The organism is Nonomuraea sp. NPDC049486, from assembly GCF_040676925.1.
In the GTDB taxonomy this organism is placed as follows: domain Bacteria; phylum Actinomycetota; class Actinomycetes; order Streptosporangiales; family Streptosporangiaceae; genus Nonomuraea; species Nonomuraea ferruginea.
Genome location: NZ_JBFAPV010000009.1, coordinates 226,485 through 284,155, shown reverse-complemented (window position 1 = coordinate 284,155; position 57,671 = coordinate 226,485). Strand labels below are relative to the sequence as shown.

At 72.8% G+C, this 57,671-nt stretch carries 49 protein-coding genes (1 of these 49 only partly in view); 27 read left to right on the top strand and 22 right to left on the bottom strand.

Annotated features, from left to right (window positions below; translation table 11 throughout):
- Together AB0K05_RS26470 and AB0K05_RS26465 are read left to right on the top strand one after the other, a co-directional pair.
- Positions 1–1,498: the 3' portion of an immune inhibitor A domain-containing protein gene (locus AB0K05_RS26470; RefSeq protein ID WP_364232494.1), read on the top strand. 1,250 nt of this gene lie to the left of the window's left edge; the window shows 1,498 of its 2,748 coding nt (coding positions 1,251–2,748); its start codon lies off the left edge, out of view; its stop codon occupies positions 1,496–1,498.
- A gap of 78 nt (positions 1,499–1,576) precedes the next feature.
- The gene (locus tag AB0K05_RS26465) at positions 1,577–2,515 is read left to right on the top strand and encodes a diacylglycerol kinase family protein (RefSeq protein ID WP_148030588.1); all 939 of its coding nucleotides are present in this window, start codon (positions 1,577–1,579) and stop codon (positions 2,513–2,515) included.
- Between the two features lie 7 nt (positions 2,516–2,522).
- Here the strand turns inward: AB0K05_RS26465 and AB0K05_RS26460 are convergent, their stop codons facing one another.
- Positions 2,523–3,272, bottom strand: a complete 750-nt coding sequence (locus AB0K05_RS26460) for an SWIM zinc finger family protein (protein WP_364232490.1) — start codon at positions 3,270–3,272, stop codon at positions 2,523–2,525.
- A gap of 1 nt (position 3,273) precedes the next feature.
- Complete coding sequence (locus AB0K05_RS26455; protein WP_364232487.1) at positions 3,274–6,174, bottom strand: SNF2-related protein; 2,901 nt, start codon at positions 6,172–6,174, stop codon at positions 3,274–3,276.
- Positions 6,175–6,287: 113 nt separating this feature from the next.
- On the opposite strand from AB0K05_RS26455, the gene AB0K05_RS26450 reads away from it, so the two are divergent.
- The 9 genes from AB0K05_RS26450 to AB0K05_RS26410 all read left to right on the top strand — a co-directional run bounded on the left by AB0K05_RS26450 (position 6,288) and on the right by AB0K05_RS26410 (position 12,617).
- The gene (locus tag AB0K05_RS26450) at positions 6,288–7,331 is read left to right on the top strand and encodes a questin oxidase family protein (RefSeq protein WP_219545421.1); all 1,044 of its coding nucleotides are present in this window, start codon (positions 6,288–6,290) and stop codon (positions 7,329–7,331) included.
- 22 nt (positions 7,332–7,353) lie between these two features.
- A complete protein-coding gene (locus AB0K05_RS26445; RefSeq protein ID WP_187281066.1) occupies positions 7,354–7,518 on the top strand; it encodes a hypothetical protein in 165 nt (54 codons plus the stop codon).
- Between the two features lie 141 nt (positions 7,519–7,659).
- A complete protein-coding gene (locus tag AB0K05_RS26440; protein ID WP_148030592.1) occupies positions 7,660–8,040 on the top strand; it encodes a phage holin family protein in 381 nt (126 codons plus the stop codon).
- Entirely contained in the window at positions 8,037–8,813 is a 777-nt protein-coding gene (locus AB0K05_RS26435; RefSeq protein ID WP_148030593.1) for a DUF3618 domain-containing protein, read from the top strand. Before AB0K05_RS26440 ends, AB0K05_RS26435 begins: the two co-directional genes overlap by 4 nt.
- A 1-nt stretch (position 8,814) precedes the next feature.
- Complete coding sequence (locus AB0K05_RS26430) at positions 8,815–9,750, top strand: YihY/virulence factor BrkB family protein (protein WP_271280226.1); 936 nt, start codon at positions 8,815–8,817, stop codon at positions 9,748–9,750.
- A 50-nt stretch (positions 9,751–9,800) separates the two neighbouring features.
- On the top strand, positions 9,801–10,214 hold the full coding sequence (locus AB0K05_RS26425; RefSeq protein WP_148030595.1) for an HIT family protein: 414 nt from the start codon (positions 9,801–9,803) through the stop codon (positions 10,212–10,214).
- Between the two features lie 3 nt (positions 10,215–10,217).
- Positions 10,218–11,396 (top strand): histidine kinase, encoded by a 1,179-nt coding sequence (locus AB0K05_RS26420; protein WP_271280225.1) that lies wholly within the window; start codon positions 10,218–10,220, stop codon positions 11,394–11,396.
- 33 nt (positions 11,397–11,429) lie between these two features.
- A complete protein-coding gene (locus tag AB0K05_RS26415; protein ID WP_148030597.1) occupies positions 11,430–12,179 on the top strand; it encodes a LytTR family DNA-binding domain-containing protein in 750 nt (249 codons plus the stop codon).
- A gap of 57 nt (positions 12,180–12,236) precedes the next feature.
- Entirely contained in the window at positions 12,237–12,617 is a 381-nt protein-coding gene (locus AB0K05_RS26410; RefSeq protein ID WP_219545426.1) for a hypothetical protein, read from the top strand.
- 39 nt (positions 12,618–12,656) lie between these two features.
- On the opposite strand, the gene AB0K05_RS26405 is transcribed toward AB0K05_RS26410, so the two are convergent.
- A complete protein-coding gene (locus AB0K05_RS26405) occupies positions 12,657–13,418 on the bottom strand; it encodes a transposase (RefSeq protein WP_364232481.1) in 762 nt (253 codons plus the stop codon).
- Between the two features lie 89 nt (positions 13,419–13,507).
- On the opposite strand from AB0K05_RS26405, the gene AB0K05_RS26400 reads away from it, so the two are divergent.
- Genes AB0K05_RS26400 through AB0K05_RS26390 form a run of 3 tightly spaced genes read left to right on the top strand, consistent with a single transcriptional unit; the run spans position 13,508 to position 17,703 of the window.
- Positions 13,508–14,995 carry a cation acetate symporter gene (locus AB0K05_RS26400; protein ID WP_148030599.1) on the top strand — a complete coding sequence of 496 codons (1,488 nt, stop codon included), beginning with the start codon at positions 13,508–13,510 and terminating at the stop codon, positions 14,993–14,995.
- 58 nt (positions 14,996–15,053) lie between these two features.
- A complete protein-coding gene (locus tag AB0K05_RS26395; RefSeq protein ID WP_364232478.1) occupies positions 15,054–16,697 on the top strand; it encodes a hypothetical protein in 1,644 nt (547 codons plus the stop codon).
- Positions 16,690–17,703, top strand: a complete 1,014-nt coding sequence (locus tag AB0K05_RS26390; RefSeq protein ID WP_364232475.1) for an SseB family protein — start codon at positions 16,690–16,692, stop codon at positions 17,701–17,703. The genes AB0K05_RS26395 and AB0K05_RS26390 overlap by 8 nt, the downstream gene beginning before the upstream one ends.
- Here the strand turns inward: AB0K05_RS26390 and AB0K05_RS26385 are convergent.
- Positions 17,700–18,689, bottom strand: a complete 990-nt coding sequence (locus AB0K05_RS26385; RefSeq protein ID WP_148030601.1) for a LacI family DNA-binding transcriptional regulator — start codon at positions 18,687–18,689, stop codon at positions 17,700–17,702. The two genes, AB0K05_RS26390 and AB0K05_RS26385, sit on opposite strands and share 4 nt — an antisense overlap.
- Before the next feature lie 11 nt (positions 18,690–18,700).
- Between AB0K05_RS26385 and AB0K05_RS26380 the strand changes: the two genes are divergently transcribed.
- The 3 genes from AB0K05_RS26380 to AB0K05_RS26370 all read left to right on the top strand — a co-directional run bounded on the left by AB0K05_RS26380 (position 18,701) and on the right by AB0K05_RS26370 (position 22,005).
- Entirely contained in the window at positions 18,701–19,861 is a 1,161-nt protein-coding gene (locus AB0K05_RS26380) for a PLP-dependent aspartate aminotransferase family protein (RefSeq protein WP_364232472.1), read from the top strand.
- A gap of 198 nt (positions 19,862–20,059) precedes the next feature.
- Positions 20,060–20,389: a DUF485 domain-containing protein gene (locus tag AB0K05_RS26375; protein ID WP_261808443.1), complete on the top strand. Its 330-nt coding sequence runs from the start codon at positions 20,060–20,062 to the stop codon at positions 20,387–20,389.
- Positions 20,386–22,005 (top strand): cation acetate symporter, encoded by a 1,620-nt coding sequence (locus tag AB0K05_RS26370; protein WP_148030603.1) that lies wholly within the window; start codon positions 20,386–20,388, stop codon positions 22,003–22,005. Before AB0K05_RS26375 ends, AB0K05_RS26370 begins: the two co-directional genes overlap by 4 nt.
- Positions 22,006–22,063: 58 nt before the next feature.
- On the opposite strand, the gene AB0K05_RS26365 is transcribed toward AB0K05_RS26370, so the two are convergent.
- The 7 genes from AB0K05_RS26365 to AB0K05_RS26335 all read right to left on the bottom strand — a co-directional run bounded on the left by AB0K05_RS26365 (position 22,064) and on the right by AB0K05_RS26335 (position 29,638).
- The gene (locus tag AB0K05_RS26365; protein WP_148030604.1) at positions 22,064–22,648 is read right to left on the bottom strand and encodes an ATP/GTP-binding protein; all 585 of its coding nucleotides are present in this window, start codon (positions 22,646–22,648) and stop codon (positions 22,064–22,066) included.
- On the bottom strand, positions 22,629–23,006 hold the full coding sequence (locus AB0K05_RS26360) for a DUF742 domain-containing protein (RefSeq protein ID WP_148030605.1): 378 nt from the start codon (positions 23,004–23,006) through the stop codon (positions 22,629–22,631). Before AB0K05_RS26360 ends, AB0K05_RS26365 begins: the two co-directional genes overlap by 20 nt.
- Positions 23,003–23,422, bottom strand: a complete 420-nt coding sequence (locus AB0K05_RS26355) for a roadblock/LC7 domain-containing protein (RefSeq protein WP_271280255.1) — start codon at positions 23,420–23,422, stop codon at positions 23,003–23,005. Before AB0K05_RS26355 ends, AB0K05_RS26360 begins: the two co-directional genes overlap by 4 nt.
- The gene (locus AB0K05_RS26350) at positions 23,419–25,767 is read right to left on the bottom strand and encodes a nitrate- and nitrite sensing domain-containing protein (RefSeq protein WP_148030607.1); all 2,349 of its coding nucleotides are present in this window, start codon (positions 25,765–25,767) and stop codon (positions 23,419–23,421) included. The genes AB0K05_RS26355 and AB0K05_RS26350 overlap by 4 nt, the downstream gene beginning before the upstream one ends.
- 135 nt (positions 25,768–25,902) lie before the next feature.
- Positions 25,903–27,420, bottom strand: a complete 1,518-nt coding sequence (locus AB0K05_RS26345; protein ID WP_364232465.1) for a prenyltransferase/squalene oxidase repeat-containing protein — start codon at positions 27,418–27,420, stop codon at positions 25,903–25,905.
- A complete protein-coding gene (locus AB0K05_RS26340; protein WP_364232462.1) occupies positions 27,417–28,283 on the bottom strand; it encodes a terpene synthase family protein in 867 nt (288 codons plus the stop codon). Before AB0K05_RS26340 ends, AB0K05_RS26345 begins: the two co-directional genes overlap by 4 nt.
- Entirely contained in the window at positions 28,280–29,638 is a 1,359-nt protein-coding gene (locus tag AB0K05_RS26335; RefSeq protein ID WP_364232459.1) for a cytochrome P450, read from the bottom strand. The genes AB0K05_RS26340 and AB0K05_RS26335 overlap by 4 nt, the downstream gene beginning before the upstream one ends.
- A gap of 245 nt (positions 29,639–29,883) precedes the next feature.
- Here AB0K05_RS26335 and AB0K05_RS26330 point away from each other — a divergent pair, with 245 nt between their 5' ends.
- On the top strand, positions 29,884–30,786 hold the full coding sequence (locus AB0K05_RS26330; RefSeq protein ID WP_364232456.1) for a polyprenyl synthetase family protein: 903 nt from the start codon (positions 29,884–29,886) through the stop codon (positions 30,784–30,786).
- Between the two features lie 50 nt (positions 30,787–30,836).
- On the opposite strand, the gene AB0K05_RS26325 is transcribed toward AB0K05_RS26330, so the two are convergent.
- The 8 genes from AB0K05_RS26325 to AB0K05_RS26290 all read right to left on the bottom strand — a co-directional run bounded on the left by AB0K05_RS26325 (position 30,837) and on the right by AB0K05_RS26290 (position 40,661).
- On the bottom strand, positions 30,837–31,766 hold the full coding sequence (locus tag AB0K05_RS26325; RefSeq protein ID WP_364232453.1) for an aldo/keto reductase: 930 nt from the start codon (positions 31,764–31,766) through the stop codon (positions 30,837–30,839).
- 50 nt (positions 31,767–31,816) lie between these two features.
- Positions 31,817–33,373 carry an MFS transporter gene (locus tag AB0K05_RS26320; protein WP_364232450.1) on the bottom strand — a complete coding sequence of 519 codons (1,557 nt, stop codon included), beginning with the start codon at positions 33,371–33,373 and terminating at the stop codon, positions 31,817–31,819.
- Complete coding sequence (locus tag AB0K05_RS26315) at positions 33,370–33,945, bottom strand: TetR/AcrR family transcriptional regulator (protein ID WP_364232447.1); 576 nt, start codon at positions 33,943–33,945, stop codon at positions 33,370–33,372. The genes AB0K05_RS26320 and AB0K05_RS26315 overlap by 4 nt, the downstream gene beginning before the upstream one ends.
- A gap of 56 nt (positions 33,946–34,001) precedes the next feature.
- Positions 34,002–35,561 carry a wax ester/triacylglycerol synthase family O-acyltransferase gene (locus AB0K05_RS26310; RefSeq protein WP_364232444.1) on the bottom strand — a complete coding sequence of 520 codons (1,560 nt, stop codon included), beginning with the start codon at positions 35,559–35,561 and terminating at the stop codon, positions 34,002–34,004.
- A 144-nt stretch (positions 35,562–35,705) separates the two neighbouring features.
- Positions 35,706–36,815 carry a sulfite oxidase gene (locus AB0K05_RS26305; RefSeq protein WP_246640623.1) on the bottom strand — a complete coding sequence of 370 codons (1,110 nt, stop codon included), beginning with the start codon at positions 36,813–36,815 and terminating at the stop codon, positions 35,706–35,708.
- 226 nt (positions 36,816–37,041) lie between these two features.
- Positions 37,042–38,724, bottom strand: a complete 1,683-nt coding sequence (polX, locus tag AB0K05_RS26300) for a DNA polymerase/3'-5' exonuclease PolX (protein ID WP_148030615.1) — start codon at positions 38,722–38,724, stop codon at positions 37,042–37,044.
- Positions 38,725–38,755: 31 nt separating this feature from the next.
- Positions 38,756–39,640: a hypothetical protein gene (locus tag AB0K05_RS26295; protein ID WP_364232440.1), complete on the bottom strand. Its 885-nt coding sequence runs from the start codon at positions 39,638–39,640 to the stop codon at positions 38,756–38,758.
- A gap of 52 nt (positions 39,641–39,692) precedes the next feature.
- Entirely contained in the window at positions 39,693–40,661 is a 969-nt protein-coding gene (locus AB0K05_RS26290) for an aldo/keto reductase (protein ID WP_148030617.1), read from the bottom strand.
- A gap of 170 nt (positions 40,662–40,831) precedes the next feature.
- Here AB0K05_RS26290 and AB0K05_RS26285 point away from each other — a divergent pair, with 170 nt between their 5' ends.
- From AB0K05_RS26285 to AB0K05_RS26260, 6 genes are all read left to right on the top strand, one after another.
- Positions 40,832–41,941 carry a histidine kinase gene (locus AB0K05_RS26285; RefSeq protein ID WP_187281068.1) on the top strand — a complete coding sequence of 370 codons (1,110 nt, stop codon included), beginning with the start codon at positions 40,832–40,834 and terminating at the stop codon, positions 41,939–41,941.
- Positions 41,942–42,061: 120 nt separating this feature from the next.
- Positions 42,062–44,602 carry a class III lanthionine synthetase LanKC gene (gene lanKC / locus AB0K05_RS26280; protein WP_364232436.1) on the top strand — a complete coding sequence of 847 codons (2,541 nt, stop codon included), beginning with the start codon at positions 42,062–42,064 and terminating at the stop codon, positions 44,600–44,602.
- Between the two features lie 4 nt (positions 44,603–44,606).
- The gene (locus AB0K05_RS26275; protein WP_148030620.1) at positions 44,607–44,738 is read left to right on the top strand and encodes a SapB/AmfS family lanthipeptide; all 132 of its coding nucleotides are present in this window, start codon (positions 44,607–44,609) and stop codon (positions 44,736–44,738) included.
- A gap of 97 nt (positions 44,739–44,835) precedes the next feature.
- Entirely contained in the window at positions 44,836–46,947 is a 2,112-nt protein-coding gene (locus AB0K05_RS26270) for an ATP-binding cassette domain-containing protein (RefSeq protein ID WP_364232433.1), read from the top strand.
- Between the two features lie 334 nt (positions 46,948–47,281).
- On the top strand, positions 47,282–48,928 hold the full coding sequence (locus tag AB0K05_RS26265) for an ABC transporter ATP-binding protein (protein WP_364232645.1): 1,647 nt from the start codon (positions 47,282–47,284) through the stop codon (positions 48,926–48,928).
- 17 nt (positions 48,929–48,945) lie between these two features.
- Positions 48,946–51,009 carry a prolyl oligopeptidase family serine peptidase gene (locus AB0K05_RS26260; protein ID WP_364232430.1) on the top strand — a complete coding sequence of 688 codons (2,064 nt, stop codon included), beginning with the start codon at positions 48,946–48,948 and terminating at the stop codon, positions 51,007–51,009.
- On the opposite strand, the gene AB0K05_RS26255 is transcribed toward AB0K05_RS26260, so the two are convergent.
- Both AB0K05_RS26255 and AB0K05_RS26250 read right to left on the bottom strand, forming a co-directional pair.
- Positions 50,902–51,507, bottom strand: coding sequence for a response regulator transcription factor (locus AB0K05_RS26255; protein ID WP_219547629.1), 606 nt, complete (start codon positions 51,505–51,507; stop codon positions 50,902–50,904). The two genes, AB0K05_RS26260 and AB0K05_RS26255, sit on opposite strands and share 108 nt — an antisense overlap.
- A gap of 78 nt (positions 51,508–51,585) precedes the next feature.
- Entirely contained in the window at positions 51,586–52,623 is a 1,038-nt protein-coding gene (locus AB0K05_RS26250) for a zinc-dependent alcohol dehydrogenase family protein (protein WP_364232426.1), read from the bottom strand.
- A 124-nt stretch (positions 52,624–52,747) separates the two neighbouring features.
- Between AB0K05_RS26250 and AB0K05_RS26245 the strand changes: the two genes are divergently transcribed.
- Entirely contained in the window at positions 52,748–54,145 is a 1,398-nt protein-coding gene (locus AB0K05_RS26245; protein WP_364232423.1) for a glutamate--cysteine ligase, read from the top strand.
- Between the two features lie 66 nt (positions 54,146–54,211).
- Complete coding sequence (locus tag AB0K05_RS26240) at positions 54,212–55,234, top strand: hypothetical protein (protein ID WP_364232420.1); 1,023 nt, start codon at positions 54,212–54,214, stop codon at positions 55,232–55,234.
- On the opposite strand, the gene AB0K05_RS26235 is transcribed toward AB0K05_RS26240, so the two are convergent.
- The gene (locus tag AB0K05_RS26235) at positions 55,224–55,943 is read right to left on the bottom strand and encodes a PaaX family transcriptional regulator C-terminal domain-containing protein (protein ID WP_364232417.1); all 720 of its coding nucleotides are present in this window, start codon (positions 55,941–55,943) and stop codon (positions 55,224–55,226) included. The genes AB0K05_RS26240 and AB0K05_RS26235 overlap by 11 nt on opposite strands.
- Positions 55,944–55,974: 31 nt before the next feature.
- On the opposite strand from AB0K05_RS26235, the gene AB0K05_RS26230 reads away from it, so the two are divergent.
- Positions 55,975–57,660, top strand: coding sequence for an acyl-CoA dehydrogenase family protein (locus AB0K05_RS26230; protein ID WP_364232414.1), 1,686 nt, complete (start codon positions 55,975–55,977; stop codon positions 57,658–57,660).
- The last annotated feature ends 11 nt before the right edge of the window (positions 57,661–57,671 follow it).

Sequence of the window (57,671 nt, the reverse complement as noted above, 5' to 3'; positions counted from 1 at the left end):
CGGCCCGATCTTCCAGTCCATGCCCACGCACATGGGCCTGTGGGACAAGTGGGTGCTCGGCTGGGCCAACCCGAAGGTGTTCGACCCGGGTGACCGCAAGAGCCTGGTCACCGTCGGCCAGTCCTCCCGCACGCCGAAGCTCACCCAGGACGGCGTCCGGGTGAACCTGGCCTCCGAGCCGCTCAAGATGGTCGACCCGCACAGCGGCGGCAACGCCTGGTGGTCCGGCATGGACCAGGAGTGGGCGAACGTCTCGGTGGGCCGCGACATCGACGTGCCCGCCGGGTCCGACGTGCGGTTCTGGATGTGGAACAACTACGAGATCGAGTCCGACTGGGACTTCGGCTTCGTCGAGGTGTCCACCGACGGCGGCTCGACCTGGGCCCAGCAGAAGGTCTTCGACGAGGCCGGCGACGAGATCACCACGCCCGACGACTACCCGGACCCGAACAAGAACCTCGCCACCTTCGGCGACAAGAAGTACGGCATCACCGGTGACACCGGCGGCTGGCGGCACGACTACGTCGACCTGACCCCGTTCGCCGGCCAATCGATCAAGCTGCGGCTGACGTACAACACCGACGCGGCCTTCACCCCGCGCGGCTGGCACGCCGACGACTTCGAGCTCACCAGCGACGGCGCCACCGTGTGGAGCGACGACGTCGAGGGCGGCGAGAACGGCTGGCGGGCCACCGGCGGCACCTTCACCAACACCAGCGGCCAGGGCTGGACGATCAACAACGGCGAGCGCGAGATCCAGCGGTTCTACCTCGCCGAGTGGCGCAACTTCGACGGGTTCGACAAGGGCCTGCAGTACGCCTACGACACCACGTACTCGCGTGACGGGGCGTGGAAGGTGGAGAAGGTCAAGTACAACGCGCCCGGCCTGCTGGTCTGGTACCGCGACTCGACCTACACCAACAACGTGCTGGTGAACAACCTGGAGGCGGCGCCGAGCATCGGCTCCAAGGGCACCCTGCTGCTCGTCGACTCCCACTTCGACCCGCTGCGCCGCACCGGCGAGGCGGCCGCGAAGGACCCGACCAGGCACAAGAACATGGAAGGCCGCACCCAGACGTCCAACGCGGCGTTCTCGTTCAGGAACACCTACCCGCTCAAGGAGTGCCTGGAGGCGCCGGACGAGCCGTTCAGCGAGTACTGCACGCAGATCGGCGGGCTGAAGGGCGTCAAGGAGTTCACCGACGCCAAGACCTGGTACCCCGGCCTGGAGGTCCAGGACGGCGGCCTGTTCTACCGGGACTTCGACGCCTCCACCGTCGTCCCGTCCAAGGGCGACCAGCCGTACAGCACCCGCGTGGTGAACGTGGACGGCACCCCGGCCACCGAGTACTACGGCCTCGACATCGGCGGCGGCCACGTGCTCGGCTCCGGTAACCCCGGGGACGAGGGCAAGGCGCTGGGCGTGGGGATCAAGCTGATCAGCCCGCTCCCCGGCGACCTGGGCGCCATCGTCCAGGTGACCCCGCCGAAGAAGTAGATCAGGCGGGTCGCGAGCCCCTGTCTTCACACGGTCGCCGTGCGAAGGCAGGGGCTTCTGGACCTACGATTGATGACCATGAGCGAACTGCGCACCAAGGCCGAGCACACCGCGGCGATCCTCAAGGATCGCCGTGTGGCAGTGGTGATCAACACTCGCTCACGACGCGGCCGCCGCCACTACTTCGAGGTGATCGAGCAGGTCCACGAGCTGGGCTTCGAGCCGCTGGCCGAGATCGGCGTCTACAACCCGAAACGGCTGCGCGAGCTGCTCGACACGGCCCTGGCGACGGGGCCCGACCTGCTGATCGTCGGCGGCGGCGACGGCACGCTCTCCTCAGCCGTGCGCCACGTCGCCCACCGCGACGTGGCGCTCGGCGTCCTGCCGCTCGGCACCACCAACAACTTCGCCCGCAGCCTCGGCCTGCCGCTCGACCTCTCGGGCGCGATCCGGGTGTTCGCCACCGGCAAGGTGGCCGACATCGACCTCGGCATGGCCGACGACCGGCCGTTCGCCAACCTGGCCAGCTTCGGGGTGTCGGTGGAGGTGGCGGGCAAGGTCAGGCCGTGGCTGAAGCGGTGGGTGGGCCGGCCCGCCTACCCGTTGACCGCGCTCACGATCCTGCCCGGCCACCGCCCGTTCCGGGCCTACATCACGGTCGACGGGCAGCGCCACGAGCTCCTCACCCACCAGCTCAACATCGCCAACGGCCGCTTCCACGGCGGCTGGCAGGTGGCCCGCGACATCAGCATCGACGACGGCATGCTCGTCGCCTACCAGCTCGGCTCGGGCAAGAAGCTGCGGCTGCTGGTCGAGACGCTCGCCCGCGCCACCACGGGCCGGTGGCGGAGCCTGGCCGGCGGCCCCTTCGTGACCGGCCGGGAGATGCTGCTGGAGACCGACCCGCCGATGGCCGCCGACGTCGACGGCGAGGTGCGGCTCCGCACCCCGATCAGGCTTCGCGTGGTGCCCAACGGCGTACGCGTCATGGTCCCGGCCGACTTCGAGGACCGCTGACCCCGGCTCACTCACCCAGCCGGCGGTAGGCGACGCCGAGCGGGGCGGCCAGGTCCGCTGGCGGCGGGAAGAGCCGGGGGAGCAGGTCCGAGCCCGCCGGGCGGCGCTCCGGCGGGTGCGCGCTGCCGCCCGGCGTGTAGAAGTCCGCCAGCCGCTCCGCGAACGGCACGTCCGCCACCGCCGGGACGCCCGCGGCGGGCCGGGCGGCGAGCGAGCCCAGCAGCTCCGCGCGCCCCCGCCCGCGCCACGCCAGCACCCGGAACGGGTCCTCGTCGAACGACTCCGCCAGCAGGTACAGCACCGCCGAAACGTGCTTGCACGGGAACCCCCAGTCGGGACACGAGCAGTCCATGTCGAGATCGCGCGGGAACAGGTCGACGCCGACCGAGGCGAACAGCTCCTCGATCTCCTCCGGCATCTCCCCGGCCAGCAGCTTGGCCCGGTAGACCGCCTGCTCGGCGATCGCCGACTCCAGCGTCTCCCAGCGCTCCTCGCCGTACGCCTCGATCGCGATCGTCACCTCGTACGGGGTGCGCCGCGAACCCTGCACGGCGGCCGACACCAGGCCGGGCGACAGGTCGATGGACAGCACCTGCCCGGCTCTGGCGTAGCCGCGCCCGCGTGAGAGCCTGCCCCGGTCGCAGACGCGCTCCAGGATGTCGATGAACCGCCGCGACCACCACGCCGACCCGATCGAGCCGCGCCTCGACCGGGCGCGGAGGCCGCCCTCGACCTTGATCGGGGTCCCGTACCGCATCTCAGGCCACCGCCTCCGAAGTCAGCCGGAACACCTCGCGCAGCTCCCGCGTCGACAGGTCCGTCAGCCAGTCCTCGCCGGTGCCCACCACCCGCTCGGCCAGCGCCTTCTTGCGCTCCATCAGCTCGTCGACCCGCTCCTCCAGCGTGCCGGCGCAGATCAGCTTGCGGACCTGCACGTTCTTGCGCTGGCCGATGCGGAAGGCGCGGTCGGTGGCCTGGTCCTCGACGGCGGGGTTCCACCAGCGGTCGACGTGGACGACGTGACTGGCGGCGGTCAGGTTGAGCCCCACGCCCGCCGCCCTGAGCGACAGCAGGAACAGCATCGGCTCGCCGTCCTCCTGGAAGCGGTCGACCAGCCGGTCGCGGGCCTTCTTCGGCAGGCCGCCGTGCAGCCAGAGCACCGGCCGGTCCAGCCGCCGCGCCAGGTAGGGCTGGAGCATGGCGCCGAACTCGGTGTACTGGGTGAACACCAGCGCCTTCTCGCCCTCGGCCAGGATCTCCTCGGCGAGCTGCTCCAGCCGCTGCAGCTTGCCCGACCTGCCGGCCAGCCGGGAGCCGTCCTTGAGCAGGTGGGCCGGGTGGTTGCAGACCTGCTTGAGCTTGGCCACGGTAGCCAGCACCAGCCCGCGCCGCTCGATCCCCTCACTGCCGTCGATCTTGCCCAGCATGTCGTCCACGACCGCCTGGTAGAGCGACGCCTGCTCGGTGGTGAGCGGGCACCACTCCTTGATCTCCAGCTTCTCCGGCAGGTCGCTGATCACCGACTTGTCGGTCTTGACGCGCCGCAGGATGAACGGCCCGGTCGCCCGTCTGAGCGCGTGCGCCGCCTCCTCGTCCTGCCGGGCCTCGATCGGCTCCTGGAACCGCTCCCTGAACCCGGCCCGCGTCCCCAGCAGCCCCTGGTTGGCGAACTCCATGATCGACCAGAGCTCGGCCAGGTGGTTCTCCACCGGGGTCCCGGTCAGCGCCAGCCGCTGCGCCGCCGGGATCGCCCGGACCGCCCTGGCCTGGAGCGTGCCGCTGTTCTTGATCGCCTGCGCCTCGTCGCACACCACCCGCCGCCAGGAGACCTCGCGCAGCGCCTCCAGGTCCCGCTGCGCCGTGCCGTACGTGGTGAGGACCAGGTCGGCGCCGGCGGTGAGCGCGGGGTCGCGGCCGGGGCCGTGGTGGGTGTACACGCGCAGGCCCGGCGCGAACCGGGCCGCCTCCCGCTGCCAGTTGCCCAGCAGCGACATCGGGCACACCAGCAGCGTCGGCCCCGTCCCCTCGTGGACCAGCAGCGCCAGGGTGGTGATCGTCTTGCCCAGCCCCATGTCGTCGGCCAGGATCCCGCCCAGCCCCAGCTCCGACAGGAAGCTCAGCCAGGCCAGCCCCCGCTCCTGGTACGGGCGGAGCGTCGCGTCGATGCCCGCGGGCGTGCCGATCGGCCGCAGCCGCCGCTCCGCCTCGCCGGACAGCAGGTCGCCGAGCACCCCGTCGGCGTCCACCTCCAGCAGCGGCAGCTCGCCGTCGCCCCGGACCACCTGCCGCAGCAGGTCGGCCGCCGGGGCCTCACCGGCCCGCTCGCCGCCGACCACCCGCAGCGCGGCCGCCAGCTGCCGTTCGTCCAGCTCCACCCACCGGCCGCGCACCCGGACCAGCGGCACCTTCAACCGGGCCAGCTCGGCCAGTTCCTCCTCGCCGATCGTCTCCCCGGCCACGGCCAGGTCGACCCGGAAGCCGACCAGCTCGCGCAGCCCCAGCCCCTGCCCGGCCACCGCCCCCGGGTCCTTGCTCCTGGCCGTCACCTTCAGCCCCAGCCGGTTCCGCCCGGCCCAGCGGGGGAGCAGCACCCCGAACCCGGCGGCCTGCAGCAGCGGCGCCGCCTCCCTGAGGAACCCGAACGCGCCCGCGGTGTCGAGCACCAGCTCGCCCGGCTCGGCCACGCGCAGCGCCCGCTCCAGCTCCGGATAGAGCCGCACCGCCCGGCCGAGCCCGGCCAGCAGCTCCCGCTCCGCCGCCGGCACCCCGGCCACCGGCTCCCCGCGCCACACCCGCACGGCGGGCACGTACAGGCTCGGGTCCTCCACCCCCTGCAGAGCCAGCTCCACCCGCCACCCCGCGTCGAGGTCACGGTCGGCCTCGTCCTCCTCGACCGGCTCGACCAGCCGGAAGCACACCCGCGCGGCGCCCTCGGCGCTCACCACCGTCTCGCGCCACCGGTCCAGCTCCTCGCGCAGACCCGGCACGTCGGGGCACGAGCCGTCGGGGCCGGTCAGGGCGGCCAGCCACCGCTCGCGCGCCGTCACCGCCCGCTCGACGAGCGGCTCGGGCAGCGCCTCACGGACCAGCGCGTCGGTGAACGCCCCGAGCGCCTCCCACAGCACCTCCCCGGACGGCCGCTCCACCTCCGAGGTACGGGACGCGGGCGGCATCGCCAGGGCCAGCTCCCTGAAGTACGCCGCGTCACCCCGGGTGACCACCGGCTCCCAGACCGCACGGCAGGCGCCGCCGGGAGCCGCCACCAGCCGCGGGACCACCCGGCCGCGCCGTACCAGGTCGCGGGCGAACCCGGCGGCGGCCGCCCAGTGACGGACGGTGGCGCTGCCGTCGCAGGCGTCCACCACCCGCAGGGCGGCCGAGACGGGCGGCACCACGGCGGGCACCCGCCACACCCGCAACCGGGGCCGCGTCGCGGTCGCGGGCCGCCCCGTCTCGGGCGAGGGCATCGGCTCCTTCGCCGTCCCGGGCAGCAGCAGCGCCAGCTCCGGCTCGTCCCCGCCGTCGACGCCGAGCGCCTCCCGCAGCGCGGGGACCGGCGCGGCGAACGGATGCCGGCCGGGCCCGCCCGCAGCCCGCGCGGGCTGCTCCGCCCAGAAGGCCAGCCCTTCTCCCGCCCACACCCCGTGTACGACCAGCACCCCGGCAGGTTACCCGCCGGAGCTCCGGCGATCCGTCATAGGACGAACGGAGGAGGGCGCCTAGGTCCATGGACCGAGGCGCGGCGGGGGCGGGCGGGGCTAGCGTCGGGTGCATGGACGACAGCGGCACCCTGGAAGAGGCGTTCGAGCGGCTGCACCGCACCGGCCCCGAGTTCGACGGCTGGCTGAGCAACCACGGCCCGATGGCGGTCGAGTCGATGGTCAGGCGCGGGCACGCCCGCGAGGTCCACCGCTGGCTGGACGCCTACACCGCCCGCCTGGAGGAGGCTCCCGGCGGCACCCGCGCGATCGGGGACGACTGGCGTGAAGCGCTGGGCGACCCGCGACGGCTCGGCGACTGGCTGCGGTTCTTCGAGCGGGAGACGAAGGAACGGCCGTGGCGGGCCGTGCTGGAGGAGTGGTGGCCGCGGCTGCTGCCCGGCATCGCGGCCGGGGCGACCCACGGCGTCATCCGCACCGGCCACGCGGTCCACGCCCTGCTGGAGCTGGAGGACGGGCCGCGGCTCGCCGAGCTGGGGCAGGCGCTCGGCTACTGGGCGGCACGCTGGCAGCCCGTGGCCGGAGCGGCCCCGCCATCCGGCACGGAGACGCCGTCGGGCGCGCTGGCCGGGGTGCCGCGGGTGGCCGACCAGAGCCGGGACATCGACCACCGGCTCCGCCAGCTCGCCGGCACCGGCGGCTGGGAGCCGTCGGTCGCCGCGCTGGCCCCGGCCTCGGGCGCCGGCGAGGCCAGGGACCGGCTCGCCGCGCTGGCCGACGCCGCCACCCTGCGCTATCTCACCCACGCGCACGGCTCGCCCGTCATGCTGATCCACTCGGCGACCGCCCCCACGGCGGTGCTCCGCACGCTGCCCGCCCTGCCCGCCTCCCTCTGGGTGCCGAGCCTCGACGCGGCGTGGGCCGCCGCCGCCGCGGTCACGGCCGCGTACGGGCCCGCGGGGCCGGTGACCGGGCGGGAGCTGCCCGCCGCGCCCGGCTCCGCGCAGGAGGCGTTCGACCGGGCCGTCGCGCACGGCGACGAGCACGTGATCAAGCTGGCCGACACCGCGCTGGACGTGTACGAACGCACCGCCGACCCGGACGCCCTCGCGGCGGTCGTGCGCGCGTCCCGCTCCATTCAGCCGCTGAAAGCGTGATGCCCGGTTGTACAGTGGAAGTATGAATCCTCCCGGATCGTGGTGTGAGCGGCCCAAGCCGCAGGCTCCCTCGTGCGAGCTCCCCTCTCCGTGGAGCAAGCCGAAGCAGCCCGCCAACTGGTGCGAGGCGCCCGCCTCGCCCGTCGTACGGGTCGTCGGCTTCCTGCTGCGCGCCGCCAAGCGCTGAGAGAGCCCGCGCGGCCCGCGCGGCCCGAGCGGTCGCGCGGCCTCGCGCTGCCCGGAATCCGCGCTGATCACCGGCCTGAAGGGTCGTGATAGAAGGCGGTATAGGTGGGTAGGCGCACTCCTCGACGGAGGAGGCGACGTCGTGAACGACACCCAGAAACTAGTCAGCGATCTGTCCGAGCAGGTCTCCCGGCTCGTCAGGGACGAGCTCCGGCTGGCCAAGCTCGAACTCACGCGCAAGGGCAAGCGCGCCGGCCTCGGCGCCGGCATCGTGGGCGCCGCGGGCATCGTCGGGCTCTTCGGCGGCGCCGTGCTCGTGGCGGCCGTCGTGATGCTGCTCGCGCTCGTCATGCCCGCCTGGCTGGCGGCCGCGATCGTGGCCGTGGTGCTGCTCGCGACCGCGGCGGTGCTGGGCCTGGCCGGCAAGAAGCAGGTCCAGCAGGCCACCCCGCCCGTTCCCAGGGAGACGATCGCCAGCGTGAAGGCCGACATCGGCGCGGTCAGGGAGGGAGCACACCGATGAGTGAGACGAACCCGGGATACTCCGACGACCAGTACGCGGGCGACGTGGGTTCACGCAGGGCGACGGTCGGCACCCCGACTGACCCCGAATCCATCAACGTGCCCGTCACACGCGGCGGCGCGGCCGAGAACGCGCACGAGGCGGAGCTCCGCCGCGAGCCGCACGAGACGTTCATCCCCGAGGGGCCGGAGCCGGACGACCGCGCGGAGGCGATCCACTCCCGCGCCGTGGAGGAGGAGTCGCTGCGCGGCGGCGGCACGCGGGTCCCCGAGTCGACCACTCCCTACCAGGACCGGGGCTCCATCGCGACGCCGCTCACCGACCGCGCGCGCCGGGCCGCCGTGAGCGGCGACGAGGAGGAACAGGTCCGCGAGAGCATCAGGGAGACCCGCCGCGAACTCGGCGAGACCGTGAGCGCGCTGGCCCACAAGGTGGACGTCAAGAGCCGGGCGGCCGAGGCGGCCGAGTCGGCCAAGGAGCGCGCCGCCGCGATGGTCGGCACCGCTAAGGCCAAGGCGGCCGAGATGAGCGGCACGGCGAAGGCCAGGGCCGGCGAGATGGGCGGCACCGCGAAGACCAGAGCGGCCGAGATGGGCGGGACCGCCAGGGTCAGGGCGGCCGAGATGTCCGGCAGGGCACTCGAACTGAAGGACAAGGCACGGGAGAACGCCGCCGGCAACGACTACCTGCGGCCGGTCCTGGGATTCGCGGTCGCCGGCGCGGTGGTCGCGCTGATCCTCCGCCGTGCCGACCGGCGCCGCCGGGGCCTATGACGTGACACCCCCCGAGACCCCCGCCGAGCTGACGGGCCGGTCCTGGTGGCGCGTCGTCAGGCGCACGGCCGTGGAGTTCAAGAACGACCGCGTCCAGGACCTGGCCGCGTCGCTCACCTACTACGCGGTGCTGTCCATCTTCCCCGCCCTGATCGTGTTCGTGTCGCTGCTCGGCCTGTTCGGCCAGCAGAACGCGAGCACGCTCTTCGGGAACGTGGTCACGCTGGCCCCCGCCGAGGTGCGCGACCTGCTGACCCAGGGCCTGCAGGGCGTCCAGCAGGCGAGCCGGCCGGGCCTGGCGGCGATCCTCGGCCTGGCCGTCGCGCTGTGGTCCTCGTCCGGTTACATCGCGGCGTTCATCAGGGCCTGCAACGAGATCTACGACATCGACGAGGGCCGCCCGTTCTACAAGCTCACCCCGCTCCGGCTCGGCCTCACGATCATGCTGATGGTCCTGCTGGCCGCCGCCGCCGTCGCGGTCACGCTGACCGGCGACCTGTCCCGCCTCGCCGGTGAGGCGCTCGGCCTGGGCGAGACCGCGGTGACCGTCTGGAACGTGGCCAAGTGGCCGGTGCTCGCGCTGATCGCGGTCGGCCTGATCATGGTGCTGTACTGGGCCGCGCCGAACGTGCGCCAGCCCGGGGTGCGCTGGCTGACGCCCGGCGGGCTGCTGGCGGTCGTCCTGTGGCTGATCGTCTCCACCGGTTTCGCCGTGTACGTGGCCAACTTCGGCTCCTACAACAAGACGTACGGGACGCTCGCCACGGTCGTGGTCTTCCTGATCTGGCTGTGGCTGTCGAACATGGCGCTGCTGTTCGGCGCCGAGCTGGACGCCGAGCTGATCAGGGAGCGCCGGGTGGCCGAGGGGAAGCCCGCCGAGCAGGAGCCGTACGCCGTCCCCAGGGACCCGCCGAAGCCCGATTCGCTGCCCGGGTGACCGTGCGGAGACAGGCGACCCCGGCGACGGCCGTGGAGTAGGGTGCGCCGGTGAGCACCGATCTGTTCTGCGAGATCATCGCCGGGGAGCGGCCCGCCACCCTCGTCCACGAGGACGAGGTGGCCGTCTCGTTCCTCGACGCCCGCCCGGTCTTCAAGGGCCACGTGCTCGTCGTGCCGCGGGCGCACATCGAGACGCTGGCCGACCTCGCCGACGTCGGCCCCTTCTTCGACCGGGTCCGCGCCATGGCCGGCGCCGTCGAGGAGGGCCTGGGCGCGGGCGGCACCTTCGTCGCGATGAACAACCGCGTCAGCCAGAGCGTCCCCCACCTGCACGTGCACGTCGTCCCGCGCAACCCCAAGGACGGCCTGCGCGGCTTCTTCTGGCCGCGCACCAAGTACGCCTCCCCCGAGGAGGCGCAGGACTACGCCGGACGCGTCGCCGGCGCGCTCACCGCGGGCTGAGCCGTGGAGCTCCTGGTCGGCATCGCGGTCGTGGCGGCGATCGTCGCCGTGCCCGCGATCGTGCTGTGGCGGGTCCTGCGCGGCCGGCGCGAGCTCGGCACCAGCCCGGCCGAGCGCGCCACGTTCGAGACCCTGCACACCGCCTCGCTCGCCGGCCCGCCGCTGCGCGCCGGCCTCACCGCCGACGGCGCCGACCGCGCCTCGCGCCACCTGCGCCGGCTGCTCGGCTCGCCCGCGCTGGCGATCACCGACGGCGAGCGGCTGCTGGTGTACGACGGCGAGGGCGAGCACCACGCGGGGGAGGCGTTCGAGCACGCCCGCGCGACGCTCGAAGACGGTCGCACGCAGGTGCTGAGCATCTCCTGCGACCTGCTCGAATGCCCGATCAGGCAGGCCGTGGTGGTGCCGCTGACCACCGACGACCGGGTCGTCGGCACGCTCGCCGCCTACGGCCAGCACGCCTCCGCCGGGCTGGTCCGCGCCGCCCAGGAGGTGGCGGGCTGGGTCGACTCCCAGCTGGAGCTGGCCGAGCTCGACCGCTCCCGCACGCTGCTGATGGAGGCCGAGGTGCGGGCGCTGCGCGCGCAGATCTCGCCACACTTCATCTACAACTCCCTCACCACGATCGCCTCGTTCGTCCGCACCGACCCGGAGCGGGCCAGGGAGCTGCTGCTGGAGTTCGCCGACTTCACCCGCTACTCCTTCCGACGGCACGGCGAGTTCACCACGCTCGCCGAGGAGCTGCGCTCCATCGACCGCTACCTGATCCTGGAGCGCGCCCGCTTCGGCGACCAGCTCCAGGTGACGCTGCGCATCGCGCCGGAGGTGCTGCCGGTCGCGGTGCCGTTCCTGTGCCTGCAGCCGCTCGTCGAGAACGCCGTCAGGCACGGCCTGGAGAGCAAGGACGGCGTCGGCCGCATCGCGATCATGGCGGAGGACGCCGGCGCCGAGTGCCGCATCAGCGTCGAGGACGACGGTCTCGGCATGGACCCCGACAGGCTGCGGCGCATCCTCGCAGGTGAGATCATGCCGGCGGGCGGCGTCGGGCTGGCCAACGTCGACCTGCGGCTGCGTCAGGTGTACGGCGACGAGTACGGGCTGGTCGTCGAGACGGGCCGCGGAGCGGGCACGAAGGTCAACGTCAGGTTGCCGAAATATCACCCAGGCGTCTCAGCCCGTTGACCTGGATCTTTGTTGTCGGTTTTATCACTGTACATGGCGCAACTTCGGGTGCTCGCGGTGGACGACGAACTTCCCGCCCTGGAAGATCTCTCCTACTTGCTCCGCGCCGACCCACGGATCGGCGAGGTGGCCACCGCCCGCGACGGGGCCGCCGCGCTGCGCCTGCTGGACCGGGCCATCGCCGAAGGCCGGCCGATCGACGCGGTCTTCCTCGACATCAGGATGCGCGGCCTCGACGGGGTGGTGCTGGGCAGGCTGCTGTCCCAGTTCGCCAACCCGCCGCGGGTGGTGTTCGTGACCGCGTACGAGGAGCACGCCGTCGACGCCTTCGAGATCAAGGCCGAGGACTACCTGCTCAAACCCGTGCGCCCGGAACGCCTGGCCGAGGCGATCAGACGGGTCGCGGTCTCGGCCGACGTGCCCGTCGACGGCGCCGAGACCGACACGATCCCGGTCGAGCTGGGCGGCGTGACCCGGTTCGTGTCCAGTGCCGACGTCATCTACGTGGAGGCGCACGGCGACTACGCCCGCCTGCACACCGCCACCGGCAGCCACCTCGTGCGCATCCCGCTGGCCACGCTGGAGGAGCGGTGGGCGGCGGCCGGGTTCGTCCGCGTGCACCGCAGCCACCTGGTCGCGGTCAAGCACATCGTCGAGCTGCACATCGACTCCGGCCGGTGCACGGTCCGCGTCGGTGACACCGAGATCCCCGTCAGCCGCCGCCACACCCGTGAGCTGCGCGACCTCCTCGTCCGCCGAGCCCGGCGGCACAGGCCCGAATGAGCCGCGCCAGGGAAGGGGAGATCCTATTGAGCCACTGCCCCAGGAGACGTCAGACCTGTGAGCCCTGAACCCCGTCCCGGCCGCCGGGTGGCGGTCACCAGCCCCCACACCGCCGCCACGCGCAGACCCCGCTTCCCGGCGACCCGGGAGATCGACGAGCAGACGGACCTCGGCGAGGTCTACATGCGCTCGCTGCTGCGCACCCAGTTCCGGCTGGCCATGTTCGTCTGCACCGTGCTGGCCTGCGTGGTGTGCGGGCTGCCGCTGCTGTTCCTGCTCATCCCCGAGCTCGCCGAGGTCGACGTGCTCGGGATCCCGCTGCCGTGGGCCGTGCTGGCAGGGCTGATCTACCCGGCCTTCGTCATCGGGGCCTGGCTCTACGTGCGCCAGGCCGAGCGCAACGAGCGCCACTTCGCCGACCTGGTCGACCGTCCTTGACATCCTCCCCGTGCTGAAGCACGTGGATTCCAACCGCAACTACCCCACGAGGAGGAGGTCGCGTTGAGGTTCGCGGTGCACCGGCCCGGCAACCCGTGGCCCTTCCCGCGCGGACACGGCATGCCCTGCCGCGTGTGCGATGTTCCTGGCCGCGTTCACATCGGCGTTGCCGGCGTATCCACACGATCGGCACCGGTAACGCGCTTGGCTCTCACGCGCTTCCCGGTCCACGATCCCGCACGCCGAGCACCGCTGACTCGTGTACGCGGGGCTGACCCTCACCACCCGCCCGGGCGCCTTGTCCTCCAGGCGTCGGACGAGACCGCCCCATCCGGCGGCCAAGATCGACCGGTTCAGCCCCGCCTTGGCCCGGACATTGCGCCCGGGCGCTTCGACGGTGCCGCGCGCCGACCGGGCCATGGCACCGATCTTCAGGTCCTCGACGGCGATCACGTCGAACCGCCGGGCGAGGCCCGTACTGACCTTCTCCACCCAGTCCTTGCACCGGTCGCTCTCGCGCGCCTTCACCCGGGCGATGGCGGCCTTGACCTTGGCGCGCCGGTTCGATCCGCGCGTGGCCCTGGCGAGCTTGCGCAGCAGCCGCCGCAGTCGTGCCTTCTCCGTGTCGCGCAGCCCGGGAGCGTTCAGCATCTCTCCGGTGGACAAAGCGGCCGACACGGCCACACCCCGGTCCACGCCGACGACCTCGCCCGTAGCCGGCGCCGGGACGGGATCGGGGATGGCGGCGAACGCCACATGCCAGCGACCCGCGCGGTCGCGGGTAACGCGGTACGACTTCACCTCGTCAGGGACGGCGACGATCCGGAACCCCTCACCCCGCCCACGCCTCCCCGCCCTGAACGACGGGGCCTCCAGCCTGTAGGTATCCAGTGAGCCTGGCCGCCGTCCTCATCGTCGTGGTGGCGACCGTGCTCATCGGCGCGTTCGGCATCCGCGTCTCCCGCACTACCTCCGACTTCTACGTCGCCTCCCGCACCGTCAGCCCGCTGTGGAACGCCTCGGCGATCGGCGGCGAGTATCTGTCGGCGGCGTCGTTCCTGGGCGTCGCCGGGCTCATCCTGTCGTACGGCGTCGACATGCTGTGGCTGCCGGTCGGCTGGACCGGCGGCTACCTGGTGCTGCTCGTGCTGGTGTCGGCGCCGCTGCGCCGCTCGGGCGCCTACACGCTGCCCGACTTCGCCGAGGCCCGGCTCGAGTCCATGATGGTGCGGCGCACCGCCAGCGTGCTCGTGGTGCTCATCGGCTGGCTGTACCTCATGCCGCAGTTCCAGAGCGCTGGCCTGGTGCTGCGGACGATCACCGGGGCGCCGGTGTGGGCGGGCGGGCTGCTGGTCGCCGGCGTGGTGGTGCTCAACGTGCTGTCGGGCGGCATGCGGTCCATCACGTTCGTGCAGGCGTTCCAGTACTGGCTCAAGCTGACCGCGCTGGCCGTGCCGGTGGTGTTCCTGCTGCTCGCCTGGCGGGCCGACGGGGCGCCCCCGCTGAGCGCGGAGGACACCGAACTCTGGCTCACCCCGCTGGGCGGGCCCAGGGAGTACGGGGTGTACTCGACGTACTCCCTGATCCTGGCCACCTTCCTGGGCACGATGGGGCTGCCGCACGTGCTCGTCCGCTTCTACACCAACCCCGACGGCCGGGCCGCCCGCCGCACCACGCTCGTCGTGCTGTCGCTGCTCGGCGCCTTCTACCTGCTGCCGGCCGTGTACGGCTGGCTCGGCCGGCTGTACGCGCCCGACCTGGTCCGCACGGACACCGTGGTGCTGACGCTGCCCTCCCGGATGATCGGCGGCACCCTCGGCGACCTGCTGACCGCGCTCGTCACCGCCGGAGCGTTCGCCGCGTTCCTGTCCACCTCCTCGGGGCTGACCGTCTCCGTGGCCGGCGTGATCGCGCAGGACCTGCTCAAGGGCGGGGTGCGCTCGTTCAGGATCGCCACGCTGATGGCGGTCGCGGTGCCGCTGGCGCTGGCCCTGTGGGCGCGGGCGCTGCCGGTGGCCGACGTGGTCGGGCTGGCGTTCGCGGTGGCCGCCTCGTCGTTCTGCCCGCTGCTGGTGCTCGGCATCTGGTGGCGAAGACTGTCCACGACCGGCGCGCTGGCGGGGCTGTTCGCCGGCGGCGGGCTGGCCTGCCTGGCGGTGCTCGTCACGATCACCGGCGGCCCGTACGACGGCATGCTGGGCGCGCTGCTGGCCCAGCCCGCCGCGTGGACCGTGCCGATCGCGTTCCTGGTCATGGTGGTGGTGTCGTTCGTCACCCAGCACCGCGTGCCCAGGGGCGTGGCCAGGATCATGGTCCGCCTGCACACCCCGGAGAACCTCGACCTCGACCGCGGCGACTGGCGTCCCCGGTCGTCCTGATCCCATAGAAAACGGGAATATCGCAGCATAGGAACCGCGCGGCCTCCTTACGCTCGGCGTGTCCACCGACAGGCGGGGGTACGCCATGGCCACCCCGGACGAGGCCGCGCAGGCGTTGCGCGCCGTCGCCCGCCTGGCCGAGGAGCAGGGCGACGCGCTCGACCGGGCCTTCCGGCTCTTCGGCGACGGCGCGCTGCTCGGCCCCAGGGCCGCCCGATTACACGCCGGCCTGGTGGACCGGTGCGCAGAGGTCGGCCGGGCCTTCACCCGGGCCTTCCGCCAGGTCGAACGCCTCGCCACGGCCCGCGGCGACCCGCCTCGCGTGCCAGCTCCGCACCCGCGCCGCCCGCCCGTGCCGCTGCGCGAGCCGCCCGGGGGCTTCGTGGGCGGCGACCCCGACCTCATGCAGGCCATCGACGCCGAACTGGCCGAGGTCGCCGAATCCTGGCAGCTTGCCGGTCAGAGCCTGGCGGCGACGCTCGTCCGCGTCGGCCTCGACAGCGCGCCCGGCCAGGACGTCGTCCGCGCCGGCGCCTGGCTCGCCGACCAGCGCCCCGACCTGCGCCGCCGCCGCGCCGACCTGCTCAAGACCACCCCCGCCCCCGCGCCCGACCCACCCCCGCAGTCAGCCTTCGACGGCCCCGCCCTCGGCCCGGCCACCGGCACGGCACCCGGCCCGGCCACCGGCACAGCGGCTGGCACGGCGGCTGATCCGGCGGCTGGCACGGCGAACGGGACGGTAGCGGACACGGTCACGGACACGGTCACGGAGACGGTCACCGACGGGGTCACCGACACGCTGGCCCGTGTCGGCGCCTTCTGGGCCGACCAGGTGGCCGGCCTCGTGCCCGCCGCGGGCGGCCTCGCCCACCAGTACGCGGAGCGCGTGGCCGTACCCCTGGCCCAGGGCGCCGCCGAAGCCGTCATCGGCGCCGCCCGGTTCGGCTGGGAGCACTCGCTCGGCGGCCTCATCACCAACCCCTCCGGCCCGGTGGAGCGCGCGCGGGCGGCGTACGACGCGGGGGAGTTCGCGGCCGAGCACCCGCTGGAGTTCGCCAAGTCCGCTGTCGACTGGAAGACGCTGACGGAGAACCCGGCCCGCTGGTTCGGCCGCCTCATCCCCGAGGTCCTGCTCGGGGCCGGCACGGCCGCCACCCGCGCGGGCCGACTCACCGGCGCGGCCACGCGGGCCGGTCCCCGCCTCCCGGACGGTTCCCCGATCCCCCCGCCCAGGACCGCCGCCGACGGCCCGCCCCTGAGAACCATCCCGATGCGGCGCCAGCACGTGGGGGAGGAGCGCACCGGCGTGCAGTACCTTGACGCTCAAGAGCTTGAGAGCAAACGCTTGGTGGTCCACGACGGGAAGCTCTACGACGTGACCGGGAAGCCGTTCGACACCAGCGAGGCGAGTGCCCACTTCTCGGGAGAGGGGCGCGCCATCTTCGTCATGGATCGATACGGGAACCTCTACGCGAACCCGGAGCACACCGTAGGCAGATTCCACCACTCCAGCTTCCTGCGCGGTGGCGAAGTGGCGGCGGCCGGAGACCTCGAAGTGAAGAATGGGGTCCTGAAGGCAGTTTCCCGTCATAGCGGTCACTACCGCCCCGGCCCCGAGGATCTCCAGCGGGCCATCGACCGCCTGCGAAGAGCCGGAGTGGACTTCGAAGGCGTGATCAAGGAGGGATACACCAGTGGGTGACTTGCCGCCGCCGTGGGGCTGGCGCCGCGTGGTCTGGTCCCTGCTCTACACCGTGCAGTTCAAGCCGGTCTGGGACGACGACCTCGTCCGGTGGAGGGCCGGGGGGTTGGTGCTGGAGCCGTTCGGCGGCTTCACGCGCGAGGAGGAGTACGAGGCGCTCCAGGAGGCCCTGGACTCCGGAGAACGTCTCCTCGACCTGCTGCCGGATCCGCCCGTCCCGCATGACGAGCAGGACATCCGTGATTTCCTGCGCCGGGTGCTGGAGCACATGGACCTCCTGCGACCCTGGCCTGAGCTGCCCTTCCTGGTCATGCGGCACGACCCGTCGCCGGACCTCGGCGACTTCCGGGCGATCGCCCGGCTGCACCTGGACGGGCAGGAGGCCGCCCACCGGCTCCATGGCGCCTTCTACGGATTCGCCGGCGGCGGCAGCTGGCAGCCCATGCGGCTGAACTCCGGAGACGAGGTGGCCCTGGTGGAGCCGTGGTGGCAGGGCAGCCGCGACGTGGCCGTGCTGGCGCGGCCGAGCCCAGGGCGCGCCCCCGAGGACGTCCTGGCGGCGTTCCTGCACGTCACCGGCTTCGTCCCGGAGGAGATCGACGACCTCACGGACGGCCTGAACGCCGCCTCCAGGGGCGGCGCGGGCTCCGGCTGGCTCGCCTACCTGCTGCGGCTGGAGAACTCGATCGCCACGTTGGCGGGCGAGGAGCCGGTCCGGGTGAGCAGGTCCACCTACGAAGCCTTCCTGCGCACCCGCCTCTACTGCCAGGCCACCGAGAGCCCCGGCGTCGTCGCCGTCGGGCCGCCGGGGGCCGGGCTGGTGCCGGCGTTCACCCTTCCCGAGGCGCTGGCCGCGTTCGCGGCGGCAGGCAAGGACGAGACGGAGCCGCGCTTCTTCTCGGCCACCGGCCGCGACCTGCTCGACCTCATCCCCGAGGGCTACGGCGTGCTGGTCGACCCCGGCACCGCGTACGCCACCGCCTTCGCCGCCGGAGGGCCGGGCTAGGGCGGCGGGATCTCGCCGGAGCCGCGCGCGACCAGCTCCACCGGGATCTTGACCCGGCGGCCCGCACCCGAGCGGTCCAGCAGCAGGTCCACCGCGCCGCGCGCGAGCCGGTCGACGTCGTAGCGGACCACGGTCACGCCGGGGTCGAACACGTCGGCCAGCGCGAAGTCATCGAATCCCACGTACGCGGGGCGTTCCGGGCGTTCGCGCAGCGCCTGCAGGATGCCGATCGCGGCCCGGTTGTTCGCGGCGAAGAACGCCGTCGGCGGCGAGGGCAGGCCGAGCAGGCGCTCCACCTCGCGGGAGACCCGCCACGGGTCGAACACCCCGCGCACCACCAGGGACTCGTCCAGCGCCGCCCCCAGCGCCGTGCGGTAGCCGGTCGCGCGGTCGTGCACCGAGCTGAGCCCGTCGTCGTCGGAGATGAGCGCGATCCGGCGGTGGCCGCGCGCCAGCAGGTGCTCGGTCGCGATCAGCCCGCCCCTGACGTCGTCCAGCGCCACCACGTCGGCCCCCTCCAGCCCGGGCGGCAGCCGGTCCACGAACACCGCCTCCAGCCCAGGATGCCCGGCCAGCCACGAATGGTCGGCGGGGGAGGGGACGATGATGAGCGAGTCCACGCCCCGCGCGTACATGGACTCCACCAGCATGCGCTCGCGTTCCGGCCGTTCCTCGTAGGAGCCGAACACGACCAGCGCCTCGTGCTCGGCCGCCGCCGCCTCGACCGCCTTGGCCAGGCGGGAGTAGAACTCGTTGGAGATGTTCTCCATGATCAGCCCGAGCGTCAGCATGGTGGCGCCGCGCGCCAGCCGGCTGGCCGCCTCGTTGCGCCGGAAGCCGAGCGCGCTGATCGACGCCCGCACCCGCTGCCGCAGCGCCGCGCTCACGTGCGGCTCCTGGTTGACCACCCGGGAGACGGTCTTGAGGCTCACGCCCGCGTGCCGGGCGACGTCCACCATGGTCGGTTTCCCCGGGGTCGCTGTCATAGTGTCCCCTCATGGACGATGAATGGATCTGCGGACGCCTCGGCGAGGACGAGCCCTGGATGCTGGGCGCGGTCAACCCGCCGATCTTCGAGAACTCGCTGTTCACCTTCGCCAACGCGGCCGAGCTGGGCGAGGCGATCAGGAACGAGGACGAACGGTACGTCTACTGGCGCGGCACCAACCCCACCGTCGACCTGGCGCAGCGCAAGCTGGCCGCGCTGGAGCGGGCCGAGCGCGCCAAGTGTTTCGCCTCCGGCATGGGCGCGATCTCCGCGACGATCTCCTCGCTGGTGTCGGCGGGCGATCACGTGCTGGTGCTGGGCGCGGTGTACGGGCCGACCACCCAGTTTCTGCGTTACCTGGAGAAGTTCGGCGTGACGCATACGCATGTGGTCGATCTCGACGCGTGTGACAGCGCTATCAAGGACCACACTCGCCTACTCTACTTCGAGTCTCCCTCGTACATGCGGTACGAGATCTTCGACATCCCCGCCGTCACCCGCTGGGCGGCCGGGCACGGCCTGGTCACCGTGATGGACAACACCTGGTCCACCCCGATCTTCCAGAAGCCGCTGACCATGGGCGTGGACCTGGTGGTGCACTCGCTGTCGAAGTACGCGGGCGGCCACAGCGACCTGGTGGGCGGGGTGGTGGCGGGCCCGTCCCGGCTGGTCAGGCCGCTGGCCCTGACCGAGTACCAGCTCTACGGCGCCGCCATGTCACCGCACGACGCGGCCAAGGTCATCAGGGGACTGCGCACGCTGCCGGTGCGGATGGCCGCGCACCAGGAGCGCGGGCTGGCGGTGGCGGCGTTCCTGGAGGGCCACCCGGCGGTGCGCCGGGTCAACCACCCCGGGCTGCCCTCGCATCCCGGGCACCGGCTGGCGCTGCGCCAGATGTCGGGCTTCTCCAGCCTGTTCAGCTTCGAGCTGGCCACCGAAGAGCGCGACGAGGTCGCCGCCTTCCTGGACGAGCTGCGCCACTTCCGCGTCGGGGTGTCGTGGGGCGGTTTCGAGAGCCTGGTCAACGCGCCGGCGCTGTCCACCGAGGAGAGCGTGCGGGCGACCATGGGCATCCCGGCGGGGCTGGTGCGGCTCTCGGTCGGCCTGGAACCGGCCGAGACGCTGATCAAGGACCTGGGCGGCGCGCTGGAGCGGATGGGGAACGCCTGACAGCGCTGTCCGTCCACGAGCGGTGGGACGGTGAGAGGCCGATCTACCGTTCGTCGTACTCAATTGACCATTCACCGCAACAGCTCTCCAGTTGAACGCCGCTCGTCGGCGGCTCGGCGACAGGCGTCGCGCGAGATCTCCACGCGGGGCGCTCCGGGCTCTTACCGTGAGCGTGATCCTCATCACAATGGAGGTCTCGTGACGACCAGAGAACATGACGCGTCCGTCTATGAACAAATGCAGGAGAGCACTGAATTCCAAGAGCTGAAGCGGCGTTTCCGGCGTTGGACGTTCCCCATGACGGTGGCGTTCCTGGCGTGGTACCTGCTGTACGTGGTGCTGTCGGGCTGGGCCCGCGGCTTCATGGGGATCAAGTTGCTCGGTGACATCAATGTCGGGCTGGTCCTGGGCCTGCTCCAGTTCGTGTCCACCTTCTGGATCGCCTGGGCCTACTCCCGCCATGCGGAGAAGAAGCTCGATCCCATCGCCGACAAGCTGCGGCACGAGGTGGAGGAGAAGACTCAGTGAGCTCGACCACCCTCTCCACGATCCTCTTCCTGGCGTTCGTCGCGGCCACCCTCGGCATCACGGTCTGGGCCAGCCGCCAGACCAAGACGGCCGCCGACTACTACGCGGGCGGCCGGTCCTTCAGCGGCGCGCAGAACGGCCTGGCCATCGGCGGCGACTACATGTCGGCAGCCTCCTTCCTGGGCATCGCGGGCATCATCGCGCTGTTCGGCTACGACGGGTTCCTGTACTCCATCGGCTTCCTGGTGGCGTGGCTGGTGGCGCTGCTGCTGGTGGCCGAGCTGATGCGGAACTCCGGCAAGTTCACCATGGCCGACGTGCTCGCCTTCCGGATGAGCCCGCGCCCGGTCCGCACCGCCGCCGGCGTGTCCACCATCGTGGTCAGCATCTTCTACCTGCTGGCCCAGATGGTCGGCGCCGGCGCCCTGGTCGGCCTGCTGCTCGGCGTCACCTCCGAGGCGGGCAAGGTCTGGACGATCGTCGCCGTCGGCGCTCTGATGATCGTGTACGTGGTCTTCGGCGGCATGAAGGGCACCACCTGGGTGCAGATCGTCAAGGCCGTGCTGCTCATGACCGGCGCCGCCCTGGTGACCATCCTGGTGCTCGCCGAGTTCGGCTTCAACCTGTCGGGCCTGCTCGGTCAGGCGGCCGCGACCAGCGGCCCGGGGGCCAACCCCGACAGCTTCCTCAGCCCCGGCCTGAGGTACGGCACCGAGGAGCAGGGCCTGGCCGGCAAGATCGACCTGATCAGCCTCGGCCTCGCGCTCGTGCTCGGCACCGCCGGCCTGCCGCACATCCTCATCCGCTTCTACACGGTCCCGACCGCCAAGGACGCCCGCAAGTCCGTCATGTGGGGCATCGGCATCATCGGCACCTTCTACCTGCTGACGCTCGTGCTCGGCTTCGGCGCCGCCGCCATCGTCGGCCGGGAGGAGATCGTCGCCCAGGATCCGGGAGGCAACACAGCGGCGCCGCTGCTCGCGCTGCGGATCGGCGAGGAGATCTTCGGCTCGGTGGGCGGCACGATCCTGCTGGCCTTCATCGGCGCGGTCGCCTTCGCCACGATCCTCGCGGTGGTGGCGGGCCTCACGCTCGCCTCCTCCTCCAGCTTCGCCCACGACCTGTACGCGCACGTCTTCCGGCGCGGCCAGGCCAGCGAGCGGCAGGAGGTCGTGGTGGCGCGGATCTCCGCCCTGGTCATCGGCGCCGTGGCGATCGGCCTGAGCATCCTCGCGCAGAACCAGAACGTCGCCTTCCTGGTGGCCCTGGCCTTCGCGGTGGCGGCCTCGGGCAACCTGCCGGCGATCCTCTACAGCCTGTTCTGGAAGAGGTTCAACACGGCGGGCGCGGTCAGCGCCATCTACGGCGGTCTCCTCTCCGCCCTGCTGCTGGTCGTCTTCTCGCCGGTCGTCTCCGGCGGAGAGAGGGCCCTGCTCCCCGACGCCGACTTCGCCTGGTTCCCGCTCAGCAACCCGGGCATCATCTCGATCCCGTTCGGCTTCCTGTGCGGCTACCTCGGCACGATCATGAGCAAGGAGTACAACGCCGCCAAGTACGCCGAGATCGAGGTGCGATCCCTCACCGGCGTCGGCGCGGAGAAGGCCGTCAAGCACTAGAACCGCCGAGCGGGCCCGGCCGGGTGGCCGGGCCCGCTCGCACGGGGGCAGCCGCGGGTCAGCCCACCGGCTCCGCGCGCAGCCGCGCCGAGTGCTTCACCAGCGTGATCAGCACCTCGCGGCTGGAGTCGCGCTTGCGCGCGTCGCACATCACGATCGGGATCGACGGGTTGAGCTGCAGCGCCAGCCGCACCTCGGGCAGGTCGTACGAGGGAGCCCCCTCGAAACAGTTGACCGCGACCACGAACGGCGTGCCGCGCCGCTCGAAGTAGTCGACCGAGGGGAAGCAGTCGGCCAGCCGCCGGGTGTCGGCCAGGATGACCGCGCCCAGCGCCCCCTCCGCCAGTTCGTCCCAGACGAACCAGAACCGCTCCTGCCCGGGCGTGCCGAACAGGTAGAGCACGTACTCGTCGTTCAGCGTGATGCGGCCGAAGTCCATCGCCACGGTCGTGGTCCGCTTGGCCTCGACGCTGGACAGGTCGTCCACGCCCACGCTGCGGTCGGTGAGGATCTCCTCGGTGCGCAGCGGCCGGGTCTCGGACACCGCGCCCACCATGGTCGTCTTGCCCGCGCCGAAGCCGCCGGCCACGAGAATCTTGATGGCCCGCGGGAGGCGCGGCCGCTCAGAGCGATCGAAGACCATCGAGCACCGCCCTGTACATCTTCACGTCATGCATGTCCACCTCGGATTGCGGTTCCTGGGCCGAGACGAGCTCCCTGTCGAACAGGTCGCCGAGCAGCACGCGGATGGTGCCCGCGGGCAGGTTCAGATGGGCGGCGATCTCCGCCACGGATTTGGGCTCGCGGCAGAGCCGCAGGATCGACAGGTGCTCCGGGTCCAGCCCGGCGTCCGGGCCGGGCGGCGGGCCGATCGCGAGCGCCATGGAGATGAGGTCGAACCTGCCCCGCGTGGGGGCCGTCCGGCCGCGCGTCACCACGTACGGGCGGATGATCTCCGGGTCGATCCAGTGCTCGTCCGTGGGGCCGTCGGTGGCGCTCACCGTTCCCTCCCCGCCTCGACCTGCGCGGCCTCGACCCGCGCCCCCGAGGTGAGGTACTGGCCGACGCGGGCGACCATCATCGCCATCTCGTAGGCGACGAGGCCGATGTCGGCCTGCTGCCCGCACAGCACGGCCAGGCAGGCGCGCTCGCCGGCCGTGGTGACGATGAGGAACTGGGACTTCCACTCCACCACCGTCTGCTTGACCGGGCCGCCCTTCACGTGCTCGGAGACTCCCTTGGCCAGGCTCTGCAGCCCGGAGGCCACGGCCGACAGGTGCTCGCCGTCGGTGCGTACCAGCCCGGCCGAGGAGGCCATCAGCAGGCCGTCGGAGGACAGCACGATCGCGTGCTCGACGTCGTTGATCCGCCCGACCAGGTCGTCGAGCAGCCAGTTGAGGTCGGTGCCGGGGCTCATGAGTCACCTCCCGGCTGCTCGCCCATCAGCTTGGCGGCCTCGGTCCGGCCGAGACGGGTGCCCGACTGCAGGGATCCCATCATCGCCCGGATCTCCTCCGGCGAACGCTCATCGTCCTCCTCGGTGTCGTCCAGCGTGCTCGGCCCCTCCTCGCGCAGGGCGGGGGCCAGGTTGGCCTGCGGCACGCGCAGCGGCAGGCCTCCGGGGGTGAACTCGGGCTGCTTCGGCTCCACGGTCTCCTCGGACTCGCCGGTCCGCGCGGGCACGGCACGCGGGGCCGGCTGCTGGTTCGGGGCCTGACGAGGCTGGTCGCGTACGGGCTGGGGCAGGGGCTGCGGCCGCGCCGGATCGGCCGCGACCTTGAGCTGGCGGACGTTGTGCGTCGCGGGCGCGCGCTCCGCCACCGCCACGGCCCTGCGCGGCAGGGCCGGCGACGCCTCGCCCTCGTGCGGATGCGGGTCGGTGTCGACCTCGACGAGGTCCTGCGGCAGCAGCACCACGACCGTCGTCCCCCCGTACGGGGAAGCCTTCAGCCTGACCTGGATGTCGTGCCTCCTGGCCAGCTGGCTCACCACGTACAGGCCCAGCCGTGCGGTGCCCGTGATCCGGAACTCCGGCGGGTCGGCGATGCGCTCGTTCGCCGAGGCCAGGTCCTCCGGCTTCATGCCGAGGCCCCGGTCCTCGATCTCGATCACGTACCCGTTGGCCACGAGCTGCCCGCTGACCTGCACCGCCGTGTACGGCGGGGAGAACGAGACCGCGTTCTCGATCAGCTCGGCGAGCAGGTGGATGACGTCGCCGACGGCGCGGCCGACGAGCACCACGTCGCCCAGCGGCAGGATCGTCACCCGGGTGTAGTCCTCCACCTCGGCCAGCGCGCCGCGCACCACGTTCAGCATCGGCACCGAGCGCCGCCAGGTGCGGGCGGGGGACGAGCCGGACAGGACGATGAGGTTCTCCGCGTTGCGGCGCATCCGGATGGCCAGGTGGTCCAGCCGGAACAGCTCCTTCAGCTCCTCCGGGTCGGTCTCGCGCCGCTCCATCACGTCCAGCACGGTGAGCTGGCGGTGGACCAGGCCCTGCGTCCTGCGGGCCAGGCTGAGCAGGATGTCGCGGATGCTGCGGCGCAGCTCGGCCTGCTCGGCGGCGACGCTGATCGCCGTGTGCTGCACGGCGTTGAACGCCTGGCCCACCTGGCCGATCTCGTTGTCGCCGAAGTCGAGGTCGGGCACCTCCTTCGAGACGTCCACCACCTCGCCGTGGCCGATGCGCTCGACCACGCGCGGCAGCCGCTCGTCCGACAGCTCGTGCGCGGCGTCGCGCAGCTTCCTGAGCTGGGCGAGCAACTGCCTGGTCGTGGTGATCGACAGCACGATCGAGGCGATGACCGCCACCAGGCCGAGGCCGCCGGCCAGGAGGAGCCGGACGACGACGCCGACGGCGATGGGCACGATGCGCTCCGCCAGCCGGTCACCGGCCGCGAGCGTCACCCGCTGCATGTCGGCCAGCGTCGACTCGGTCGCCTTGCGCCACTCCTCGGCGTCCACCGGCAGCGGCCCGACGCGGGGGTCGTGCTGGATGAGCCGCTGCTCCATCGCCTGCACGCGGGTGGCGGGGTCGCTCTTCATCCACCGGTCGAAGGCCGTCCAGTCCTCGTCCGGGAGCTGGGACATGGCCGTGGACAGCGTGTGGCGGAAGACGCCCGCGGTGGTGATGAACTCGGCGTGCTCGTCCGGGGTGAACCCGCCCCTGGCGAAGACGCCCGCCATGAGCGCGTCCCCGCGCGCCAGCCACTCGCGGGAGAGGTGGATCTGCGAAAGGGTCCGTCCGTCCTTGGCGATCTCCTTGTCGTCGAACGCCGCCACCGAGTCGTACATCTGGTAGAGGGAGTCGATCACGTTGTTGTACGGGGCGGCGGCGGCCTGCGCGCCGCCGGCCCGGCCGGAGTCGATCGACTTCCTGCCCTGGTCAAGCTTGGCCAGCTCGGCCCGCACGTCCGCGATGCGCTCCATCAGGGAGTCCTCGGCGGCCAGTGACACGGCGGTGCTGTCGATGGAGGCGGCGAACTCGGCGCGCGCGGCGTCCGTGCGCGCGCGCTGGTCGCGCAGCGCCTTGTCGGCGCCCCTGGACCCCGCGCCGATGCGGGCGATCGTCTGGCGGCGCTCGCGCTGCAGCTCGACGAGCAGCGGCTCGCTCGGCTCGACCACCTGCGAGTCGACGGTGGCGGCCCCGAGCAGGTTGACGCCCTCCCGCAGCGTGACCCAGGCGGCGAACGCCCACAGCAGGATGAGCGACACGATCAGCGCCGTGACCTTCGAACGGACGCTGGCGTTACGGAAGCGCATCGGGCCCACCCGTCGGAAAAGCGCGGTAAGCATACCTTGTCAAGGCGGCGAAATGGGCAAACCAGGAATCTGACACTCGGGTCACCCTAGCAATGTACTATTGCTGCCTCAACACAAAACGGCGCGAATGAGACGCTATGTCCCGTTTTTCGGGTTAAATTCGTATTGCATGCGGGTCTCCGCGACGTGTAAGGCCGCCAGGACCGCGGCTCGCACGATCGCTGTCGGCGAGTAAAGGTCCTTGTCATGCCACAATGGTGTGAAATGCGGTAAATCGACCACCTGGAGAAGATAGTCGTATCCACGCCCTGCTGCCCGCTTGCACCGCTCGTCCGGCTCCGGTCCTGACAGCAGCAAGGTCTGCACGGCGTAGGCGGTCTCCTCCGGCACGCCCGCCCACCGCCCCCACGACCCGTCGTCCCGCTGGCTGGCCAGCACCCATTCCCGCGCCCGCAGCACCGCGCCGGCGTGCTCCGGCCCGCCGAACTCGCCCAGCGCCAGCGCGCAGCCCAGCGTCGCGTAGTAAGGGGAGGCGTGCCACCGGTCGTCCCAGCTCCCGTCGGGCCGCTGGAGCCCGGCCAGCCAGCCGGCCACCCGCGCCATCACCGGCCCGTACCGCTCGGCCGCGGCGGGCCTGGCCCGCACGTACTGGCCGAACGCGTCCAGCACGTGGGCGTTGACGCTGGGCGAGAAGCCGTCCTCGCCCTGCCAGGTGCAGAAGTGCGTGCCCGTGTCGAACAGCAGCAGCGACTCGGGATCGGACGGCACGCCGAGCAGGGCCAGCGCGTAGAGGGCGACGCTGGTGGTGTCGGCGTCGGCGGGCAGGCCGGCGCCCGCCGGCGTGCCCTGCGGGCCGATCGCCGCCCGCAGGTCGGCGATCATCTCCGGCGGGGCCTCCACCGGCACGCCCGCCCTGGCCAGCCAGCTCAGCACCCATCCGCGCTCGAACACGGTGATCGGCAGCCCGACCGGGACCGGCCCGCCGAACCGCTTGGCCACCGCCTCCAGGTGGTGCCTGGCGGAGTCGGACGAGTCGGCCGGCGCGGAACCGCCCAGCCACGCGGCCGTCGCCGCCGGCGAGGCGCCGACCGTGCCGATCGACGTGGGCAGCACGCCGTCCGCCCGCTGCGGCACCGCCGCCTCCAGCACGTGCAGCACCTTCTGCGGCGGCTGGGCGCCGGACTCCAGCAGGCGCTTGACCAGTTCGAGCCGGGATCCGTCCATCCCGGGCGGATGCGGCAGCGGCTCGCCGTACCCGTGCCCGTCGATGAGCGCCACCAGCGACGGCACGATCAGGTCGATGGCCGGTGTGTCCGGCAGCTCGGGCGGCTGCGCGAGCATGCGCCGCAGCGCCTCCAGCCCCGCCTTCGCGGCCGGCAGGAGCACCTCGCGGTCGCCGTCGCGCGCCGCGCTCATCAGCGCCTCCGTGGCGCTCAGCGTCGGTACGAGCCGGTATCCGCCGGGCGGGCCCCACGAGCCGTCCGCACCCTGCTCGGCCAGCAGGAACGCGATCCGCTCCGCATGACCGCCGAGCCAGGGGGCCAGCGTGACCAGCCGCCCCGTCTCGTACACCGAAGGGGAGACCTGGCCCCACGGCGTCACCATGAGGCCCGCGACCAGCTCGGCGGCACGCCGGGTGATGTCGGTGCTCACGCCGCCCCCGAAGCCCAGAAGTCGGACAGCCCGTAGAAGCCGGCGCTGTAGTGGATCTGCCACCAGAGGTGGTCCGCGGCCCGCGGGCGGCTGTCGCGCAGCGGCCCGATCAGCTCGGCGGCCTCTCGCGCCAGCTCCGCCATCCGCGTGCTCACCTCGTCCGCCGTCATGCCGAGGGTGAGCGCGTTGACGTCACCGGACGCCGACTCCCTGCGGTGCGTGGCCAGGTCGTTGAGCAGCCGCAGGTAGCGCTGCACGGTCTCGCCCGCCGCCCGCAGCCCCGCCAGGTCCTCCGGGGTCGTGACCTCGCCGGTGTAGATCCAGTGCGAGACCGCGATGAACAGGGCGCCGCTGCTGTCGGCGTTCGACAGGTACTCCTCGGGGGAGGGCCTGCCGCCGCCCCTGCTCCACTCCCACTCGCGGGCCATCGCGGCGACCATGAGCTCCAGCCGCTCGCGCCAGGCCGGCTCCAGCGCGGCGAAGGCGGCCACGGTGCCCAGCTCGGCCCGCAGGTCCCCCACGAAGCGGGCGACGGGCGAAGCGGCCGGGAACCCGTCCGCGGCGGCCAGGCAGGTCCTGGTCAGCGCCGCCACGTCGTCCCGTGCGGCCGCCTCCTCGTCGAACAGCCGGTCCACGGCGAACACCAGCAGCGACGTCCGGTTGACGACGCGCAGCGAGGCCGGGCTCGCCCACGGCGAGCCGAACGCGCCGGCCATCGCCAGCGAGCCGAAGAGACCGGAGTCGAAGGACTCGCGGGGGAACAGGCCCTCGTAGCGCGCCGCGTGCCGTTCGAGGTCGCGCCCGCCCGCCACCGCGAGCGCGCACGTCCGCCCGGTGGCGAACAGCGCGCCGGGATCGTTCATGACCGGCCCGCCGGCACGAGGGTCATCGTCAGCCCGGGCGGGGGCCGCAGCGAGGAGGCCAGCCGCGGGGTCACCGGGCGGTCGACGTGCACCACCGGCCGGTACTTGCGCAGGATCCCGGCGATCAGCAGCGGCGCCTCCATCTGGAACAGGTGCTGTCCCAGGCACACGTGCGGCCCCGCGCCGAACGGCCAGTAGGCGTACCGGTGCCGCCCGGCCTCCCATCCCGGCGCGAACCGCTCCGGGTCGAACACCGTCGGCGACTCCCAGAAGTCCGGCATCCGGTGCGTCAGGTACGGGCTGAGCAGCATGGTGGACCCGGCCTCGACCTCGACCCCGCCGACCACGTCCGCCTCCACGGCCTTGCGCGGCAGGATCCAGCCCGGCGGGTAGAGCCGCAGCAGCTCGTTGACGAACATCCTCAGGTACGGCATGTGCGGCAGGTGACCGGTGCTGACCGGGTCGCCGCCCACCACCCGGTCGATCTCCTCGTACACCTTCGCGGCGATCCCCGGGTAGGCGTCGAGGACCGGCCAGACCCAGGTTAGCGCCGTGGCCGAGGTCTCGGTGGAGGCTCCGTGCATGGCCACCAGGTCGTCCCTGATCCGCCGGTCGCCCTCCTCGCCGGGGACGTCCTCGCGGGCGCTGACCAGGCGCGCGACGACGTCGGTGCTGTCCTGGTCCAGGCCCTCCCGCGCCCGTGCCCTGGCCTCGCGGATGCGGGGGTACACCACCGCGTCGATGTCCTTGATCGCGCGCCGGAACGCCCGGTCGCCGGGCATCGGCATGCCTTCGGGCACGAACGGCATCACCAGGCGCACGGCCTTGGCGGTGACGGCGACGTCGTAGGCCGGCACCAGCCGGGCGATGTCCGCCGCGGAGATCTTCGAGCCGAAGAACAGCCGGACGATCGTCGGGTGCACGATCGCCGAGACGCCGCGGGAGATGTCCATCGGCCGCCCCGGGACGATCGTCTCCTCGATCAGCTCGTTGATGATCACGGCCATCTGCTCGGCCAGCGAGTTGACGTACCTGGCCGTGAAGAGCGGCTGCAGGATCCGGCGGCTCTCCGCCCAGGTCTCGCCGTCCGACAGGATGCCCTCGCCGAGCAGCGGCGCCAGCGGGTCCCAGAACATGCCCTCACGGACGAAGTTGGTCTGGTTCTGGGTCAGCACGTGCTGGACGTGGTCGGGATGGGTCACCAGGTAGGGGCGGAACGGGCCCATGTGGAGCCGGACGAGCTCGCCTCCGGCCTGCACCGATGCCTCTTCGAGGGCGTTGACCGGGATCCGGTGGTGCTTGGTGAGTCTGGTGAGAAAGGGAACGGTTCTGGTCGGTGCGGCGCCGGTCGCCACAGTCGTGCCTCCAAGCCCACAGCACCCCGTCCCCACCGGGACGGACATTTGCCCACAAAAGCCAAATCTAGGATGGAGTATCACATGATCTTGGCGGTACATTCAAGATCGAGGCAGAAGGAGCACCAGTGGATCTCGGGGATCCTGGCACGCCGGGGAGCGACGCGGCGATAGCGCGTTGCCGGAGTCTCTTCGAGCCCGCCCTGCGTGAGGCGGTGTCCTCGCTGCATCCCTGGAGCGCCAGGATGGCCGCGTTCACACTCGGCTGGTCCGACGCCGACGGCAGGCCGTACGAGGGCAACAGCGGCAAGGGCGTGCGCCCGGCCATCGCCCTGCTCTGCGCCGAAGCCGCCGGCGCGCCCGCCGAGTCGGCGGTGCCCGCGGCGGTCGCGGTCGAGCTGGTGCACGCGTTCTCGCTGGTGCACGACGACATCATCGATCTCGACGAGCGGCGCAGGCACCGCCCGGCCCTGTGGAAGGCGTACGGCACCGGCCCCGCCCTGCTGGCCGGCGACGCCCTCCTGGCGCTCGCCGTCGCCCAGCTCGCCGGTTCCGGCGAGGCCATGAACTACCTGTCGCGGGCCCTCGTCGAGCTGGTCCAGGGCCAGACCGCCGACATGGCCTTCGAGGACCGCCCGTGGCGCGGCCCCGGCGCGGTGACCGCAGACGAGTACACCGAGATGACCCTCGGCAAGACCGGCGGCCTGCTCGGCGCCGCCGCGGCCACCGGCGTCATCCTGGGCGGCCGGGCGGACCTGGCCCCGCGCCTGTGGGAGATGGGCCGCGAGCTCGGCGTCGCCTTCCAGCTCGTGGACGACATCCTCGGCATCTGGGGCGACCCCGGCGTCACCGGCAAACCCGCCGACAGCGACCTGCGCCGCGGCAAGAAGACCTACCCGGTGCTCGCGGCCCTCGCCACCGACGGCGCCGCCGCCCACGACCTCGCCGCCCTCCTCCACGCGGGCGCCGCCGACGAGCACTCGGTACGGCGCGCCGCCGGCCTCGTCGAGGAGGCCGGCGGCCGCGCCGAGGCCGAGGCCCTGGCGGACCGCTACCTGTCGTCAGCCCTGGCCACCGTGGACGACTGCCTCCCCGGCGCCGCCGACCTCCGCGCCCTGTGCGTCTCCCTCGCCGACCGCATCCACTGACCCGGCCGACCCCCGCCCTCGACAGGACCTCATCGGCCGGGCGCGTGCGGTCAGGGGCGGGAGGCCTCGTCGAGGCGCCGCAGCTCCTCCGGGGTCAGCTCCAGCGTGGCCGCGGCCATCAGCGGCGCCAGCTGCTCCACGCTGCGCGCGCTGGTGATCGGCGCGGCCACCGTGGGCTGCGCGGCCAGCCACGCCAGCGCCACCGTCGCGGGCTCCGCCCGGCGCTCGGCCGCCACCTTGCCCAGCGCCTCCAGCGTCCGCCGCCCGTGCTCCGTCCGCAGGTAAACGGCCGCCCTCGAAGCCCGCGGGCTGTCGACCGTCGCCCCGCCCGCGTACTTCCCGGTCAGGAACCCGCTGGCCAGCCCCCAGTAGGGCGTGCTGGACAGCCCTTCCCTGGCCACCACGTCGCGCAGCTCTCCCTCGTACGCGCGCTCGACCAGGTTGTACGGCTGCTGCAGCGCCACGTACCGGGGCAGCCCGTTCTCGTCGGCCACCTTCAGCGCCTCGGCCAGCCGCTCGGGCCCGTAGTTGGACGCCCCGACGTGGCGGACCTTCCCCTCGCGGATCAGCTCGCCGAACGTCTCCAGCGTCTCCCCGAGCGGGGTGTCACGATCGTCGACGTGCGCCCAGTAGAGATCGATGCGGTCGGTGCGCAACCGGCGCAGCGACGCCTCCACCGCCGTCCTGATCGTCCGCGGCGCCAGCCCCTTGAGCCCCTCCAGCATGCCGACCTTGGTGGCCAGCACGAGGCGGTCCCGGTTGCCCCGGCGCTCCATCCACTCGCCGATCAGCATCTCGGAGGTGGACTCGCCCGTCGCCCAGTACGGGTAGCTGTCGGCGGTGTCGATGAAGTTGCCGCCGGCCTCGACGTAGGCGTCGAGCACCGCCCAGGACGTCTCCTTGTCGGCGGTCCAGCCGAACACGTTGGTGCCGAGCGCGATGGGGTGGACGGACAGATCTGTGGTGCCTATCGATCTCATCACCCCATTATCCGCACCGGTCACCACGCGCCTCGCGCGGCACGGCGGCATCAGTGGCGCGACAGGTCGAGGCCTCGCGGCAGCATGAGCCACACTCCCAGCCCGGCCAGCAGCATGAGCACCCCGCCCGCCCCGGAGGTGAGCGTCAGCGCCTCGGTGAACGCGCTCCTGGCCTGCTCGGCGAGCCGCATCCCCGCCTGCCCGAGCTCGGCCGCCACGGTCAGCGCACCCCCGAGAGACTCCCTCGCGACCTCCTCCGACGGCCCCCGGTAGTCCAGCCCCGTGCGGTAGACCGCCGCCGCCACGCTCCCGAGTATCGCCACGCCGAGCGCGCCCCCGATCTCGTAGCTGGTCTCCTCGATGGCGGCGGCGCTCCCGGCCTTCGCCACGGGCGCCCCCGACATGATCGCCGCCGAGGCGACGGCCAGCGATCCCTGCCCGGCCCCGATCAGCGCCAGCGCGCCCGCCACCGTCCCGTACCCGAGCCCGTCGGACGCGACGGCTCCCGCCGCGAAGGACCCGGAGGCGTCCCCCAGGAGCGCCGGCGCGACGAAGAGCACCAGGAACCCCAGCCCGGACACCGCCAGCCCGCCCGCCAGCACGGCGCGGGCGCCCACGCGCGCCGCCAGCCGGGGCGCCAGCGGCGAGGCCACCGCGGCCGCCACCGCCGCGGGGAGCAGCCGGGCCCCCGTCTCCAGCGGGCCGTAGCCGCGCACGAGCTGCATCCACTGCGCCAGCAACAGCAGCGTGGCCGCGATCGCGATCGACGTGGCCAGCGCCGTCACCACGCCCGCCGTGAACGGCCGGCTGCGGAACAGCCGCAGCTCCAGCAGCGGATCCGGCCGGCGCAGGCACCGGACGGTGAACCAGCCCAGGGCCACCACCGCCACCGCCCCCGCGGCCGTCCCGGTGAGGTCGCCCAGGCCGTACTCGCCCACGCGCTTGATCCCGTACACCAGCGATCCCATGCCGACGATGGACAGCACGGTCGCCGTCGCGTCCCACGCGCCCGGCCGGGGAGCGCGCGACTCGGGCAGCAGGAACAGCCCCGCCACGATGGCCACGACCATGATCGGCACGTTCACCAGGAACGCCGACTGCCAGCTGAAGACCTCCAGCAGCGCGCCTCCCAGGATCGGCCCGAGCGCCGCGCCGACGGCCGCCATCGCCGCCCACACGCCCAGCGCGGTGGCCCGCTCGCGCGGATCGGTGAACAGGGTGCGGATCATCGACAGCGTGGACGGCATGATCATCGCCCCGCCCGCGCCGAGCACCGCACGCACCGCGATCAGCTCGGCGGACCCGCCGGCCAGCAGCACCGCCGCCGACGCCGCGCCGAACACCGCGAACCCGGCCAGCAGCATCCGCTTGCGTCCCCACCGGTCGCCCAGCGCCCCGGCCGTCACCAGCAGCCCCGCCAGGACGAGCGCGTACACGTCCACGATCCACAGCAGCTCGGCGGAGCCGGGCAGCAGCGCCTCCGAGATGGCGGGCAGCGCGACGTTCAGGATGGTCATGTCCATGACCACGATGAGCACGCTGGCGGACAGCACCGCCAGCCCGGCCCACCGCCGCCGCGTCGACGGCTCCGGCCCGGCCACGGTCATGCCCGCCCCCCGTCGCCGGCCGCGCCCTGGAAGAACGTGGTGGTGAGCAGGTGGCGGACGTCGCGGCGGGCCACCTCGCCCCGGCGCAGGCTCTCCCGGACCGCCACCAGCAGGCCGAAGACCGCGTTGCTGATCCAGCGGGGCGGCAGGTCGGCGCGGAGCATGCCGGCCCGCTGGGCGGCGGCGAACAGCGCCACCTCCCGCTCCTCCAGCTCGTCCGACCGCCGCAGCAGGTCGGGGTGGACCGCCATGGCGTGGTCGGTCAGCCCGAACCCGTAGGCGTCCGCCACCTCGATCAGCCGCCCCAGCAACGCGTCGAGCACGCGCCGGATCACCTCCGGGTCGGTCGAGGCCGCCCCCACGGCCACCCCGGCGGCTTCCTGGGCCTGCTCCCACTCCGCCAGCGCCCGGTGTCCCAGCGCCACCATCAGCTCGTCACGGCTGCTGAAGTGGCGGTGCAGCGTGGCCCGGCTGATGCCGACGGCTTCGGCCAGCTCCGCCATGGAGGCCGTCGGGTCCTCGTTCAGATGACGGATCGCCGCCGTGAGTATCTGCTCGCGGCCCACACTCATGAGACACCTTCATATCGTCTGAGACAATTATGTCTCAGACGATACAACAAAGACGCTCAGTGCGGGAAGGCGTCGCGTCCTCCGTGGTACTCGTCCGGCCTGTCCACGAGCTCGTCCAGCGCCCGCCGCAGGTGGTCGAGCAGGCTCCACACGTCGTCCATCCGCTCGGGACAGGCCACCACGCCGAAGTCGAGCATCCCGTCATAGGAGAAGCAGGTGATGTTGACCCCGCCGGTCGCGTCGCTCAGCACCGACATCGGGTAGTAGGACAGCACCCGGCTCCCGCACAGGTAGAGCGGGAACTGCGGCCCCGGCACGTTGCTGATGATCAGATTGACCGGAGGGCGGGCCGCCGAGACGAACCGGAAGATCGCCGGCGTGACCAGGCCCGTGACCGGCGAGGGCAGCACGGCGCACAGCTCGCTCAGCCAGCTCGTCGGCGCCAGCGCGAAGCGCCGCTTGGCCGCGCTCATCGTCTGGCCGACGACCCGCAGCCGCTCCTCGGGGTCGGCCGTGGTGGTCGGCAGCGGGGCGATCATGGCGGAGATCTGGTTGCCGACGCGCTCCTGCGCGCCGGCCGAGCGCACCGCCACGGGGACGGCGGCGATCAGCGGCTCGTCCGGCAGCGCGTCACGCTCCAGCAGCCAGGCCCGCAGCGCGGTCGTGCACAGCGCCATCACCACGTCGTTGCCGCTCATGCCGTTGGCCCTGGCGACGTTCTTGACGTCCTTCCAGGACACCGACCCGAACGCGAGGTGGCGGCGCGGGCTGATCGGCCCGTTGAACGGGGTCCGCGGCGCGGTCAGGCTGGGCAGGGGCGGACGCTCGCGCGGGTCGCCCGCCACCTTCCGGGCGGCCCTGGCGATCAGCCTCGATCCGGGCACGGTCGCGGCCAGCGGGATGGCGTCGAGATCGCCGGCCGCCCGCATGACCGACCGCAGCGCCCGCCCGGGATGCGCCACCCCGTTGGCGGCGGCCCCGGCCAGCATCGCGAGCAGCCCGGGCGCCTCCTCGCCCGCCGCGCCCGCCTTCGGCCGCGCGGACGCCATCTCCCGCACCACCCCGTCGCCCTTGTCATCGGACACGGCCGCCGGCCTGGAGGTCTTTCCCGTACGGGTGGCGCAGTGGGGGAGCGGACCGGTCTCGGGAGCGAGGTCGAGGAGGGCGGCGAGCGTCTCGGCGCCGGAGACGCCGTCGATCGCCGCGTGGTGGACCTTCGTGTAGACGCCGGCCTTCCCGCCCGCCAGCCCGTTGATCAGATGCATCTCCCACAGCGGGTGCGTCCGGTCCAGCCGGCGGGCGTGGATCTCGGCCACCGCCTCCGCCAGCTCCCGTTCGCCGCCAGGCGCGGGGAGCGTCATCTCGAACAGGTGGTTGTCGATGTCGAACTCCGGATCGCCGGCCCAGTACGGGTGATCCAGGCCGAGGGGCACCTCCACCAGCCGGAGCTGGAGCGCCGGCGCCAGGTGCAGGCGCTCCAGCAGGAGGTCGGCGAGCGCCTGACGGTTCAGGCGGCCGTCGGCGGCGTCGAGGATCGCCAGTCCGGCCACGTGCGCGGCGGTGGTCGCCGTCTCGACGTTGAGGAACTGCGCGTCGAGCGCGGTCAGCTGGCGCATCTGATCTCCCATTTCCCTAGGGTGTGGTCAGCATCACATGAAGGGATTTCCATAACGTTTCTGCGCGAGTCTTTCAGATGAATTGCCGGGGGCTGTGCACGCCGTGCCCGAATACCCAGCTCAACCGAGATGCGTGACATTTTCCTAACCACGCACCACGTAAATGGGATGTTGCACGACGGCGTCGAAGTGATAGCCGGCCGGATGCCAGGGGGTGACCAGCGGCTGGGTGACGCCCGACGCGTCGGTGGCCCTGGCCATGAGCACGTGCGGGCCCGGATGGTCGGGCACCCACATGACATGCCACGGCAACCAGGCGCCGACCAGGTGATGTCCGCGATGATCGGCGTCGCGCCAGCTCCAGCCGCCGTCGAAGCTGACCTCCACGCGCACGATCCGCCCCCGGCCCGACCACGAACGGCCGCGCAGCACCAGCGGCTCGCCCAGTTGCACCCGGGCGTCCCAGGCGAGCTCGAAAGCGCTTTTCACCGGCTGCCGCGCGACCCCCCGGTAAAAGACCGTGTTCCACGGCGTGAGAACCGTGGTCGTACAGACTTCAATATCGCCGAGCCATTTGATCGACGCGATTCCGGCCCAGCCGGGGACGACCAGCCGGGCCGGAAATCCATGGTCCGGCGGCAGCGGCTCGCCATTCATTTCATAGGCCACGAGCACATCGTCCATGGCTTTCCACACGGGCAGCGGCCGGCGGACGCGCCCGTACCTCTCGAACGGCGCGTCCAGCCCGCAGGCCACCACGTCGACCGCCTCGTCACGCACTCCCGCCTCACGCAGCACCTCGCTCAGCGGCACGCCGCGCCACCTGGCCACCCCGATGGCGCCGAGCCCCCACTGCGCGCCGGGGGCGGCCGTGCCCTGCTGGGTCGCGTAGAAGCGCCGGCCGTTGCCCGCGCACTCGATGGCCGCGTCGAGGGTGCGGGCCGGCATGCGCAGCAGGTCGTCGTAGCCGAACTCGACCTGCCGCCGCACCCCCCGGCCGTGCACCCGCAGCCGCCACGTCGCCGCGTCGAGCCGCGGGGTGAAGGTGTGGTGGCGCACGAAGAAGCGGTCGGTGGGCGTGTGGTAGCCCTGCCCCGCCATGCTCTCCCACCGCATCTCGGCGTTCCCGCTGCCCAGAGCCAGGGCACGCGAAGAGGGACCGCCGTCTTCGCCGACGCTGTCGGCGTCCGCGGCGTGCCGGATGAACAGCTGGTCGGGCAGCGGCTTGACGACCGCGCCCAGAGTCCCCCTCAACGCCTTTCACCTCCTGGCCATGTCACTGTGGGCGTACGAGGGGAAAACCGGCCGCAGTGGATCGCTCCAGCCGGATACGACCGGGACATACCCAAATCACCGGCAGGCGAACGGCCTCTGCGACGGCGGGACGTCCTGTTTGTTGCTTCCTACCGAAGCCCATCATCGGCAACCCCATGGGAACTGCCGACATAGGTGACATCAACGGAGATTTCTTGCGGGCGGGTCAGCGCCCCAGGAACTTCAGCAGCCGATCGAGCGGCCAGGTGTTGATGACGTCGTCGGTCGTCAGCCACGCCCGCTGCGCGATGCCGATGCCGAACCGCTGGTGGGCGAGGTGCGGGATGGCGTGGGAGTCGCTGTCGATCGAGAACTTGACCCCGTGGTGCTTGGCCAGCCGCACCAGGTCGGCCGGCAGGTCTGAGCGGTCGGGGTAGGAGTCGATCTCCATGGCGGTGCCCGTGCGGGCGGCGGCGCGGAAGACGGCGTCCCAGTCGGCGTCGACCATGCCGCGCTTGCCGATCTTGCGGGTGGTCGGGTGGCCGATGATGTCGACGTACGGGTTTTCGCAGGCGGCGATGAACCGGCGGGTCATCTCGTCGCGGCCCATCGTGAAATGGGAGTGGACCGAGGCCACGCACACGTCGAAGCCGCGCAGGATCTCGCCGGGCCAGTCGACCGAGCCGTCGGGCGCGATGTTGAGCTCGGTGCCATGGAGCAGCCGCATGCCGGGGTGGCGCGCCTGCAGCGCGGCCACCCGCTCGCGCTGCTCCAGCGCCTTGTCGAGGGTCATCCGCTGCATCGCCAGGTCGGGGGCGTGGTCGGTGACCGCGTAGTAGGAGTATCCCAGGGCGGCCCCGGCCGCCACCATGTCGTCGAGCGACGCGATGCCGTCGGTCAGGTCGGTGTGGGTGTGCAGGTCGCCGCGCAGGTCGGACAGCTCCACCAGGACGGGCAGCTCGCCGGCCAGCGCCGCCTTCACCTCGCCGCCGTCCTCGCGCATGGGCGGCGGCACGAACCGCATGCCGAGCGCCGCGTAGATCTCCTCCTCCGACTCCGAGGCGATCACCCGCTCGCCCTCGAACAGCCCGTACTCCGAGAGCTTCCAGCCCTTCTTGACCGCGATCTCCCGGACGGCGACGTTGTGCTCCTTGGAACCGGTGAAGTACTGCATCGCCGCGCCCCACGACTCCGCGGGCACCACGCGCAGGTCGACCTGCATGCCGGAGGTGGTGCGGACGGACGTCTTCTTCGCGCCCGCCGCGATCACCTCGGCGACGTAGGGCTGGGCGCGGAACTCCTCCATGATCGACTCTGGCGCGACGGCCAGGATGTCGATGTCGCCGATCGTGTCGCGCATCCGGCGCAGCGACCCGGCGTAAGCGACGCGCTCGGCGGACAGCGAGGCCATCACCTGCTCGGCCAGGGCCATGGCGACCCCGATGTGGACCCGGAGGCCGGACTGCTCCAGCTGCTCGACGCCCTTGAGCAGGTTGGCCAGCGTCTTCGGGCCGAGACCCTTGACCCCGTCGAGCCGGCCACCGCTGATCGCCTCGGCTAGCGCGGCGGGCGAGTCGACGCCGAACTCCTCGTAGAGCATGATCGCGGTCTTCGGGCCCAGCGTCGGCACGCGCGTCAGCCGCCTGACCCCCTCGGGCACCCGGCCGCGCAGGTCGTCGAGCTGGCGGAAGCTGCCACGCCGGAGGAACTCCTCCATCTTCTTGGCGATCGCCTCGCCCACGCCGGGCACGCCGCGCACGTCGACCGCCGCGATGTCGTCGGGGTAGCCGGCGATCGCCTTCGCGGCCTTCTGGTAGCTCCGCACCCGGAAGGCGTCGCCGCCGGTGAGCGCGAACAGCTCCGCGTATTCCTGGAGAGCGGCGGCCGCCTCGTCGTTTGCCCGTGCCATGCGCCCCAGCTTAGGGGGCCGCTCCGACAATTCAGCGGCCGTTGCGGCGCAGCACGCCCAGCGCCCACACGGTGATCGCGCCCCGCCAGTCGAGCGCCCCGGCGGGCGAGATGCGGGCGTACTCGACGCTCCAGCCGCCGTCGTCGCGCTGCTCGCCGGCCAGCCGGTCCAGGTCCGCCTCGACCACGCCGGGCGCGAACAGCTCACGCGCCGGGCGGCCGGGGTACGGGGCGAAGTCGAGCGGCCGCAGCGCCTCGTCCGCCGTGCCGCCCGCCACCGGCACCCGCCCGTCCGCGGGCACCAGCTTCGCCAGCCGCCCCAGCAGCCCGGCGGCCTCCGGGCGCGACTCGTACACGGCGTCCAGGAAACGCACCGCGAACGCCAGCACGTAAGCACCGGGCGGCTCCCGCAGCGCGCCGATCGCCTCCAGGCAGTGGTCGGTGGCCCGGCGCAGCCACGGGTGGGCGGCGACGGCCGGGTCGTGCGCGGCCACGCGGTGCGCCATCGCCGCCGACACGCTGGTGATCTGCAGCGACGAGACCGACGGGTCGGCGCCCGCCCACCAGGGCGCGGTCGCGGCGGGCAGGCCGAGCGGCAGCGCGAACGGCAGCCCGCCGTCGTCGCGCGTCACCGACTCCAGCCACCCGCACAGCTCCGCCGCCCGCGGCGACGTCGCCGGCGCGATCTCCTCCAGCACCTCGAACGCGTGCAGCGCCGCGCCCGGCTGGCTCTCCGGCGAGCGCAGGTCGGGCTCCAGGCCCCACCCGTAGCCGCCGTCGGGATTGCGGTAGGCGTCGAGCGCGGCCAGCACGCCGGCCACGTCGCCGCCGCCCTCCATCAGCTCGAAGCGGCGGCGGTCGAGAACCCTGGCATGCCCCGCCATGAAGGAGGCGGCGGACGAACGGTCGTGACTCATGCGTCCATGCTCCGCCGTCCGCCGCCTCCGCGTCTTGTACCGATCGGACGTGTCAGAAACGGACCTCACGCGGCCGGTACGGCTCCGCCAGGAAGGCCAGCTCCTTGTCCGACAGCGACACCCCCACGGCCGCCACCGCGTCGTCCACGTGGCGGTCCTTGGTAGCGCCCACGATCGGCGCGTCGACCGCAGGCTGGTGCAGCAGCCAGGCCAGCGCGACCTGCGCGGCGGGCAGCCCGCGCTCGCGCGACAGCTCCGCCACCCGGTCGAGCACCTGGCGGTCGGCCTCCGGCGCGTACAGGGCCTCGATGCGCGCGTCGGAGCCCGTCCTCGCCGTCTCGGCGGGCGCGCCCGCGCGGGCCAGCACGCCGCGCGCCAGCGGGCTCCACGGGATCACGCCCACCCCCTGGTCGAGGCAGAGCGGCAGCATCTCGCGCTCCTCCTCGCGGTAGAGCAGGTTGTAGTGGTTCTGCATCGACACGAACCGAGTCCAGCCGTGCAGCTCCGCCACGTGCTGCGCCTTGGCGAACTGCCACGCCCACATGGTCGACGCCCCGATGTAGCGGGCCTTGCCCGCCTTGACCACCTCGTGCAGCGCCTCCATGGTCTCCTCGATCGGCGTCTCGGGGTCCCACCGGTGGATCTGGTAGAGGTCCACGTGGTCGGTGCCGAGCCGGCGCAGCGAGGCGTCGATCGAGGCGTGCACGTGCTTGCGTGACAGGCCCCCGTCGTTGGCGCCCCGGCCCATCGGGAAGAACACCTTGGTCGCCAGCACGTAGTCGTCGCGGCTGCGGAAGATCTTGCGCAGCAGGTTGCCGGTGACGACCTCGCTGACGCCGCGCGAGTAGATGTCGGCGGTGTCGAAGAACGTCACGCCCGCGTCGGCCGCCCGGCGGACGATCGGCTCCGCCGCGTCCTCCGTCAGCGCCCATTCCTGCTTGCCCGGATCGCCATAGCTCATCATGCCCAGGCAAATACGAGAAACTTTCAAGCCGGTGTCACCGAGCCGTGTGTATTCCATGGGGCAACTTTAGGGCAGCCTGCGGCGTTGCGATGCGCCGGGAGGTTCTGTACAACGGAGTGTCCAAAAGCGGAAAGAACCCTTTACAGATCCGCTCGGATCGGGTCGATTGGGATGGGGGCGGGCCTTTTCCCGCCAGGGCGGGATCGGGCCACTCAACGGGGAGACGGGTGAACGTAGCCGACATCGTTCACCGTCTGCGCTCGTCGGCGTACTCACCGCTCGTCATCGGCGGCATCGGGCTGGCGGCCGGCGCGCTGGGGCTCTCCGCGGCGGTGTTCTCCGGCCTGGCGGGCTCCGGCGACGCCGTGGCAGGGTCGCTCACGCTGCTCGCCCTGCTGGCGGTGCACGCCTCGTTCGTGCTGGGCGTGCTGCTGGGCGGCGACGGGCGCTGGTGGATCTTCGGGGCGCAGGTCTGGCTGACGTACCTGCCGTTACCGCTGTTCGGAGCGGCCTGGACGCCCGTGTGCGGGCTGCTGGCCGGCGGGCTGCTGCTGCTGACCGGCCGGATCAGGTCGCCGGTCCTGGTGGCGCTCGCGCTGGCGTGCGGCCCGGTGCTGCTCGCGTTCCCGGACGTGGCCGACCGGGGCTGGGCCGTCGCCGCGCCGGCGGTCGGGTTGCTGGAGTACGTGATCGTCCACCTGGTCCTGCGCGGTGACAGGCTGTCGGACGCCCATGCCGAGGCCATCGGCAAGGCCGTCTCGCTGGAGCGCCGCCGCTTCACCAGGGACCTGCACGACCTGCTCGGGCACCGGCTCACCGCCCTGGTGCTCAAGCTCCAGCTCCTCCAGCGGCTGGTGGAGGAGGACGACGAGAAGGCGGGCGCCGAGCTGGAGGTGACGATCTCCCTGGTACGCGGCCTCGCCGCCGACGTGCGGGCGGTGGCGCACGGCACCCGCGGCCTGTCGCTGGAGGCCGAACTGAGCTCGGCCTCCGCCCTGCTGGAGTCCGTCGGCGTGCGCTGCCAGGTGCAGGTGTCCTGCCGGGAGCTCTCCCCGGGTGAGGCCGAGGCGCTCACCCACGCGCTGCGCGAGGGCGTGACGAACGTGCTGCGTCACACGGAGGCCAAGGAGTGCTCGATCCATCTTATGGAACGTCACAATCTGGTCCGGCTCACCATCCGCAACGACGGGGCGAGCCCGCGGCGCAAGACCGAGAGCGCCGGTCAGGGGCTGTTCAACGTGGCCGAGAGGATGGCCATGCTCGGGGGCTGGCTGGAGGCGACGCCGGCGCCCGAGGGGTCGTTCACCTTCACGGTTTATCTGCCGCACAACCGTTGATTGATGAAAAACACACAATAGAGAATTATTTTAACAGATATGAGTCATGTAATGTGCTACTAGACGTCAAGCGGGCTTCTGGAGCAATCTCATACGAGAACGCACCGGAGGTCGCACCTGATGGACCAGCACGAGCTGTACTGCCTGGCCGATCCCGTCTTCTACGACAACCTTGAGCACACTGACGCCGCGGATGCCGAATTCGCCATTCTCGGCCGGACCCTTCCCGCGAATTGGTTTCACGAGAAGACCGACACATGGTGTTATTTTGCTCCCACTGGCGCCCCGCCCCTGCCCGCCCAAGGCTGGAAGATCCACGTCTCCGCCCGGGTCGAGGACGCCGAGAAGGCGATCGAGACGGTCTGGGACTACTGCGTGCCCCGCGGGATCGCGTTCAAGTTCCTGCGCGGCCTCGCCGTGCTGGTCATGACGAACTCCAAGGCCGCCTCCCGCGCCTCCAGCGGCAAGCTCGTCACCATCTACCCCCGCGACGAGGCCCAGCTGGAGCTCGTCCTGAAGGAGCTGCGCGAGCTGCTGCAGGACGTGCGCGGCCCGTACATCCTGAGTGACCTGCGCTACGGCGAGGGCCCGCTGTACGTCCGCTACGGCGGGTTCGCCGAGCGGCACACCCTGTCCGGCTCCGGCGAGCGGGTGCTCGCCGTCGAGGACGGCGGCGGCCGGCTGGTGCCCGACGTGCGCGGCTCGACGTTCACGGTGCCGCCCTGGACGACGCTGCCCGAGTTCCTCCAGCCCCACCTGGCCGCGCGCAACGCCGTCACCACCTCGGAGCTCCCGTACCGGATCGAGAGCGTGCTCCACTTCTCCAACGGCGGCGGCGTCTACCTGGGCCGCGACTTACGCACCCAGGAACAGGTCGTGCTCAAGGAAGCGCGCCCGTACGCGGGACTGGACGCGGCCGGCCGCGACGCCGTGGCCCGGCTGGAGCACGAGCGGGCCATCCTCGAACGGCTGGACGGGCTGGCGGCCGTCCCCGCGCTCCGCGGCCACTTCGTCCTCGGCGAGCACCACTTCCTCGTGCAGGAGTTCGTCGACGGCGTGGCGCTGCAGCGGCGGCTCGTCCACCGCTTCCCCCTGACCCGCGCCACCTGCACCGAGCGGGACCTCGCCGAGTACACGGACTGGGCGCTGGAGACCCTGGAGCAGGTCGGGCGGGCCGTCGCCGCGCTGCACGAGCGCGGCGTGGTCTTCGGCGACCTGCACCCCGACAACATCCTGCTCACCGAGAGCGGGCGGGTGGTGCTCATCGACTACGAGGTCGCCACCCTGCTCGCCGACGACACCCGCCCCGCGCTCGGGCACCCGGCCTTCGCGGCCCCCGAGGACCGGCGCGGCGCCGGCGTCGACGAGTACGCGCTCGCCTGCCTGCGGCTGGGGCTGTTCGCCCCGCAGTGCACGATCATGCTGCCGCTGCACCGCCCCAAGGTCGTCCAGCTCGGGCGGCTCGTCGCCGAGACGTTCCCGGTCCCGCCCGCGTACCTGGACGAGACCGTCGGGATCATCGCGGGCGACGCCGGTGAGCCGGCGCCGATGCCGCTGCCGGGCTCCGCCCCCTGGCCGGAACTGCGCGACGCGATGTGCCGGGCCATCCTGGCGTCGGCCACGCCGCAGCGGGACGACAGGCTCTTCCCCGGAGACGTCACCCAGTTCCGGCCGGGCGGCGGGCTCAACATGGCCACCGGCGCCGCCGGCGTCCTCTACGCGCTGCACGCCACCGGCGCGGGCCGCTTCCCCGAGCACGAGGAGTGGCTGCGCAAGCGGGCGCCGCACCCCGTCCCCGGCTCCGGTCTCGGACTGTACGACGGGCTGCACGGCATCGCGTACGTGCTCGACCTGCTCGGGCACCGGCAGGACGCGCACGACCTGGTCGAGATCGCCATGCGCGAGAACTGGGAGCGCCTGGAGTCCGCCCTGCACTCGGGACTGTCCGGCATCGGGCTGAACCTGCTGCGCCTGGGCCGCACCGACGAGGCGCTGCGCGCCGCCGGCATCTGCGCCGACCGGCTCGGCGACGTCGGCGACGTGCCCGAGACCAGCGGCGGCGAGCACCCGCGCGCCGGGCTCCTGTACGGCTCGTCCGGGCCCGCCCTGCTCTTCTTGCACGCCTACGAGCACACCGGCGACACGGCGCTGCTCGACCTGGCCGAGCGCGCCCTCCGGCAGGACCTGCGCCGCTGCGCCCACGCCGTGGACGGCTCGCTCCAGGTCAACCAGGGCTGGCGGCTGCTGCCGTACCTCGACGAGGGATCCGTCGGCATCGCCGCCGTCCTGGCCCGCTACCTGGCCCACCGCCACGACGACGAGCTGGCGACCGCCCTGGCCGAGCTCAAGCTGGTGGCCCGGTCCGGGTTCTTCGTCCAGCCCGGCATGTTCACCGGCCGCGCCGGCATCATCGCCGCACTGGCCGGCGACCCCGTGATCGAACCGCACGTCAAGTCCCTGAGCTGGCACGCGCTCCCGTACGGGGAAGGGCTCGCCTTCCCCGGTGACCAGCTCCTGCGGCTGTCCATGGATTTCTCGACCGGAACGGCGGGCGTGCTGTTCGCCATCGGCACGGCCCAGGGCGAACGTCCGTGCCGTCTGCCGTTCCTCGAGGCCGCACCCGAGCGGCCTCTCGGCACCGAGTCCCCGAAGGAGGTGTAATCACATGGTTCTTCTCGACCTGCAGGGTCTGGAGGCTCCGGCGTCGACCGACGTGGCCAGCGGCGGCAGCTCGCTGACTGTCCTCACGTGCCACTCTGGCAAGCCCAGCAACCTGAGCGTCGCCATCTGCCACTGATCCTGTGTGGCCTAGGGTCCCCGTACCGCTGATACCGGCACGGGGGCCCTTCCCAACTCAGCCCCGTAGTACCAAGGTACCCCCAAGGAGGCTCCCGGTGCGGGCCCAAGAGCGGCTGGTGCTGGACGCGGTACGGCGCGGCGGCCCGTGGCCGGCCGTCCTGGCCGGCACCGCGATCGGCGGCGCCGCCGCCGAGCTGGCCCTGCCGTACGCGATCGGCCGCGCCGTCGACGCCCTCCTCGCCACCGGGCCCGACCGGGTCTTCTGGCTCGGGCTGTGCGTGGCCCTGGTCGCCGCCGCGACGCTGTGCGAGAGCCTCGGCGTGTGGGCGCGCGGCGCGAGCGTCGCGCACGCCGCGTCCCGGCTGCGGTTGCGCGTGCTCCGGCACGTGCTCGGCGCCGGACCCCTGATGACCCGCCGGTTCCCCGAAGGGGAGCTGGTCACGCGCGCCGGCCTGAACGCCGAGGAGGTCGGCCGCGCGCCCGAGGCGGTGACCGGCGCGCTGTCGCTCATGGTGCCCACCGTGGGGGCGCTGGTCGCGCTCGTCCTCATCGACCCGCGGCTCGCGCTCGCCCTCGTCGGCGGGGTGGCGGTCATCCTGGTCGTGCTCCGCGCCTTCCTGCGCGCCAGCACCGCCATCGCGGGCGGCTACCAGGAGGCGCAGGGCGAGATCGCGGGCCGGCTGGTCGACGCGCTCGACGGCGCCCGCACCATCGCCGCCGCCGGCACCGCCGCCACCGAGGCGCGCCGCGTCCTCGCGCCGCTGCCCCGGCTGCGCGCGCACGGCATGGACCTGTGGCGGGCCAACGCCTCCTCCGGCGTGCGGGCCGGTCTCGTCGTGCCCCTGGTCGAGGTGGCGGTCCTCGCCGCCGGCGGCCTCCTGCTCGCGGCCGGCGACCTCACCGTCGGCGAGCTGTACGCGGCCGCCCGGTACGCGGTGCTGGGCGCCTCCCTCAGCTCTGCCCTCGGCTACTTCGGCGGCCTCGCCCGGGCACGATCGGCGGCATCCCGCGTCAACGACATCCTCACCACCCCCACCCCCTCCTACGGCACCCGAACCCTCCCCGAGTTCCCCAACGGACCCCCCTCTCCACAGACCGTTAACTCACCCGCCGAGGTTCCGGCGTCGTCGAACGGGACCCCCTCTCCGCAGACCGCCACCTCACCCGCCGAGGTTCCGGCATCCCGGGACGGAACTCCTTCCCCGGAGGTCGCCGTCTCCTTTGCCCCCGCCGAGGTTCCGACCTCCCTGGACGGAGGCTTTTCTTCGCAGGGAGCTGGCTCCTGCGCGCCCGTCGAGGTTCCGGCGTCCTCGGACGGGACCTCCTCTCCGCAGGTCGCCGCCTCTTGCGCGCACGCCGAAGCTCCGGCGTCCCCGGAGGTCGCTGCCTCCGCCGAGGTCCGGGCATCCCCGGAGGGAGAGCTCTCTCCGGAGGGTGGCGTTGTCTCCTCTTCGTCCACGGCAGGGGTGCCTGGCCCGTGCGGGGGGCAGGCGGCCGGTTCGCCTCGTATTGCTCCGGGGCGCGGCAGGCGGGGGACGGTGGAGTTCCGGGACGTCGTCGTCGACGGGCTCGCCGTGCCGCGGCTGGTGATCCCCGGCGGGTCCGTCACCGCCGTCGTCGGTCGTTCGGGGTCCGGGAAGTCGTTGCTCGCCGCGCTCGCCGCCCGGCTGGCCGACCCGGCGCGCGGCACCGTACTGCTCGACGGGGTCCCGCTGCCCGAGCTGACGCGCGCCGGGCTGCGCCGCGCCGTCGGGTACGCCTTCGAACGGCCCGTCCTGGTCGGCGAGACCGTCGGCGAGGCCATCGGCCCCGGGCCCGTACAGGCGGCGGCACGGGCGGCCCGTGCCGACGACTTCGTACGCCGGCTGCCTTCCGGTTACGACACCCCGCTCGACGCCGCGCCCATGTCCGGCGGCGAGCGGCAACGGCTCGGCCTGGCCCGTGCCTTCGCCCGCGGCGAGCGGCTGCTGGTGCTCGACGACGCCACCTCCAGCCTGGACACCGTCACCGAACGCCAGGTCTCCCTTGCACTCACCGCGGACCCCCGCGGCCGCACCCGGATCGTCGTCGCCCACCGCCTCGCCACCGCCGCCCGCGCCGACCAGGTCGTCTGGCTGCACGACGGCGCCCTCCGCGCCGTCGCCCCGCACCACGACCTGTGGCCCGACCCCGACTACCGCGCGGTCTTCCAGGGAGCCACCCCATGACCCTCCACCCCACCCAGCACCCCGGCCGCCCTCCGGTCAGACCGTCCTCCCAAATCACCCCCGTTCGCGCCGCCCACCACCCGGTCACTCCTCGCAAGGGAACGAGGAGGCCCGCGTCCAGGCCGGGCGTCGTCCGCCGGACCTCGGCCGCGCGCGCCACCCCGATCACCGCCGTTCGCGCGGCCCGGCACCCGGTCACTCCGCGGAAGGGAACGCGGGGGCCCAAGTCTCGGCCTCGCGTTGTCCGCCGTATCTCGGTCGCTTGCGCCACGCTGATGGCCGCCGCTCGGCGTCCGGGCACTCCCTGGACGCGGGGAGGTGCCGGGTGACGGGGATGGTGTGGCGGGCGGTGTGGCGGCGGCCGGGGCAGGTCGCCAGGATCGCCGCGTGGTCAGTGCTGGAGGCGCTGCCCGCGTTCCTGATCGGGCATGCCGTGGCGCGGGCCATCGAGGACGGGTTCGCCGCCGGCAGCGTGGGGACGGGGCTCGGCTGGCTGGCGGCGCTGGGAGGCGCGTGGGTGGTGGCGGCGCTGGCCGCGCGCCAGGTGGTGCTCGCGGTGGCGGCCGTCGCGGAGCCGTTCCGCGACGACCTGCTGACCCGCGTGGTGGAGGGCGCCGTACGGGAAGGCCAGGACAGTTCGGCGGTCGCCAGGGCGGGGATGCAGGTCGAGCTGGCCAGGGACGCCTTCGCCGCCGTCGTCACCACCGTGCGCGGGTTCGCGTTCACCGCCGGCGGCGTGCTGCTCGGCATGCTGACCCTGGCCCCGGGGGCACTGGTGCTGGTGCTGCCGCCGTTCGCCGCCGGGCTCGGGCTGTTCCTGATGTCGCTGCCGCTGCTGGCGCGGCGGCAACGGGCCTTCCTGATCGCCGACGAGGAACTGGCCGCGGCCATGGCCGTCACCGCCGGCGGCCTGCGGGACATCGTCGCGTGCGGGGACGAGGACCGGGTGGCCGACCGGCTGGCAGGCCGGGTGGAGGCGCAGGCCGCCGCCGCCCGGGCCCTCGCCCGCGTGACCGCCGTCCGCACCGCCGCGCTCGGGGTCGGCGGGTGGCTGCCGGTCGTGCTGGTGCTGGCCGGGACCCCGTGGCTGGCCTCCGGGGGAGCGGGCGCGGGCGTCATCGTCGGCATGCTCGCGTACCTCACCCAGTCGCTGGTCCCCGCGCTGAACGGCCTGGTCCACGGGCTCGGCGTGAGCGGGGTGCGGCTGGTGGCGACGCTGTCGCGGATCGTCGCGGGGGCGCCGCCGGAGCCGCCCGCCGCCCCGCGCGCGCGGCCCGCGGGCGCGGAGGTGACGCTGCGCGGCGTGACGTTCGCGTACGGGCCGCACTCGGAGCCCGTCGTGGACCGCCTGGACCTGCGGGTGCCGGAAGGCGACCACCTCGCCGTGGTGGGACCGAGCGGGGCGGGAAAGTCCACGCTCGCCGCGCTCATGGCCGGGGTGCTGCGGCCCGGCGCGGGGGAGGTGACCATCGGCGGCGTCCCCGCGCACGCGGCCGACCACTCCGCGCGGGTGCTCATCCCACAGGAGGCGTACGTCTTCCGCGGCACGTTGCGGGAGAACCTCACCTACCTGAGCGACGGCGCGGACCCCGGGCCGGCGGTGGCCGCGCTGGGCGCGGAGTGGCTCGTCGAGCGGATCGGCGGGTACGGCGCGCTGGTCGAGCCGAAGGCGCTGTCCGCCGGGGAACGGCAGCTCGTCGCGCTGGTGCGGGCCTACCTGTCGCCCGCCCGCCTGATCATCCTGGACGAGGCGAGCTGCCACCTCGACCCCGCCGCCGAGGCCCGCGTGGAGGATGCGTTCACGCGGCGCGGCGGCACGCTGGTGGTCGTCGCGCACCGGCTCACCTCGGCCCTGCGCGCCCGCCGCATCCTGCTCATGGACGGCTCACGTACGACCGTGGGCAGCCACGAGGAGCTGATCAGCCGATCGCCGCTCTACGCCGACCTGGCCGGTCACTGGCAACCGGAGACCGTCCCCTGAGAGACCCGGGATGTGCCATGAGATATCCAGAAACCGTGCGCCTGCCGCTCGTGGAAGACCTCCACGGCCACCGCGTCGCCGACCCGTACCGCTGGCTGGAGGACCCCGGCAGCCCCGAGACCAAGGCGTGGCTCGCCGAGCAGGACGAGCTGTGGCGCGGCGCCGCCCCGCCCCTGCGCGAGGCGTTCCACGCGCGGCTGACCGAGCTCGGCGCCGTCGGCATGGTCACGCCGCCCGTGTGGCGCGGCGAGCGCTGCTTCCACCGGAGCCAGTCCGCCGGCCAGGAGCACCCGGTGCTGTACCGCGACGGCGTGCCGGTGCTGGACCCGATGGAGCTCGACCCCGCCGGCCTGACCACCCTCGACGACTGGCACCCGGGCCCGGACGGCAGACTGCTGGCGTACCAGCTCTCCCGCAGCGGCGACGAGCGGGCGGACCTCTACGTGCGCGACCTCGACACGGGCCTGGTGCTCGACGGCCCGATCGGCGGCTGCCGCTACTCCCCGGTCGCGTGGCTGCCCGGCGGCGACGCGTTCTACTACGTGCGCTTCCACGAGGGCGTGTTCCTGCACCGGCTCGGCGTCGCCGAGGACGTGCCGGTGTGCGGCGCAGGCGCCGTGGGGTACGGGATCTCGATCAGCCCCGACGGCCGGTGGCTGCTCGTCTCCGCGGGCGGGTCCGCGTACCAGGACGTGTGGGTCGCCGACCTGGCGCGCGGCGGCCCGGAGGAGCCGTCGCTGCGCGCCGCCCAGCGGGGCGTGCGGGCGCGCACCGCCGCGGGGATCGGCCCGGACGGCCGGCTCTACCTGCTGACGGACAGGGACGCGCCGCGGCGCAGGCTGTGCGTGGCCGACCCGGCCGAGCCGGACCGCTGGCGCGAGCTGGTCCCCGAGGACCCGGACGCCGTGCTCGGCGCCTTCACCGTCCTGGAGGGCGGCAGGCTCCTGGTCTCGGCCGTCCGCCACGCCGTCGCGGAGATCAACGTGTACGACGCGGAGACCGGAGAGCCCGCCGGGCCGGTGCCGTTGCCGGGCAACGGCTCTGTCGGCGCGTTCACGTCCCGGCCGGGCCGCGGGCACGAGGCCTGGTTCAGCTACACCGACGCGGTCACCCCGCCCCAGGTGTGGCGGTACGACGCGCGCGGCGGCACGGCGGAGCTGTGGGCGGCGCCGCCCGGCCAGGCGCCCGCGCCGGACGTGGAGAGCCGGCACGTCGAGTACGAGTCCGCCGACGGCACCCGCATCCGCATGATCGTCATCGCCCGCCCGGACACCGGGGGCGGGCCGCGCCCGGCGATCCTGAACGGCTACGGCGGGTTCGGCGTCCCCCTGCTGCCCGGCTACGCCGCGGACTCGCTGGCCTGGGTGGCGGCCGGCGGCGTGCTCGCCATCGCCAACCTGCGCGGCGGCGGCGAGGAGGGTGAGGCCTGGCACCGCGACGGCATGCTGGAGCGCAAGCAGAACGTGTTCGACGACTTCGTCGCCGCCGCCGAGAAGCTGATCGCCGACGGCTGGACCACCCCGGACCGGCTGGCCGTCTGGGGAGAGTCGAACGGCGGCCTGCTCGTCGGCGCCGCCATCACCCAGCGGCCCGACCTGTTCGCGGCCGCGGTCTGCTCGGCGGGCCTGCTCGACATGGTCCGCTACCACCACTCCGGCCTCGGGCCGTCCTGGGTGGCCGAGTACGGGTGCGCCGACGACCCGGAGCAGCTCCCGTGGCTGCTCGCGTACTCGCCCTACCACCGGGTCAGGGAGGGGGTGGACTACCCGGCGACGCTGTTCACGGTGTCGGCGGCCGACACCCGGGTGGATCCGATGCACGCCCGCAAGATGTGCGCGGCGATGCAGCACGCCACCTCGGGGGACCGGCCGATCCTGCTGCGGCACGAGCCGGACGTCGGCCACGGCGCCCGGGCGGCGAGCCGCTCGATCGCGCTGGCGGCCGACGCGCTGGCGTTCATCGCGCGGCACACCTCAGATCCAGCCGGCCTCGCGGGCGATGCGGATGGCGTCGATGCGGCTGCGGGCGCCCAGCTTGGCGGTGGTCCGGTGCAGGTAGTTGCGGACGGTTCCCTCCCCTAAGAAGAGTGACGCGGCGATCTCCGGCACCGACGCGCCCTCCGCGGCCGCGCCGATCACGTCCAGCTCCCGCCGGGTCAGCGGCGCGTCCGGCGGCCGCATGGCGGCGATCGCCAGCTCCGAGTCGATCACCCGTTCCCCGTCGGCCACCCGCCGGATGGCGTCCGCCAGGTGGCCGGGCGGCGCGTCCTTGGCCATGAAACCCCTCACGTGCACGTCCAGCGCCCGCTTGAGCAGCCCGGGCGTGCCGACCCCGGTGAGGATCAGCACGCCGCACTCCGGCAGCTCGTCGTGCAGCTCGCCCGCCGCGACCAGCCCGTCCTTGCCGGGCAGCGCGATGTCGAGCACGGCCACGTCAGGCCGGTGCTCCAGCGCGGAGGGCAGGATCTTGTCGCCCCTGTCGACCTCGGCGACGATCTCGATGTCCTCCTCGTAGGCGAGCAGGGCGACGAGCGCCCCGCGGACCAGATGCATATCCTCAGCCAGCATGGTGCGGATCATCGCGGATTCCTCGCGGTCTGTGGGGTCCTGGTCACTGCGGGGCTACATACCCAGCCATGTAGGCCGGAAAAGCGCGATTCAGAACGGGCCGCGGGGCATGATCATGGTGACGCCCGCCACCGAGCCGATCGAGGCGAGCGCCTTGCCGGCGTCGGCCAGCCCGATCGTCCGGGTGACGAGCTGGTCGGGGTGGAGCACGCCCGCCCTGATCAGCTCCAGCATGCGCGGGTAGGCGTGCGCGGCCATCCCGTGGCTGCCCAGCAGCCGCAGCTCCTGGGCGATCACCCGGCCCATCGGCACCGGCGTCGCCGCGCCGGGCAGCAGCCCGACCTGCACGTGGCGGCCCCGGCGGCGCAGGCTCTCGACGGACGCGGCGCAGGTCCGCGGGCTGCCCAGCGCGTCGATCGAGACGTGCGCGCCGCCCCTGGTCAGCTCGCGCACCTGGGTGGCGGAGTCGCCCGCGGAGCCGTCGACGAAGTGGGTGGCCCCCGCCAGCTCGGCCAGATGGAGGGCGTCGCCGCTGATGTCGACGGCCACCACCCTGGCCCCCACCGCGGTGGCGATCATGATGGCGGACAGGCCGACGCCGCCGCAGCCGTGCACCGCCACCCACTCGCCCGGCCGCACCCCGGCGACCTGGTCGACCGCACGGAAGGAGGTGGCGAACCGGCAGCCGAGCGAGGCCGCGGTCGCGTACGACATCTCCTCCGGCAGCGCGACCAGGTTGACGTCGGCGTGGTCGATCGACACCAGCTCGGCGAAGGAGCCCCAGTGGGTGAACCCCGGCTGCGTCTGCCGCTCGCACACCTGCTGCTCGCCGGCCTGGCACGCCGCGCAGGACCCGCACGCGCACACGAACGGGACCGTCACCCGCGCCCCCGGCCGCCAGCCGCGCACCTCGGCCCCGACCGCCTCCACGACCCCGGCCAGCTCGTGGCCGGGCACGTGCGGCAGCACCCGGATGTCGGGGTCGTGCCCCTGCCAGCCGTGCCAGTCGCTGCGGCACAGGCCGGTGGCCTCGACGCGGATCACCGCCCCGTGCGGGGCGGGCGCCGGGTCGGGCAGCTCGCGCAGGTCGAGCTCGCCACCGAATTCGTCGTAGGCAACAGCACGCATCTCATGAGCTTAGAGTGAGCCGCCGCAGCTCGCACAGGCCTCGCGTCACGGTCCCGTTCCGCAGGACAGCGCACTGTGACCTGGTGACGGGTGTCAACCCCCCTTCCCAGGACAGATGAGGGGCATGGGACAGGATCTGGATAAAGCACGGTTTACCGAGGACGAATACCTGCGGTTCGGCGAGCGGCTCCACGAGCAGCTCACGGTGCTGCGCGAGCTGCTCGACCGCCCCGGCTTCGGCGAGGGGCCGGTCACGATCGGCGCGGAGCTGGAGCTCTTCCTCGTCGACGAGCAGGGCAGGCCGCTGCCGCGCAACAGCGAGGTGCGCGACCGCCTCGGCGATCCCCGCGTGGTGCTGGAGCTGGGCCGCTACAACATCGAGGTGAACCTCACCCCCATCCCGCTGGCCGGGCGGCCGTTCGAGCGGCTCGGGGCGGAGATCCAGGAGACGATGTGCAAGGTTGACGAGGCCGTCGAGGGAGGCGGGGCGCTGCCCATCGGCATCCTGCCGACGCTCGACGTGGGCGACTTCACCGCCGACGCGATGAGCGAGGAGAACCGCTACGAGGCGTTGCGCAGGGGCCTGCGGCGGCTGCGGCTGGAACCGTTCCTGGTCAAGGTCGAGGACCTGGAACTGCGCGTGGAGAACGTCATCCTGGAGAGCGCCAACACCTCCTGGCAGGTGCACCTGCGGGTGCCGCCGAACCGGTTCGCCCGGCTGTTCAACGCCGCCCAGCTGGCGATCGGCCCGGTGCTGGCGGCCTGCGGCAACTCGCCGGCGTTCCTCGGCCGGACGCTGTGGGAGGAGACCAGGATCGCGCTGTTCGAGGAGGCGGCCGACGACCGCGACGTGGAGCGGCTCTACCGCAAGGACGGGCGGGTGACCTTCGGCTCCGACTGGGTGCGCGAGGGCGCGTACGAGCTCTTCGAACGGTACGTCAACGACTACGACCCCGTCGTGCCCAACCTCGTCGAGGACGGCGACCGTACGGACGTGCCCGAGCTGCGGCTGCACCAGGGCACCATCTGGCAGTGGAACCGGCCCGTCTACGACCCCGCCGACGGCGGCCACCTGCGCATCGAGATGCGCGCCCTGCCCGCCGGCCCGTCGTGCGCCGACATGACCGCCAACACCGCGTTCCTGCTCGGGCTGACGCTGGCGCAGGCCGAGCGCGACCTGACCGGCTACCGGTTCGCGGAGGCGTACCAGAACTTCTACCGCGCGGCCATGCACGGGCTGGACGCCAAGCTGTCGTGGCCGGGCCGCGACGGCGAGTTCGAGGCCGCCGACCTGGTGCTGAGCCTGCTGCCCGAGGCGCGCGCCGCGCTGCTGGCCAACGGCGTGTCGGTGAAGGACGCCGACGACGCGCTCGGCATCATCGAGCAGCGCACCCGGCTGCGCCGCACCGGCGCGGCCTGGCAGCGGGAGAAGCTGGCCGAGTTCGGCGGCGACCGGGCCCGGCTGGTGCGCCGCTACCGGGAACTGGCACTCTCGGGACTGCCGGTACACCTGTGGTCTTAGTGACGCAACCTTCTCGTCACCCCTTCCGTCAGACTCTTGCGTACAGACGGGAAAAGCGAGGGATGCATGGCTGACACGGGGATGAAACCCACCGACGGGACCCCCTTCCGGTTGGTGCGTGACACCGGGACCCTGGCGGAGGGGGCGGCGAAGCTGGCCGGCGAGATCCGCGCCGCCCCGATCGAGGAGGTGCTGGCCCAGGCCAACAGGAAGGCCGTGCGCAAGGGCGCGCCCGAGGCGTTCGGGTCGATGCCCAAGCCGTCGGTGTGGTACGCGTTCGACCAGGGCGACCAGGAGACCGCCGACTGGTACCCGCAGGGGCTGACCTGCGGGGCGGACTCCGGGACGATCCCGGTCTCGGTGTTCGTCGCCACGTGGTACTACCGGCCGGAGGCGGGCGAGCGGGGGATCAGGGTGACGTTCTTAAGCCCTTCCACGCTGAAATACCGGCACGCGCTGCTGGTCGAGGCCGCCCCCGACGGGTCGTACAAGCCCATCGACATCCACGCGGGCGGCGTCGCCTGCTACGGCGACCTGCTCTACGTCGCCGACACCACCAGGGGCCTGCGGGTCTTCGACCTGAACAACGTGCTCGACCTGACCAGCGCGCAGGCCGGCGTGGGCGACGGGGAGCGGGTGGGCCGGCACGGAGGCCGGCTGCACGCCTTCGGTTACCGCTACGTCATCCCGCAGACCGACTTCTGGAGGGTCGCGGTCAAGGGCGCCAGGTTCTCGTTCGTCGGCCTGGACCGCAGCACCACCCCGCACACGCTGATCTCCGGCGAGTACGCCGAGGACCACCGCGAAGGCCGGGTCGTGCGCTGGAACCTGGAGCTGGACGGCGAGCCCGCGGACGCGTTCGTCATGGGGCACGAGAAGATCCAGGGCGCGATCTCCCGCGACGGCCGGTGGTACCTGAGCCAGTCCGCCGGCTCCGGCGCCAACGGCAGGCTGCTCGTGTACGAGAACGGGAAGCTCGCCCCGCGGCCGTTCCCGATCGGCCCGGAGGACCTGACCGCCCGGGGCGGCAAGGTGTGGAGCCTGGCCGAGTTCCGGCGCAAACGGGTGGTGTTCGGCGTCAATCTCTGAGATGCCGGTCCAGCAGCTCGCGGAAGCGGCGGTCGAAGTCGTCGTAGCGGGCCCGCAACCCGGCGCCCGGCCAGTCGTCCGGCAGCAGCTCGGGCGGCAGGAGCGGGTCGGCCAGCAGGTGGCGCAGCACCGCCGCCGACACCAGGAACCCCTCGGCCAGTCCCTCGGCGCGGTCGAGCGAGCGCCGCAGCCCGCGCGCCTCGGCTGCCCAGCCGTCGAGATCCCACAGCAGGGGAGTGGGGTCGGCGTGCGGGCGGCCGTCGATCAGCGTGCACTGGGCGGTCACGACCGCCGGCCACTCTTCCCGCAGCAGGTTGGCGGGCCGCATCCAGGTGCCCTCGCGCAGCTCGGCGAGGCGCAGCGTGGTCATCGCGTGCCGCAGCGCGGCCCGGTCGGCGGGCGCGCGCCGCTCGGCGGTGACCACGGCGATCTCCCACGTGCCGTCCCACGGCCGGGTGTGCGGGGCGCGGCTCTCGTCCTGCCTGGCCTGGCGCTCGACCAGCCGCTCGGTCAGGGCGTAGCGGCCGCCGGACTGGACCAGGTCGCCGGCGGCCACCATGCGCGACAGCGCGACCCGTACGGTGCCCTCGGCGATGCCGAACAGCGCGCCGACGCGCACCAGGCGGCGGGCGGGCAGGCTCGGCGGATGGCTGCCGAGCAGTGCGCTGAGCACGGCCGAGCGGGCGCTGAGTGTATTACGCTCTTCCATCGCGTGTCGATGATATGTAATGCTCGGTGGTATGGGCAGGTATCTCGTCGAACCCTTCGACTCCAGCGACCGCTACGCCACCGAGCGCTACCAGGGAGCCGCGGGACGCAACTGGTGGCGCTGCGACCCGTCGCTCCAGCTGCTCATGCGCCGCCACCTCGGCGACGGCTACGCCTGGGCCGAGCCGCACCTCGACCGCCTCGGCGCGCTCATGGGCGGCCCGATCGCCGCGCACGCGGAGGAGACCGACCGCAACCCGCCCCAGCTGGAGAAGTACGACAAATGGGGGCGTGACATCAGCGAGGTCGTCATGCCGCCCTCGTTCCACGCCGCCCGCGACGCGCTCATGGCCGACAACTTCACCTCCCCGGCCTTCGCCGAGCAGGCCCGCGCCCACGGCGCCGACCCGGCCGCGCTCGCCGCCGCCTGGACCTACCTGCTCGACCAGGCCGACATCGGCATGGGCTGCGCGCTCGGCACCGGCGGCGACATGGTCGTCTCGCTCGCCGAACGCCACGCGCCCGACGACGTCAAGCAACGGGTACGGGAGATCTTCGCCAACGGCGACTACTCCGGCGAAGCCGCCCAGATGTTCACCGAGCGGACCGGCGGCTCCGACCTGGCCGCCCTGGAGACCACCGCCGAGCCGTCCGGCGACGCCTGGTCGCTGACCGGACTGAAATGGTTCGCCTCCAACGCCAACGGGTCCGCGTTCGTGGTGCTGGCCAGGCACGAAGGCTCCGTGGCGCCGTTCCTGGTGCTGTGGGAGCGCCGCGACGGCACCCGCAACGGCGTGCGCATCAGACGGCTGAAGGACAAGCTCGGCACCCGCTCGGTCGCCTCGGCCGAGGTCGAGTTCGCCGGCGCCGAGGCCTTCCTGCTGGCCGGGCCCGGCTCCGGCTCCGGCCTCGGCACGATGATGAAGCTCACCAACGCCTCCAGGCTCGGCGTCGCCATGATGGGCGCGGGCATCGCCCGGCGCGCCCTGACCGAGTCGCTCTGCTACGCCCGCGCCCGTGAGGCGTTCGGCCGGCCGCTCGCCGACCAGCCCCTCATGCGCCGCAAGCTGGCCGAGCTCATCGTCGAGGTCGAGGCCGTCCAGGCGCTCGTCTTCGACGGCCACGTCGGGCCGCGGCTGCGCCTGGCCCCCGCCCTGATCAAGCTGCGCGCCGCCCGCCTCGGCCTCACCGCCGCCAGCGACGCCGTCGAGGTGCACGGCGGCAACGGCTACATCGAGCAGTGGCCGGTCGCCAGGCTGCTCCGCGACGCCCAGGTCAACCCCATCTGGGAGGGCGGCGACCACATCCTCTGCCTCGACGTCCGCCGGGCGATGCTGCGCGAGAACGCCCACGAGCCGTTCCTCGACCGCCTGGCCGCCGCCGTGGACCGGGCCCCCTCGGGCGACTGGTCCCTGGTACGCGGCCGCGTCGACGACCTGGGCAAGGCGATCACCGCCTGGTCCTCGCTCGACCCGGCCGTGGCCGAGGCCCGGCTCTACCCGCTGGCCCAGTTCATGGCCGACGTGTACGCCGCCGCGCTGCTGGTGGAGCAGGCGGGCTGGGAGGAGCGCGCGGGCCACGGCTCCCGCAAGGCCCTGGTCGCCCGCCTCTACGCCGACGCCCACCTCGCCGACCACGGCCCCCTCCGCGGCCTCGACCGCCCCGCCGACGACCTGGACCACTTCGACACCCTCACCCGAGGAGCCTTCACCTTCTGACCACCCGCACT

Bases quoted from the DNA above. Each gene is read 5' to 3' on its own strand.
- AB0K05_RS26325 (WP_364232453.1), bottom strand. From the start codon at position 31,766: ATGAGATCGATAGGCACCACAGATCTGTCCGTCCACCCCATCGCGCTC.
- polX (WP_148030615.1), bottom strand. From the start codon at position 38,724: ATGGCACGGGCAAACGACGAGGCGGCCGCCGCTCTCCAGGAATACGCG.
- AB0K05_RS26460 (WP_364232490.1), bottom strand. From the start codon at position 3,272: ATGCGGTACGGGACCCCGATCAAGGTCGAGGGCGGCCTCCGCGCCCGG.
- AB0K05_RS26450 (WP_219545421.1), top strand. From the start codon at position 6,288: ATGGACGACAGCGGCACCCTGGAAGAGGCGTTCGAGCGGCTGCACCGC.
- AB0K05_RS26250 (WP_364232426.1), bottom strand. From the start codon at position 52,623: ATGCGTGCTGTTGCCTACGACGAATTCGGTGGCGAGCTCGACCTGCGC.
- AB0K05_RS26235 (WP_364232417.1), bottom strand. From the start codon at position 55,943: ATGGAAGAGCGTAATACACTCAGCGCCCGCTCGGCCGTGCTCAGCGCA.
- AB0K05_RS26260 (WP_364232430.1), top strand. From the start codon at position 48,946: ATGAGATATCCAGAAACCGTGCGCCTGCCGCTCGTGGAAGACCTCCAC.
- AB0K05_RS26435 (WP_148030593.1), top strand. From the start codon at position 8,037: ATGAGTGAGACGAACCCGGGATACTCCGACGACCAGTACGCGGGCGAC.
- AB0K05_RS26380 (WP_364232472.1), top strand. From the start codon at position 18,701: ATGGACGATGAATGGATCTGCGGACGCCTCGGCGAGGACGAGCCCTGG.
- lanKC (WP_364232436.1), top strand. From the start codon at position 42,062: ATGGACCAGCACGAGCTGTACTGCCTGGCCGATCCCGTCTTCTACGAC.
- AB0K05_RS26445 (WP_187281066.1), top strand. From the start codon at position 7,354: ATGAATCCTCCCGGATCGTGGTGTGAGCGGCCCAAGCCGCAGGCTCCC.
- AB0K05_RS26465 (WP_148030588.1), top strand. From the start codon at position 1,577: ATGAGCGAACTGCGCACCAAGGCCGAGCACACCGCGGCGATCCTCAAG.
- AB0K05_RS26255 (WP_219547629.1), bottom strand. From the start codon at position 51,507: ATGATCCGCACCATGCTGGCTGAGGATATGCATCTGGTCCGCGGGGCG.
- AB0K05_RS26385 (WP_148030601.1), bottom strand. From the start codon at position 18,689: ATGACAGCGACCCCGGGGAAACCGACCATGGTGGACGTCGCCCGGCAC.
- AB0K05_RS26265 (WP_364232645.1), top strand. From the start codon at position 47,282: ATGGTGTGGCGGGCGGTGTGGCGGCGGCCGGGGCAGGTCGCCAGGATC.
- AB0K05_RS26315 (WP_364232447.1), bottom strand. From the start codon at position 33,945: ATGAGTGTGGGCCGCGAGCAGATACTCACGGCGGCGATCCGTCATCTG.
- AB0K05_RS26415 (WP_148030597.1), top strand. From the start codon at position 11,430: ATGGCGCAACTTCGGGTGCTCGCGGTGGACGACGAACTTCCCGCCCTG.
- AB0K05_RS26365 (WP_148030604.1), bottom strand. From the start codon at position 22,648: ATGGTCTTCGATCGCTCTGAGCGGCCGCGCCTCCCGCGGGCCATCAAG.
- AB0K05_RS26275 (WP_148030620.1), top strand. From the start codon at position 44,607: ATGGTTCTTCTCGACCTGCAGGGTCTGGAGGCTCCGGCGTCGACCGAC.
- AB0K05_RS26320 (WP_364232450.1), bottom strand. From the start codon at position 33,373: ATGACCGTGGCCGGGCCGGAGCCGTCGACGCGGCGGCGGTGGGCCGGG.
- AB0K05_RS26355 (WP_271280255.1), bottom strand. From the start codon at position 23,422: ATGAGCCCCGGCACCGACCTCAACTGGCTGCTCGACGACCTGGTCGGG.
- AB0K05_RS26340 (WP_364232462.1), bottom strand. From the start codon at position 28,283: ATGAACGATCCCGGCGCGCTGTTCGCCACCGGGCGGACGTGCGCGCTC.
- AB0K05_RS26230 (WP_364232414.1), top strand. From the start codon at position 55,975: ATGGGCAGGTATCTCGTCGAACCCTTCGACTCCAGCGACCGCTACGCC.
- AB0K05_RS26290 (WP_148030617.1), bottom strand. From the start codon at position 40,661: ATGGAATACACACGGCTCGGTGACACCGGCTTGAAAGTTTCTCGTATT.
- AB0K05_RS26330 (WP_364232456.1), top strand. From the start codon at position 29,884: ATGGCCGCGTTCACACTCGGCTGGTCCGACGCCGACGGCAGGCCGTAC.
- AB0K05_RS26350 (WP_148030607.1), bottom strand. From the start codon at position 25,767: ATGCGCTTCCGTAACGCCAGCGTCCGTTCGAAGGTCACGGCGCTGATC.
- AB0K05_RS26310 (WP_364232444.1), bottom strand. From the start codon at position 35,561: ATGCGCCAGCTGACCGCGCTCGACGCGCAGTTCCTCAACGTCGAGACG.
- AB0K05_RS26295 (WP_364232440.1), bottom strand. From the start codon at position 39,640: ATGAGTCACGACCGTTCGTCCGCCGCCTCCTTCATGGCGGGGCATGCC.
- AB0K05_RS26240 (WP_364232420.1), top strand. From the start codon at position 54,212: ATGGCTGACACGGGGATGAAACCCACCGACGGGACCCCCTTCCGGTTG.
- AB0K05_RS26245 (WP_364232423.1), top strand. From the start codon at position 52,748: ATGGGACAGGATCTGGATAAAGCACGGTTTACCGAGGACGAATACCTG.